This is a genomic window from Pseudomonas sp. NY15354 (assembly GCF_048068075.1).
Taxonomy (GTDB): domain Bacteria; phylum Pseudomonadota; class Gammaproteobacteria; order Pseudomonadales; family Pseudomonadaceae; genus Aquipseudomonas; species Aquipseudomonas guariconensis_C.
Map to the genome: position 1 here is coordinate 1 of NZ_JBLUPV010000035.1, position 54,088 is coordinate 54,088.

The 54,088-nt window shown below is 63.5% G+C and carries 47 protein-coding genes; 25 read left to right on the forward strand and 22 right to left on the reverse strand.

What is annotated here, in order from left to right:
* Positions 1 to 428: 428 nt before the first annotated feature.
* Both rhtA and ACNFCH_RS22855 read left to right on the forward strand, forming a co-directional pair.
* Positions 429 to 1,316 carry a threonine/homoserine exporter RhtA gene (gene rhtA / locus ACNFCH_RS22850; protein WP_337160229.1) on the forward strand — a complete coding sequence of 296 codons (888 nt, stop codon included), beginning with the start codon at positions 429 to 431 and terminating at the stop codon, positions 1,314 to 1,316.
* A gap of 190 nt (positions 1,317 to 1,506) precedes the next feature.
* The gene (locus ACNFCH_RS22855; RefSeq protein ID WP_070092813.1) at positions 1,507 to 1,788 is read left to right on the forward strand and encodes a hypothetical protein; all 282 of its coding nucleotides are present in this window, start codon (positions 1,507 to 1,509) and stop codon (positions 1,786 to 1,788) included.
* Between the two features lie 53 nt (positions 1,789 to 1,841).
* Here ACNFCH_RS22855 and ACNFCH_RS22860 read toward each other — a convergent pair whose 3' ends face one another.
* Entirely contained in the window at positions 1,842 to 3,650 is a 1,809-nt protein-coding gene (locus ACNFCH_RS22860) for an aminopeptidase P family protein (RefSeq protein WP_416743989.1), read from the reverse strand.
* A gap of 176 nt (positions 3,651 to 3,826) precedes the next feature.
* Here ACNFCH_RS22860 and ACNFCH_RS22865 point away from each other — a divergent pair, with 176 nt between their 5' ends.
* Both ACNFCH_RS22865 and ACNFCH_RS22870 read left to right on the forward strand, forming a co-directional pair.
* On the forward strand, positions 3,827 to 4,939 hold the full coding sequence (locus ACNFCH_RS22865; protein ID WP_416743991.1) for a DUF3182 family protein: 1,113 nt from the start codon (positions 3,827 to 3,829) through the stop codon (positions 4,937 to 4,939).
* On the forward strand, positions 4,923 to 5,693 hold the full coding sequence (locus ACNFCH_RS22870) for an alpha/beta hydrolase family protein (RefSeq protein ID WP_196163684.1): 771 nt from the start codon (positions 4,923 to 4,925) through the stop codon (positions 5,691 to 5,693). Before ACNFCH_RS22865 ends, ACNFCH_RS22870 begins: the two co-directional genes overlap by 17 nt.
* Here ACNFCH_RS22870 and ACNFCH_RS22875 read toward each other — a convergent pair.
* A complete protein-coding gene (locus ACNFCH_RS22875) occupies positions 5,672 to 6,052 on the reverse strand; it encodes an antibiotic biosynthesis monooxygenase (RefSeq protein ID WP_337160226.1) in 381 nt (126 codons plus the stop codon). The two genes, ACNFCH_RS22870 and ACNFCH_RS22875, sit on opposite strands and share 22 nt — an antisense overlap.
* Before the next feature lie 85 nt (positions 6,053 to 6,137).
* Between ACNFCH_RS22875 and soxR the strand changes: the two genes are divergently transcribed.
* Positions 6,138 to 6,578, forward strand: coding sequence for a redox-sensitive transcriptional activator SoxR (gene soxR / locus ACNFCH_RS22880; protein WP_070092818.1), 441 nt, complete (start codon positions 6,138 to 6,140; stop codon positions 6,576 to 6,578).
* A 13-nt stretch (positions 6,579 to 6,591) separates the two neighbouring features.
* Here the strand turns inward: soxR and ACNFCH_RS22885 are convergent, their stop codons facing one another.
* Complete coding sequence (locus ACNFCH_RS22885; RefSeq protein WP_337160225.1) at positions 6,592 to 7,575, reverse strand: GlxA family transcriptional regulator; 984 nt, start codon at positions 7,573 to 7,575, stop codon at positions 6,592 to 6,594.
* An 82-nt stretch (positions 7,576 to 7,657) separates the two neighbouring features.
* Here ACNFCH_RS22885 and ACNFCH_RS22890 point away from each other — a divergent pair, with 82 nt between their 5' ends.
* Positions 7,658 to 8,215 carry a cysteine hydrolase family protein gene (locus ACNFCH_RS22890; protein WP_337160224.1) on the forward strand — a complete coding sequence of 186 codons (558 nt, stop codon included), beginning with the start codon at positions 7,658 to 7,660 and terminating at the stop codon, positions 8,213 to 8,215.
* A 4-nt stretch (positions 8,216 to 8,219) separates the two neighbouring features.
* On the opposite strand, the gene ACNFCH_RS22895 is transcribed toward ACNFCH_RS22890, so the two are convergent.
* Positions 8,220 to 8,783: an XRE family transcriptional regulator gene (locus ACNFCH_RS22895; protein ID WP_337160223.1), complete on the reverse strand. Its 564-nt coding sequence runs from the start codon at positions 8,781 to 8,783 to the stop codon at positions 8,220 to 8,222.
* Between the two features lie 84 nt (positions 8,784 to 8,867).
* Between ACNFCH_RS22895 and ACNFCH_RS22900 the strand changes: the two genes are divergently transcribed.
* From ACNFCH_RS22900 to ACNFCH_RS22930, 7 genes are all read left to right on the forward strand, one after another.
* Positions 8,868 to 9,818, forward strand: a complete 951-nt coding sequence (locus ACNFCH_RS22900; RefSeq protein WP_416743995.1) for a DMT family transporter — start codon at positions 8,868 to 8,870, stop codon at positions 9,816 to 9,818.
* A 150-nt stretch (positions 9,819 to 9,968) separates the two neighbouring features.
* A complete protein-coding gene (locus ACNFCH_RS22905; protein ID WP_416743998.1) occupies positions 9,969 to 12,884 on the forward strand; it encodes a monovalent cation/H+ antiporter subunit A in 2,916 nt (971 codons plus the stop codon).
* Positions 12,884 to 13,228 carry a Na+/H+ antiporter subunit C gene (locus ACNFCH_RS22910; RefSeq protein WP_043213881.1) on the forward strand — a complete coding sequence of 115 codons (345 nt, stop codon included), beginning with the start codon at positions 12,884 to 12,886 and terminating at the stop codon, positions 13,226 to 13,228. Before ACNFCH_RS22905 ends, ACNFCH_RS22910 begins: the two co-directional genes overlap by 1 nt.
* Positions 13,225 to 14,904 carry a monovalent cation/H+ antiporter subunit D gene (locus ACNFCH_RS22915; RefSeq protein ID WP_196163676.1) on the forward strand — a complete coding sequence of 560 codons (1,680 nt, stop codon included), beginning with the start codon at positions 13,225 to 13,227 and terminating at the stop codon, positions 14,902 to 14,904. The genes ACNFCH_RS22910 and ACNFCH_RS22915 overlap by 4 nt, the downstream gene beginning before the upstream one ends.
* Entirely contained in the window at positions 14,901 to 15,389 is a 489-nt protein-coding gene (locus tag ACNFCH_RS22920) for a Na+/H+ antiporter subunit E (protein ID WP_337160220.1), read from the forward strand. Before ACNFCH_RS22915 ends, ACNFCH_RS22920 begins: the two co-directional genes overlap by 4 nt.
* Positions 15,386 to 15,664: a K+/H+ antiporter subunit F gene (locus ACNFCH_RS22925; protein WP_043213878.1), complete on the forward strand. Its 279-nt coding sequence runs from the start codon at positions 15,386 to 15,388 to the stop codon at positions 15,662 to 15,664. The genes ACNFCH_RS22920 and ACNFCH_RS22925 overlap by 4 nt, the downstream gene beginning before the upstream one ends.
* The gene (locus tag ACNFCH_RS22930) at positions 15,661 to 16,026 is read left to right on the forward strand and encodes a Na+/H+ antiporter subunit G (protein ID WP_337160219.1); all 366 of its coding nucleotides are present in this window, start codon (positions 15,661 to 15,663) and stop codon (positions 16,024 to 16,026) included. Before ACNFCH_RS22925 ends, ACNFCH_RS22930 begins: the two co-directional genes overlap by 4 nt.
* A gap of 28 nt (positions 16,027 to 16,054) precedes the next feature.
* Here the strand turns inward: ACNFCH_RS22930 and ACNFCH_RS22935 are convergent, their stop codons facing one another.
* From ACNFCH_RS22935 to ACNFCH_RS22955, 5 genes are all read right to left on the reverse strand, one after another.
* Positions 16,055 to 16,261 carry a hypothetical protein gene (locus tag ACNFCH_RS22935; RefSeq protein WP_416744002.1) on the reverse strand — a complete coding sequence of 69 codons (207 nt, stop codon included), beginning with the start codon at positions 16,259 to 16,261 and terminating at the stop codon, positions 16,055 to 16,057.
* Positions 16,258 to 16,728 carry a hypothetical protein gene (locus ACNFCH_RS22940; protein WP_196163672.1) on the reverse strand — a complete coding sequence of 157 codons (471 nt, stop codon included), beginning with the start codon at positions 16,726 to 16,728 and terminating at the stop codon, positions 16,258 to 16,260. The genes ACNFCH_RS22935 and ACNFCH_RS22940 overlap by 4 nt, the downstream gene beginning before the upstream one ends.
* A gap of 280 nt (positions 16,729 to 17,008) precedes the next feature.
* A complete protein-coding gene (locus ACNFCH_RS22945) occupies positions 17,009 to 17,185 on the reverse strand; it encodes a hypothetical protein (RefSeq protein ID WP_416744004.1) in 177 nt (58 codons plus the stop codon).
* Positions 17,186 to 17,240: 55 nt separating this feature from the next.
* Entirely contained in the window at positions 17,241 to 17,435 is a 195-nt protein-coding gene (locus tag ACNFCH_RS22950; RefSeq protein WP_416744006.1) for a hypothetical protein, read from the reverse strand.
* Positions 17,436 to 17,614: 179 nt separating this feature from the next.
* Positions 17,615 to 18,019, reverse strand: coding sequence for a TraR/DksA family transcriptional regulator (locus tag ACNFCH_RS22955; RefSeq protein WP_043213866.1), 405 nt, complete (start codon positions 18,017 to 18,019; stop codon positions 17,615 to 17,617).
* Between the two features lie 326 nt (positions 18,020 to 18,345).
* Between ACNFCH_RS22955 and ACNFCH_RS22960 the strand changes: the two genes are divergently transcribed.
* Entirely contained in the window at positions 18,346 to 22,890 is a 4,545-nt protein-coding gene (locus ACNFCH_RS22960) for a hypothetical protein (protein WP_416744009.1), read from the forward strand.
* Positions 22,891 to 22,925: 35 nt separating this feature from the next.
* Here ACNFCH_RS22960 and ACNFCH_RS22965 read toward each other — a convergent pair whose 3' ends face one another.
* The 8 genes from ACNFCH_RS22965 to ACNFCH_RS23000 all read right to left on the reverse strand — a co-directional run bounded on the left by ACNFCH_RS22965 (position 22,926) and on the right by ACNFCH_RS23000 (position 35,283).
* Positions 22,926 to 23,699: an enoyl-CoA hydratase gene (locus ACNFCH_RS22965; protein WP_043213863.1), complete on the reverse strand. Its 774-nt coding sequence runs from the start codon at positions 23,697 to 23,699 to the stop codon at positions 22,926 to 22,928.
* 13 nt (positions 23,700 to 23,712) lie between these two features.
* Positions 23,713 to 24,840: an acyl-CoA dehydrogenase gene (locus ACNFCH_RS22970; RefSeq protein WP_337160214.1), complete on the reverse strand. Its 1,128-nt coding sequence runs from the start codon at positions 24,838 to 24,840 to the stop codon at positions 23,713 to 23,715.
* 8 nt (positions 24,841 to 24,848) lie between these two features.
* The gene (locus ACNFCH_RS22975; protein WP_416744011.1) at positions 24,849 to 26,042 is read right to left on the reverse strand and encodes an acetyl-CoA C-acyltransferase; all 1,194 of its coding nucleotides are present in this window, start codon (positions 26,040 to 26,042) and stop codon (positions 24,849 to 24,851) included.
* 12 nt (positions 26,043 to 26,054) lie between these two features.
* The gene (locus tag ACNFCH_RS22980) at positions 26,055 to 26,822 is read right to left on the reverse strand and encodes an SDR family NAD(P)-dependent oxidoreductase (RefSeq protein ID WP_416744013.1); all 768 of its coding nucleotides are present in this window, start codon (positions 26,820 to 26,822) and stop codon (positions 26,055 to 26,057) included.
* Between the two features lie 12 nt (positions 26,823 to 26,834).
* Positions 26,835 to 28,481, reverse strand: a complete 1,647-nt coding sequence (locus ACNFCH_RS22985; RefSeq protein WP_337160211.1) for an AMP-binding protein — start codon at positions 28,479 to 28,481, stop codon at positions 26,835 to 26,837.
* A 122-nt stretch (positions 28,482 to 28,603) separates the two neighbouring features.
* Complete coding sequence (locus ACNFCH_RS22990) at positions 28,604 to 33,091, reverse strand: NEL-type E3 ubiquitin ligase domain-containing protein (RefSeq protein ID WP_337160210.1); 4,488 nt, start codon at positions 33,089 to 33,091, stop codon at positions 28,604 to 28,606.
* Between the two features lie 69 nt (positions 33,092 to 33,160).
* Positions 33,161 to 34,192, reverse strand: a complete 1,032-nt coding sequence (locus tag ACNFCH_RS22995) for an AraC family transcriptional regulator (protein WP_337160209.1) — start codon at positions 34,190 to 34,192, stop codon at positions 33,161 to 33,163.
* A gap of 227 nt (positions 34,193 to 34,419) precedes the next feature.
* Entirely contained in the window at positions 34,420 to 35,283 is an 864-nt protein-coding gene (locus ACNFCH_RS23000; protein ID WP_196163661.1) for a LysR substrate-binding domain-containing protein, read from the reverse strand.
* 113 nt (positions 35,284 to 35,396) lie between these two features.
* Between ACNFCH_RS23000 and ACNFCH_RS23005 the strand changes: the two genes are divergently transcribed.
* Positions 35,397 to 36,503, forward strand: a complete 1,107-nt coding sequence (locus ACNFCH_RS23005; protein ID WP_196163660.1) for a 2-aminoethylphosphonate--pyruvate transaminase — start codon at positions 35,397 to 35,399, stop codon at positions 36,501 to 36,503.
* A gap of 34 nt (positions 36,504 to 36,537) precedes the next feature.
* A complete protein-coding gene (phnX, locus tag ACNFCH_RS23010; RefSeq protein WP_043214125.1) occupies positions 36,538 to 37,365 on the forward strand; it encodes a phosphonoacetaldehyde hydrolase in 828 nt (275 codons plus the stop codon).
* Between the two features lie 46 nt (positions 37,366 to 37,411).
* On the opposite strand, the gene chrR is transcribed toward phnX, so the two are convergent.
* Positions 37,412 to 37,969, reverse strand: a complete 558-nt coding sequence (chrR, locus tag ACNFCH_RS23015) for a class I chromate reductase ChrR (protein ID WP_196163659.1) — start codon at positions 37,967 to 37,969, stop codon at positions 37,412 to 37,414.
* 154 nt (positions 37,970 to 38,123) lie between these two features.
* Here chrR and ACNFCH_RS23020 point away from each other — a divergent pair, with 154 nt between their 5' ends.
* Positions 38,124 to 38,342 carry a hypothetical protein gene (locus ACNFCH_RS23020; RefSeq protein ID WP_337160208.1) on the forward strand — a complete coding sequence of 73 codons (219 nt, stop codon included), beginning with the start codon at positions 38,124 to 38,126 and terminating at the stop codon, positions 38,340 to 38,342.
* Here the strand turns inward: ACNFCH_RS23020 and ACNFCH_RS23025 are convergent.
* The 4 genes from ACNFCH_RS23025 to ACNFCH_RS23040 form a co-directional block, all read right to left on the reverse strand.
* Positions 38,326 to 40,587, reverse strand: a complete 2,262-nt coding sequence (locus ACNFCH_RS23025; RefSeq protein WP_416744019.1) for an Orn/Lys/Arg decarboxylase N-terminal domain-containing protein — start codon at positions 40,585 to 40,587, stop codon at positions 38,326 to 38,328. The two genes, ACNFCH_RS23020 and ACNFCH_RS23025, sit on opposite strands and share 17 nt — an antisense overlap.
* Positions 40,588 to 40,758: 171 nt before the next feature.
* A complete protein-coding gene (dnaQ, locus tag ACNFCH_RS23030; RefSeq protein WP_328338406.1) occupies positions 40,759 to 41,514 on the reverse strand; it encodes a DNA polymerase III subunit epsilon in 756 nt (251 codons plus the stop codon).
* 211 nt (positions 41,515 to 41,725) lie between these two features.
* Positions 41,726 to 42,172 (reverse strand): ribonuclease HI, encoded by a 447-nt coding sequence (gene rnhA / locus ACNFCH_RS23035; RefSeq protein ID WP_337160206.1) that lies wholly within the window; start codon positions 42,170 to 42,172, stop codon positions 41,726 to 41,728.
* A 39-nt stretch (positions 42,173 to 42,211) separates the two neighbouring features.
* A complete protein-coding gene (locus ACNFCH_RS23040; RefSeq protein WP_070092843.1) occupies positions 42,212 to 42,970 on the reverse strand; it encodes a class I SAM-dependent methyltransferase in 759 nt (252 codons plus the stop codon).
* 82 nt (positions 42,971 to 43,052) lie between these two features.
* On the opposite strand from ACNFCH_RS23040, the gene gloB reads away from it, so the two are divergent.
* From gloB to ACNFCH_RS23080, 8 genes are all read left to right on the forward strand, one after another.
* Complete coding sequence (gene gloB, locus ACNFCH_RS23045; protein ID WP_416744022.1) at positions 43,053 to 43,820, forward strand: hydroxyacylglutathione hydrolase; 768 nt, start codon at positions 43,053 to 43,055, stop codon at positions 43,818 to 43,820.
* A 100-nt stretch (positions 43,821 to 43,920) separates the two neighbouring features.
* Positions 43,921 to 45,348: a lytic transglycosylase domain-containing protein gene (locus ACNFCH_RS23050; RefSeq protein ID WP_337160204.1), complete on the forward strand. Its 1,428-nt coding sequence runs from the start codon at positions 43,921 to 43,923 to the stop codon at positions 45,346 to 45,348.
* A gap of 237 nt (positions 45,349 to 45,585) precedes the next feature.
* Positions 45,586 to 47,418 (forward strand): extracellular solute-binding protein, encoded by a 1,833-nt coding sequence (locus tag ACNFCH_RS23055; RefSeq protein ID WP_337160203.1) that lies wholly within the window; start codon positions 45,586 to 45,588, stop codon positions 47,416 to 47,418.
* The gene (locus ACNFCH_RS23060; protein ID WP_337160202.1) at positions 47,415 to 49,262 is read left to right on the forward strand and encodes an extracellular solute-binding protein; all 1,848 of its coding nucleotides are present in this window, start codon (positions 47,415 to 47,417) and stop codon (positions 49,260 to 49,262) included. The genes ACNFCH_RS23055 and ACNFCH_RS23060 overlap by 4 nt, the downstream gene beginning before the upstream one ends.
* Before the next feature lies 1 nt (position 49,263).
* Positions 49,264 to 50,337: a microcin C ABC transporter permease YejB gene (locus ACNFCH_RS23065; RefSeq protein WP_043214147.1), complete on the forward strand. Its 1,074-nt coding sequence runs from the start codon at positions 49,264 to 49,266 to the stop codon at positions 50,335 to 50,337.
* Position 50,338: 1 nt separating this feature from the next.
* Positions 50,339 to 51,358, forward strand: a complete 1,020-nt coding sequence (locus tag ACNFCH_RS23070; RefSeq protein WP_043214149.1) for an ABC transporter permease — start codon at positions 50,339 to 50,341, stop codon at positions 51,356 to 51,358.
* 1 nt (position 51,359) lies between these two features.
* Positions 51,360 to 52,958, forward strand: coding sequence for an ABC transporter ATP-binding protein (locus tag ACNFCH_RS23075; protein WP_337160201.1), 1,599 nt, complete (start codon positions 51,360 to 51,362; stop codon positions 52,956 to 52,958).
* Positions 52,959 to 53,071: 113 nt separating this feature from the next.
* Entirely contained in the window at positions 53,072 to 53,578 is a 507-nt protein-coding gene (locus tag ACNFCH_RS23080) for a DUF2846 domain-containing protein (protein ID WP_337160200.1), read from the forward strand.
* Positions 53,579 to 54,088: the final 510 nt, after the last annotated feature.

Genomic DNA, 54,088 nt, shown 5'->3' on the forward strand with positions numbered 1-54,088 from the left:
CGATTTGGTTAAGCGCTTTGCTCAACCGAGGCCGCGCATTCTACGCTTTCCTCTAAGTCTGTCAAGCGTTTATTTTGAAGTTTTTTCCGAGAAACCCGTTCAACTTCAACCACTTAACTCGCTGCGATCTCTCGTAGCGGGAGGCGAATCATACAGCGTTAAAACCTGCTGTCAACTGCCTTTTTCACCGCTGCCGATCAGAAGATCGAAGCCCTTCCGATACTACCTGAAGCGTTCAACTCGTTGATTCTCAAGGAGTTTTGCGTTTCGACTGTGTCGGAAGTGGGGCGCATTATAAGGGGATTCGAAACCCCGTCAACACTTATTTTCAAAAACATTGCCTTCACGCTCTTGCGGCCAGACAACGCCATTGCGCACTATAGTGCTCACTGCGCCCCCTCTCTATATAAAAGGATTGCCCCACCTAAATGAACACCCCGTCTCGCAGCCTGGCCGCCACCCTCTTTCCCATCGGCCTGCTGATCATCGCCATGACGTCGATCCAATCCGGCGCTTCCCTGGCCAAGACCATGTTTCCTGCCGTCGGAGCCCAAGGCACCACTGCTCTGCGCCTGATATTTGCCAGCGTCATCATGCTGCTCCTGCTGCGGCCATGGCGCGCACGCATGAGTGCTGCAGCCCTGCGCAGCGTGGTCATTTACGGCCTAGCCCTCGGGGGCATGAATTTGCTCTTCTATATGTCCGTGCGCACGGTCCCATTGGGAATCGCCGTCGCGCTGGAGTTCACCGGTCCCCTGGCCGTGGCGATCCTCGCATCACGCCGGGTCGTGGACTTTCTCTGGATCGGCCTGGCAGTCGTTGGTCTATTGCTGCTGATTCCTATCGGCCAATCGGGCAACGCGATCGACCCGACAGGCGCAGCCTATGCCTTGGGAGCTGGGGTCTGCTGGGCGCTCTACATTCTTTACGGGCAGCGTGCAGGATCTGAACATGGCATTCAGACCGCCGCCCTTGGCGTTCTGGTCGCCGCCCTGTTCGTCGCCCCTATCGGCATCGCCCATGCGGGCAGCGCCCTACTGACACCTGCTTTGCTCCCGGTGGCGTTGGGCGTGGCGATCCTCTCGACAGCCCTCCCCTACAGCCTGGAAATGATTGCCCTGACCAAGATGCCCGCCCGAACCTTCGGCACCTTGATGAGCATTGAGCCTGTCATTGCGGCGCTTTCAGGCTTGCTGTTCCTGGGTGAGGTTCTGACATTCGCGCAATGGCTGGCGATTCTGGCGATCATCACCGCATCGGTGGGCGCTACATTGTCGATGCGCCGTGAAGCGCCCGCCGCCGTAGCGGCAGACTGACATGAGAAATATTTTCGTTTGACACGATATTTCCCATTGTCGCACCCTGCCTGGCTGACTAAGCTGTCATAAGAATTTGATCTTTACGCTATTTACTGTACAAAACAGGGATGTTGGAGAAACTTCAGGAAGAAAAGCGAGAAAACGACAGGGCCAGGCATGCTGGTCGGCTCTGCTTTTAAGGACAGGAATGAAACGTATTTTTCTCATCCTGGCCATTTTGGCCATAGCTGGATGCGCCGCCACCGCCAAGACGGAGGTGAAACGGGGGAAGAAGGGCTTGCACATCAACTGCTCAGGCCTCTCCTCCTCGTGGGATAAGTGCTACAGCAAGGCGGCCACCTCCTGTGGCAAACGCGGCTACAAGGTCATCGCCCGCTCCGGCGAGACCGACGAAGAACCAGGCGACTACCTGTTCGGCATCAACCCTGCCGGCTACACCAGCCGTAGCATGATCGTCCTGTGCAAGTGACATGAAAAAGGGCAGCCCATCGGCTGCCCTTTTCATTGTTACACCGACACCGATCAGAGAGGCGCCGTACGCGCATCGAGCCAGGCCAGGGCCTCCCCCTTCAACAACGGCGCCAAACGCTCACGCACCATCGCATGGTAGCGATTGAGCCACTGGATATCGTCCGTCCCAAGCATTTCGGGGATCAGGCAACGGGTATCGATCGGGCACAAGGTCAAGGTCTCGAAACTCAGGAAGTCGCCAAACTCGCTCTTGCCCGCCTCACGGTTCACGACGAGGTTCTCGATTCGCACTCCCCAGGCTCCTGGCCGGTAGGTACCTGGCTCGATGGAGCTGATCATCCCCACCTGCATGGCCGTCTGCGGCAGGGTCGGTGCCTGGTAGGCAATGACCTGTGGCCCCTCATGGACATTCATGAAATAGCCCACGCCATGGCCGGTGCCGTGTCCATAATCGACCTGGTCAGCCCAGATCGGCGCACGGGCGATGGCATCGAGCAATGGAGACAGGATCCCGCGGGGGAAGTATGCCCGCGACAAGGCGATCATGCCCTTGAGCACTCGGGTGCAATCCTGCTTCTGCTCAAGGCTGGGGCTGCCGATCGGTACCATCCGGGTGATATCGGTGGTGCCTCCCACATACTGGCCACCGGAATCGATCAGCAGCAAGCCATCGCCTTCGATCACCGCATGGGACTCTTCGGTCGCTCGGTAGTGCGGCATGGCGCCATTGGCGTTGAACGCTGCGATGGTCGAGAAGCTCAACGACACGAACCCCGGCCGACGACCACGCGCCGCGCTCAGCCGCTCGTCGACGGTCAGCTCGGTAATGGTTTGCTTGCCCAGGTTGGCCTCGAACCAGGCGAAGAATTCGCACAACGCCGCGCCATCCTGCTCCATCACCTGACGGATATGCACCAAATCTTCGTCACGCTTGCGCGACTTGCTCAAGGTGGTCGGGTTGATCCCCTCGAGCAATCGCACCTCGGCATCAAGATGCTCCAGCAAGCCAGTGGTGACACGTGCCGGATCCACCAGCAGGCGGGCCTGCGGCGGGATCGCCGCCAGCGCCTGACCGATCTCGGCATAATCGCGCACCGTGATCCCATCGACTGCAAGCACATGGCGCAGGTGATCGTCGATCTTGTCCAGGCCAACGAACAGCGTCGCCTGCTCCTGACCGATCAAAGCGAACGAAACGAACACCGGATTGTAGGACACATCGCTGCCGCGCAGATTGAACAGCCAGGCGATGTCATCGAGCGTCGCGATGAAGTGCCAATCGGCGCCCCGCTCAGTCAAGGTCCGACGCAGTTCGGCGAGTTTTTCCGCGCGGTTGACGGTGGCATGAGGCGGCAGGTGCTGATAGACCGGATTGCCGGGCAGCGCCGGCCGCCCGTCCCAGACCTGCCCCAGCAAGTCCAGGTGGGTCAGCAAGCGCACCTCCCGGCCCTGCAGTCGCTCCTGCAGTTGTCGGGCGGACGCCAGCGCCATGACTGCTCCGTCGACGGCCACCGCCCCTTGTTGCCGAACATGCTCGCCAAGCCATTCCAGTGCCCCCGGTTGGCCAGGCAGCAACTTCATCAGCTCGATGCCACTGCCCGCCAGTTCATGCTGAGCCTGTTCCCAGTACCGACTATCGGCCCATAGGCCGGCAAAGTCCGCCGTGACGACCAAAGTCCCCACCGAGCCATGAAAGCCAGACAGCCACTGACGACCCTGCCAGTGGCCTGGCAGATACTCGGATAGATGAGGGTCGGCCGAAGGCACCAGCAGGGCATCCACGCCTTCGCCGACCATCACCTCGCGCACACGCGCCAAACGGGCCGGAACACTTTGCTGAATTGGGGACTGAATATTCATTCGCACTCCTGCGGGATACATCGTCGGCTATTCCAGGCCATTGATAATGGAGCAGCCAGCCATGCCCCGCAATCGCCGAGCTGCTTCAGCGTGCGACGGCCACTGATCATTTCGGCTGAACTTTGCCCGCCCAAGTGCCTTCAGACTCCATACACCCCAGCGGACAGACATCGCCTATGCCCCCGTCCAGCGATCCGAAAACCGCCGTTGTCCTGCTCGATACCCGTGAGCACACCCCCGAGCACGAGCACGCGGTCCATCTCAAAATCGCCGCTTACCTGGCTCGCCTGCTGGGCATCGCGCGCGTGGAACCCCTCCCGCCGCCGTCCGGCACCGGCGCCTACTATTACCTGCCCACCGAAACCTTGGTTGATCCACAACGCTACCGCGCCATCGGCATCCTCGACGAGGACGATCTGTTCGGTGGTGTGGTGCCCTTCCCGTTCGTGGCGACCAAGGCGATTTCCCACCCTCTGCCGGCCAATGCCAACTTCCCCCCGGGATGGAGCGACGCCTTCGCCCAAGACGCGTGCGATGCACTTTTGCGCGGCTATACCGTCTTCAACAAGGCCGACGCACGACAGGCAGCACACTTGCTGCTACGCGAGGGGCCGCTGCGGGTCAAGCCGGTACAGGCCTGCGCCGGCCGAGGGCAAGCGGTGATAGAAGACGCACAGGACCTGGAGCCGATGCTTGCGCAGATGGACGATAAAGCCTTGGCGCTCGTCGGTCTCGTGCTCGAGGAGCACCTGGAACAGGTGCAAACCTTCAGCGTCGGTCAAGTGCACGTGGGGCAACTGCGCTGCAGCTATTACGGCACCCAGCGCCTGACTCACGATCACCAGGGCACTGAAATATATGGCGGTTCCGACCTGATCGTGGTCCGAGGGGGCTATGAGGCATTGTTGCAACTGCCGCTGGAAGATCATCTACGCCTGGCGATCACCCAGGCGATGACCTATGAACGCGCTGCACTGCAGCACTTTCCAGGGTTCATCGCTTCGCGTCGCAACTACGATATCGCCCGTGGCCTGGACGCTCGCCAGCACCTGCGCAGCGGTGTGCTGGAGCAATCATGGCGCCTGGGTGGAGCCAGCAGCGCCGAGGTCCTGGCGCTTCAGGCTTTCGCCGACGACCCGGCCCTGCAACAGGTGCGCGCGTCGAGCCACGAAGTCTTCGGCACCGCCAGGCTGCCCGCCGACGCCACACTTTTCTACCAGGGAAACGACAGTGAACTTGGACAACTCAGCAAGTATGCGCGGATACGCCACCATGACCATTCAAAGTGAAACCGTGGAGCTGCAGGTCGAGGACGGCCGCATCGCCGGCACGGTGGTCAGCCCCGGGAGTAAGATGCCGGCCATTCTCTTCGTCCACGGCTGGGGCGGCAGCCAGCAGCGCGACCTGGCCCGGGCCCGGCAGATCACCGGGCTGGGCTGCGTGTGCATGACCTTCGATTTGCGTGGCCACGAGAAGACCGAAAGCCAGCGCCTGACCGTCACCCGCCAACAGAACCTCGATGACCTGCTGGCCGCCTATGACCGACTGGCCAGCCACCCGGCAGTGGACCCGAGCGCCATCGCCCTGATCGGCAGTAGCTATGGTGGCTACCTGGCGACCCTGCTGACCACCCAGCGGCCGGTCAAATGGTTGGCCTTGCGGGTTCCGGCGTTGTATTGGGACGAAGACTGGGGCACCCCCAAGCAAGCCTTGGACCGCCAGCGCCTGAACAACTACCGTCAGCGGATTCTGGGCCCGGCCGACAATCGCGCCCTGGCTGCCTGCGCCGAATTCGGCGGTGATGTGCTGCTGGTGGAGTCGGAGCACGACGACTACGTGCCGCACAATACGCTGATGAGCTACCGCTCGGCGTTCGTTGCTGCCCATTCCCTGACCCATCGCATCGTCGACGGGGCCGACCATGCGTTGTCCAGCGAAGAGAGTCAGAAAGGCTACAGCTCGATCCTGGCGTCGTGGATCGCGGAGATGGTCATCGGCGCACGTCTGGATCGTTACCCGCACTACGCCCCATGGTACGCCTGAGGTTCACCGACCTGGCAATGCAGGCCACCGTCTTCGCCTCGTACGAGGCTGCGCAAGGTCTGGAAGGCGGCGAAGTTAACGCCCCGCGCCTGGTGCATGCACAACAGGTCGAGAAAAGGCTCCTCGACGAAGAAGCTGGCGGCGGCCGCCCATTCCTGGCGTGATTGCCATTGCAGATACTGGAGCACCCGACTGCCGTCATCGCTGGCTTGAATACTGACGCCCAGCAATCCCTCACAGCGCGCGGCCAGTTCCTCACTGCGCAGCACCAAGGCATCCGCCAACGCATGCTGGCAGGCTGCCGGCACTTCGTATTCAATCATCTGAGTGAACCATAAAGAATGGGGCTGAGCCGCCATGGACAGTCTCCTTGTTCCGGATGCTTGCTGCACGATGGCTAACAAGGGTAAAACCTCCAGTTAACTCAAGGTCAAGGGATTTTTCATGCCTGGCACCCATCAGATGATGCTGAGCGTCGGCCAGTTGGCGGCACGCAGCGGCGTGGCGGTCACCGCACTGCACTTCTATGAAACCAAGGGGCTGATCCACAGCACCCGTAACGCCGGCAACCAGCGCCGCTACCCGCGCTCTATGCTGCGCAGGGTCGCCGTGATCAAGATGGCGCAGCGACTGGGTATCGCCCTTGCCGACATTGCCAAGGCCCTCGACAGCCTACCCGATGACCATGTCCCGACCGCGGAGGACTGGAGCCGACTCTCGGCTCGCTGGCGTGAAGACCTCAATCGCCGCATCGACGAACTGACCCTGTTGCGCGACCAGTTGGACGGCTGCATCGGTTGCGGCTGCCTGTCACTCAAGGAGTGCCCGCTGCGCAATCATCAGGATCGCCTGGCCGAGGAAGGCCCGGGGCCGCACCCGCAATGACGGCCACGGTCTTTCATGCCTGGGCGACGAAGCGCCGGCGGTAGTCACTGGGCGTCGATCCGGTGATGCGCTGGAAGACCTTGCGAAACGCTCCCGGGTCCTGATAACCCACGCCCCAGGCGATCTGATCCACACTGCGCCGCGTGAACTCCAGTAGCCGGCACGCCCTCACCACGCGCACCTGTTGGCAATACTCGGTCGGCCGCATGCCTGTCGCCGCCCGGAAACGGCGCAGGAAGGTGCGCGGCTCGAGCCCTGCGCACAGCGCCATGGTCGCAAGGTCCGCCTCCTGTGCGCCACTGCCCTGCAACCAGTGCTGAACCTTGAGCACCGCTTCGTCGCCATGGTCCAGGCAGGGGGTGAAGCGTGCGCTGGGCGAGGTCGTCGCAAGCGGCTCGACCGCCAGATACCGCGCGGTTTCGCGGGCCAAGGTTGCGCCGAGAAAGCGCTCCAGCAAGCACAGCCCCAGGTCCGTCCATGCCATCAGGCCTGCCGAGGTCAGGATGTCGCCGTCATCGAGCAACGGCTGGTTGGCCGCGACCTCGATCTTGGGGAAGCGCTCGGCCAGGGCCTGCGCGTAATTCCAGTGAGTACTGGCCTGGCGACCATCGAGCAAACCACTGGCGGCGATGAAAAACACGCCGATGCACACCGAGGCGAGCACCGTGCCCTGCCCATGCCACTGGCACAACGCGGCGCGATGATGCTCGAGCACCGCAGGGGCGGGCGCCGAGGCCAGGCTTGGCGGAATCACCAGCGCACGAACGTCGTGCGAGGGGTGCGCCAAGCTGTCATGGATCACCCGCATCTGCCCGTCACCTTCGACCTGCCAGTGGCTGACGCGCAACGTCGGCAGCTCGCCCGCGCCGAGTTCTGCGGCAACCCGGTTGGCGACTGCGAACAGGTCGGTCAGGCCCATCACTGCGGCGTTTTGGGCCCCTGGGTAGACCAGTACGCCAATCTCCAGGATGCCGGGGCTGTCAGTTTTTGCCGTCATTGTGTCGATCGCGCCAATCCCAAAGGTAATCGCCCAAGCCTATAACTATCCTCATCCAACCACTACTGCCACAGGAGGCAGCATGAGCAAGCAGGCCCTGATCATCATCGATATCCAGAACGACTATTTCCCCGGCGGCAAGTGGACCCTCGACGGTGCCGAAGCGGCCGCCGACAACGCCGCACGCCTGCTCGACGCCGCGCGTGGACGGGGTGATCTGGTGGTGCATGTTCGCCATGAGTTCGACAGCGCCGATGCGCCGTTCTTCGCCCCGGCTTCCGAAGGTGCGCAGATCCACGCCAAGGTGGCACCGAAGCCTGGGGAACCGGTGGTGCTCAAGCATCAGGTCAATGCGTTTCGTGACACCAACCTCAAAGCCCTGCTGGACCAGCATGAGGTCAAGGCCCTGACCATCGTCGGCAGCATGAGCCATATGTGCATCGATGCCGCGACCCGCGCCGCCGCCGATCATGGCTACCAGGTCGCGGTGGCCCATGACGCCTGCGCCACCTTGCCCCTGGACTTTGCCGGCAAACAGGTCCCTGCCGCCCAGGTCCAGGCCACATCCATGGCTGCCCTGGCATTCGCCTATGCCCGGGTCGAGAGCACCGAGCAACTGCTTGGCGAATACAACGCCTGAAGGGTCAGATCACCACGTTGCGCACGAACCGCGTGGGCTCGCTGTCGTCATTGCGATAGGCGTACCGGCAATTGCTAGGAAACACGTAGAACTCGCCGACCTGCAAACGCAGCTCGCGCGCTTCGATCAGTAGCGTCAGGCAGCCTGCCACCACGTAGATCTGCTCGCTCCACCCCTCGGCGTCAGCGTCGCTGACATAGCACTCGCCTGGCGCCAGGGTCCACTCCCACAATTCGACTTCACGCAAGGCGGGGCTGCTGCCCAGCAACACCGCCTTGCTCAGGGGATGCTCGCCTGCCCAGGCGAGCTCGTTGATTCGACTCGGATCGCGCTGTCCAGGCGCCTGGATCAGCGTACTGAAGCCCACGCCCAGCGCTTCGGCGATCAGGTCGAGCGTGGTGAGGCTGACGTTCTTCTCGCCGGCCTCGATGGCGACCAGCATGCGCCGGCTGACCCCGGAACGTTCGGCCAGCGCCGTCTGGCTCAACCCTGCGGCATGGCGCAGTTGGCGGATGTTCTGGCTGACATGTTGCAGCACCGAGGCACGGTGCGAGGAATCTTTGTGCACTATATTGCTCACAGATCAAGGTTGCGCAGTATACTGCCCACTTTGCGGCCGATTGTGCGCCGCCCTCTACGAGCGCGCAAGACCATGAGCCCATCCTCCACCCCATCGACGCCCCTCGTATCTCTACGCCTGAGCAAGGCGGAACTGGTGCTGGTGTTCATCACCATGCTCTGGGGTGGCACCTTTCTGTTGGTGCATAACGTCATGTCGGTCAGCGGCCCGATGTTCTTCGTCGGCCTGCGTTTTGCCGCCGCAGCGCTGTTCGTAGGCTTGGTGTCGGCACGCTCGCTGCCGGGGCTGACCCTGACCGAACTCAAGGCCGGCATGCTCATCGGCGTGTCGATCATGCTCGGGTATGGCTTGCAGACCATGGGCCTGCAGACCATCAGTAGCAGCCAATCGGCGTTCATCACCGCCCTTTACGTGCCTTTCGTGCCGCTGCTGCAGTGGCTGGTGCTTGGGCGTCGCCCAGGGCTGATGCCAAGCCTGGGGATTGGCCTGGCCTTCATCGGGCTGATCCTGGTAGCCGGCCCTGACAGCGGAACCCTGAACCTCAGCGAGGGCGAGCTGCTGACCTTGGTCAGCGCCGTGGCCATCGCGGCCGAGATCATCCTGATCAGCCGCTATGCCGGCCAGGTCGATGTGCGTCGTGTCACGGTGGTTCAACTGCTGACCGCCTCGGCCCTGGCGTTTCTCATGATTGTCCCGACCCAGGAACGCATCCCGGACTTCTCTTGGCTGCTTCTGTGCAGCGCCATCGGCCTGGGCGCCATGAGCGCGGTGATCCAGGTGGCGATGAACTGGGCACAGAAGTCCGTGTCACCCACCCGCGCCACCCTCATCTATGCCGGCGAACCGGTGTGGGCCGGCATTGTCGGGCGCATTGCCGGGGAGCGGCTGCCAGGCCTGGCGCTGCTCGGGGGGGTGTTGATCGTGATTGCCGTGGTGGTCAGCGAATTGAAGATCCGCCGCACCGACGAGCGCCCGGCCCCGCAGGAAAGCCGCGACGCCCACGAACGCGAACCGGGCCTGTGAAGTCCTGCTCAGCAGCTATGCTTTGAAAAAAACTGTTATAAAAAAACAGCTTTTCACACCCCATATGTAGGAATGTTCAACCGCTTGCGTGTTGGTGATCAACTCCTCGGCACGTATGATCCTTGGCAAACTCCTCCAGATTAGAACGCTATGTCATTGATAGTGCTATTGCTTCTGCCGTTCGTGGGCAGTTGCCTGGCAGCCGTGCTGCCGCACAACGCACGCAACGCAGAGTCCATTCTCGCCGGGCTTGTCGCCCTGGCGGGCACCATCCAGGTGGCCTTGATGTACCCGCAGATCGCCCATGGCGGCGTCATCCGCGAGGAGTTCCTCTGGTTGCCCAGCCTTGGCCTGAACCTGGTCCTGCGCATGGACGGCTTCGCCTGGCTGTTCTCCCTGCTGGTGCTCGGCATCGGCACACTGGTGTCGCTGTACGCGCGCTACTACATGTCGCCCCAAGACCCGGTGCCCCGCTTCTTTGCCTTCTTCCTGGCATTCATGGGCGCCATGCTCGGCCTGGTGATCTCCGGCAATCTGATCCAGTTGGTGTTCTTCTGGGAGTTGACCAGCCTGTTCTCCTTCCTGCTGATCGGCTATTGGCACCACCGCAGCGATGCCCGCCGCGGCGCCTACATGGCGCTGATGGTCACGGGCGCTGGCGGTTTGTGCATGCTGGTCGGGGTGCTGCTGCTCGGCCATGTGGTCGGCAGCTACGACCTGGACAAGGTCTTGGCTGCCGGCGAACTGATTCGCCAACATGCACTGTATCCCATCCTGCTTCCCTTGATCCTGATCGGTGCGCTGAGTAAAAGCGCCCAATTCCCCTTCCAGTTCTGGCTGCCCCATGCGATGGCAGCGCCCACCCCCGTCTCCGCGTACCTGCACTCGGCCACCATGGTCAAGGCGGGAGTGTTCCTGCTGGCCCGGCTCTGGCCGGTGCTTTCCGGCAGCGAGGAGTGGTTCTGGATCGTCGGCGGCGCCGGTGCCATGACCCTGCTGCTCGGCGCTTTCTGCGCCATGTTCCAGAACGACCTCAAGGGCCTGCTGGCCTACTCGACCATCAGCCACCTGGGCCTGATCACCCTGCTGCTGGGTCTTAACAGCCCGCTGGCTGCCGTGGCCGCGGTGTTCCACATCCTCAACCACGCCACCTTCAAGGCCTCGCTGTTCATGGCCGCTGGCATCATCGACCACGAAAGCGGCACCCGTGACATTCGCCGCCTCAGTGGGCTGTTCCGCCTGATTCCGTTCACCGCCACCCTGGCCATGGTAGCCAGCGCCTCGATGGCGGGTGTCCCCCTGATGAACGGCTTCCTGTCCAAGGAAATGTTCTTCGCCGAAACAGTCTTCATCAGCTCCACGGCCTGGGTCGAGGCCGCCTTGCCGGTGATCGCCACCCTGGCGGGGACCTTCAGCGTGGCGTACGCGCTGCGCTTTACCGTCGATGTCTTCTTCGGCCCGACCGCCCAGGACCTACCGCACACCCCTCACGAGCCACCGCGCTGGATGCGCGCACCAGTAGAACTGCTGGTGCTGACCTGCCTGGTGGTAGGCATCTTCCCCGCCCAGTCGGTCGGCCCGTTGCTGGCCGCCGCCGCACTGCCGGTGGTCGGCGGGACCTTGCCTGAATACAGCCTGGCCATCTGGCACGGCTGGAACGCTCCGCTGATCATGAGCCTGATCGCCATGTGCGGCGGCGTGGTGCTCTATCTGCTGCTGCGCGAACAACTGCGTCGAGGTCGCTTCCCTCACCCACCACTGATCGAACGCTTCAACGGCAAACGCCTGTTCGAGCGAGGCTTGGTGCGCCTGATGCTGCTGGCCCGCCGCCTTGAAGGGCTTCTGACCACCCGCCGCCTGCAGAAGCAATTGTTCATGCTGGCCTTGGCGGCCTTCCTCGCCGGGTTGCTGCCGATGCTGCACAGCGGCCTGTCCTGGGGTGACCGGCCGAAAATCCCGGGGTCCGGGGTGTTCGTCGCGCTCTGGCTGATCGCTATCGCCTGCGCCATTGGCGCGGCGTGGCAGGCCAAGTACCACCGTCTGGCGGCGCTGATCATGGTCAGCGTCTGCGGCCTGATGACCTGCATCACGTTCGTCTGGTTCTCCGCCCCTGACCTGGCGCTGACCCAGTTGGTGGTGGAGGTGGTGACCACCGTGTTGATCCTGCTCGGCCTGCGCTGGCTGCCACGACGTATCGAGGGTGTCTCGATGCTGGGCGGAACCCAGGAACGTGCGCGTCTGCGTCGCCTGCGCGACCTGCTGCTGGCCGTGCTGGTCGGCGGTGGCATGGCGCTCTTGTCCTACGCCATGCTGACCCGTCCTACGCCCAACGACATTTCCTCGTTCTACCTGAGCCGTGCCCTGCCCCAGGGCGGCGGTACCAATGTGGTCAACGTGATGCTGGTGGACTTCCGCGGCTTCGATACCCTCGGCGAAATCACCGTCCTGGTGGCCGTGGCCCTGACCGTCTTCGCCCTGCTGCGGCGCTTCCGCCCACCGAAGGAAAGCATGCAGTTGCCGGCCCAGCAGCGCTCACTGGCCCCGGATGTGGTCACGGATCTGATCAACCCGCGTCATGCCACCGACACCGCCCTGGGCTTCATGATGGTGCCGGCCGCGTTGGTTCGTCTGCTGTTGCCGATTGCATTGGTGGTATCGATGTACTTGTTCATGCGCGGCCACAACCAACCAGGTGGCGGGTTCGTCGCTGGCCTGGTGATGTCGGTGGCGTTCATCCTCCAGTACATGGTCGCTGGCACCCAATGGGTCGAGGCGCAGATGAGCCTGCGCCCCCTGCGCTGGATGGGCACGGGCCTGCTGTGCGCCACCCTGACCGGCGCCGGAGCCATGTTCTTGGGCTACCCGTTCCTGACCACCCACACCGCCCACCTGCACCTGCCGGTGCTGGGTGACGTGCATGTGGCCAGCGCGTTGTTCTTCGACATCGGCGTCTACACCGTCGTGGTCGGCTCCACGCTGTTGATCCTCACTGCCCTGGCGCACCAGTCGGTACGCGCCTATCGCCCGGGCACGCCCACCAAATCCAGCCAAGCAGGAGCCGCCTGATGGAAGAAGTCATTGCCGTGGCCATTGGCGTGCTCGCCGCCTCCGGGGTCTGGCTGATCCTGCGCCCACGTACCTACCAGGTCATCATGGGCCTGTGCCTGCTGTCCTATGGTGTCAACCTGTTCATCTTCAGCATGGGCAGCCTGTTCATCGGCAAGGAGCCGATCATCAAGGAGGGGGTGACGCAGGATCTGCTGCACTACACCGACCCACTGCCCCAGGCCCTGGTACTCACCGCGATCGTCATCAGCTTCGCCATGACCGCGCTGTTTCTGGTGGTGTTGCTGGCCTCGCGCGGCCTGACCGGCACCGACCACGTCGATGGCCGGGAGCGTGAAGAATGAGCCTGATGAACCAACTGATCATCGCCCCCATCCTGCTGCCGCTGGTGACCGCAGCCGTGATGCTGTTGCTGGGTGAAAAGCGTCGCCCGCTCAAGGGGCGCCTGAACCTTCTGTCCACCCTGATTGGCCTAGGCATCGCCATTACCTTGCTCAGCTGGGTGCGCAGCCAGGGGCAGGCCGAATCGATCGGCGTCTACCTACCGGGCAACTGGCCCGCGCCGTTCGGCATCGTCCTGGTAGTGGACCATCTGTCCGCGCTGCTGTTGACCCTCACCGGCATCATTGGCGTCAGCGCCCTGCTCTTTGCCAGGGCCCGCTGGGATGGCGCCGGTGCCAGCTTCCATGCCCTGTTCCAGATCCAGCTCATGGGCCTGTATGGCGCCTTCCTGACGGCAGACCTGTTCAACCTGTTCGTGTTCTTCGAAGTGCTGCTGGCCGCGTCCTACGGCTTGCTGCTGCATGGCTCGGGACGGGCTCGGGTCAAGGCTGGCCTGCATTACATCGCCATCAACCTGTTCGCCTCATCGCTGTTTCTGGTGGGCGCGGCGATGCTCTACGGGGTAACCGGCACCCTGAACATGGCCGACCTGGCGCTGAAAATCCCGCTGGTGCCTGAGGCCGATCGCGGCCTGCTGCATGCCGGCGCGGCAATCCTGGCCATGGCCTTCCTGGTCAAGGCCGGTATCTGGCCGCTGAACTTCTGGCTGGTGCCGGCCTATGCCTCGGCCAGCGCGCCGGTTGCGGCACTGTTCGCGATCATGACCAAGGTTGGCCTGTATGCGGTGCTGCGCCTGTGGACCTTGCTGTTCTCCAGCCAAGCCGGCGCTTCGGCGCACTTCGGCGGGCAATGGCTGGTCTATGGTGGCCTGGCCACGCTGGCGGTGGCGGCACTCTCGATTCTTGCCGCCCAGCGCCTGGAGCGCCTGGCCGGCCTGAGCATCCTGGTCTCCGCCGGCACCCTCCTGGGGGCCATCGGTTTCGGCCAGCCGATCCTCACGGGCAGTGCGCTGTTCTACCTGGTGAGCTCGACCCTGGCCCTGTGCGCGCTGTTCCTGCTTGCCGAGCTGGTAGAGCGCTCACGCTCGGCCAACGAGGCGCCGCTGGATGAAGAGGACGATGCGATTCCCTCGCCGCTGGAGTCGCTGCACCCACCCAAAGGCATCAACCTGGACGACGAACAAAAAGCGGTGATCGGTCAGATCATTCCCTGGACCATGGCCTTCCTGGGCCTGAGCTTCATCGCCTGCGCCCTGCTGATCATCGGCATGCCACCACTGTCGGGCTTCATCGGCAAACTGAGCCTGATCAGCGCATTGTTCAATCCTCAGGGTTTGGGCATGCCCACCGAGCAGCCACTGTCCGCCTCCGCCTGGTGCCTGGTGGCGCTGTTGATCCTCTCGGGCATGGCCTCGCTGATCGCCTTCGGCCGTGTGGGCATCCAGCGCTTCTGGAAGCCAGAGGAGCGTCCCTCGCCCCTGCTGCGCCGCTATGAATGCCTGCCCATCGTCCTCCTGTTGGGCCTGTGCATTCTGCTCAGCGTCCAGGCAGAACCCTTGCTGCGCTACACCCAGGACACCGCCGCCAGCCTGCAGACGCCCGATACCTACATCCAGGCCGTGATGGCGACGCGTCCGGTCCCTGGCCCGACCACCGCCGACATACAGGTGCAGCCATGAGACGACTGATTCCCGCCCCGTTGCTGTCGTTGTCGCTGTTTGGCCTGTGGCTGCTGCTCAACCTGTCGGTCAGCCCCGGTAACCTGTTGCTTGGCGCAGCCCTGGGTATCCTTGCGCCGCTGCTGATGGCGCCGCTGCGTCCTCAGCATGCCCATGTCCGGCGCCCCTGGGCGGTCGTGCGACTGATCTGCCGTGTTGGCCTGGATGTCATCCACTCCAACCTGCTGGTGGCTCGCGGCGTGCTGTGCGCCGGCCACCGCCCACCGCGCTCGGCATTCGTCCACATCCCCCTGGCGCTGCGCGATGCCCATGGCCTGGCGGCGTTGTCCATGATCACGACCGTGGTACCGGGCACAGTCTGGTCAGAGCTGGCACTGGACCGCAGCGTCCTGCTGCTGCATGTGTTCGATCTGGAGGACGAAGCGGCTTTCATCGAGCACTTCAAGCACACCTACGAGCGCCCGCTGATGGAGATTTTCGAATGACAGGCCTGCTTGCCAACGCCGTCCTCGCCAGCCTGTTCATCTTTGCCATCGCCATGGCATTGGCACTGGTCAGGCTGTTCCGTGGCCCCTCTGCGCAGGACCGGGTCCTGGCACTGGACTACCTCTATATCCTGGGCATGCTGATGATGCTGGTCCTGGGTATCCGCTATGCGAGCGACACCTATTTCGAAGGCGCCTTGCTGATCGCACTGTTCGGCTTCGTCGGGTCCTTCGCCCTGGCCAAATTCCTGCTGCGCGGTGAGGTGATCGAATGAGTGAAGCCCTCGAACTGCCGCTCTGGCTGGAGCTGGTCACCGCCTTGCTGCTGCTCGCAGGCAGCCTGTTCGCCCTGATCGGCGCCCTGGGCCTGCTGCGGCTGAAGGATTACTTCCAACGCATGCACCCACCGGCGCTGGCCTCGACCCTGGGCGCCTGGTGCGTGTGCCTGGCCTCGATCCTGTATTTCTCCTGGCTCAAGCAAGGCCCAGTCCTGCATGCCTGGCTGATTCCGGTGCTGCTGTCGATCACCGTGCCGGTGACTACGCTGTTGCTGGCCCGGGCGGCGTTGTTCCGCAAGCGCACCTCGGGAGAGGCCGTGCCGGAAGAAGTCAGCAGCGGGCGGGACGGCGGGAACTGACGCCCCTCTCAAGACATCGGGAACTGCCTCAGCCCTGACTCAGGCGTTGCAGCTCCCGGCGCACCATGGCGGCGAACTCAGGCGGGCTGAGCTGGTACAGCTGGCCCGCGACCCAGCCCAGCCAGGCGCTGCCCAGTGCCTCGCGTTGCGCCAACAGACGTTCGGCCTGCTCGACGGCCTGCGCCTGGTGCTCTCGATGAAACTGCGCCCTTCCCGTGGGCGCCTTGTCGCTCATTCGCTGGCCTTGAAGGTGGTCAGCTCGCCCTTGCGCCATTTGGCGACCTTGCCGGTCACCGCCTTGAGCAGTTTGCCCAGGCCTTCTTGCACCTGTTGCTGCGCCGCGAACACCAGCATCACGCCCTGCCCTTCACGAAAGACGATGCCCTCACCCTCCGGCACCGAGACAAAGGCATAGTCACCAACGCCATAGACGTTCAGCTTGATTTCACGAAAGCGCAGCTCCAGCTTGCCGCCCTCACGGCTGGGCAGTACCGCCGCGCGGAAGTGGTCACCCACTTTCAATTCAAGGTGCTGCTTGTTGTCGACCACCAGCGCGTCATCGGTATCGATCTCGGCCATGTACAGGCCATCGGGGCTCTGCTCGGTGACATAGATGAAACGCCCGTGGAACAGCTTGGCCAACTTGGCCCGCAAATCGCCCAGGGCGAACAACGCGTGGGTATCCAGTGTACTGACTGCCAATGAAGAATTCCTCGAACCGGTTACAGGCGCCCCCAGCGAAAGCGCGGGGGCGCGGTCATTTCAAGTCGATGTCATGAAAGACTAATGAAGCGATGCACGAAACGTCTGTGCAGGCATGCGATGCGGCAGGCAGGAATCGTTACTCTAGCTTGCCAGCCAAGACCTCAAGACGGCTTTTCGGCAGTTTCCTCGATAGGAAACGTAATGTTCTGACAACAAATTTGCAGGAAAAGATGCAATAGATAATGTCAGGCCCTTCGCAGAACAGGCCCGGTATCCATCAGCGCATTACAGGGGAAAGAATATGCACGAAAACACCGAAACCCGTCGAGAGGTCCAGCGCATTTCTTGTCTTGGCAAAAACAATCCCCGGTTCATCGTCATTCCCGCCGGCGTCGATTTCTTTCATGTCGCCGAACGCACCACCGGTCGCATCAAAGGTTTTCGGCGCCGCCATCAGGACGCCTGTGACCTGGCGCGCCAGCTCGAACGATGACCCTAAGGCCCAACACTCAGGCAGCCTTGCCCTTTTGCAGTTGCGCCAACCATGCCGCCTGGCATTCGACTGCCTCCTTGCGACTGCCAAAGGCCGTACCACGGCGCTCACCATTGACCAACACCACCCAACAGACACGCCGGCCCATGGCCTGCAGTGTCGCAGGCACACCTGAACCAATCATGACGGCGACATCGACTCGGCTATTCATCATCCCCTCCGGAACTTAATTAGCAACCTAACGATATAGCCATCATACGCCCGCCAATCAGGCGGAAAAAGCGCGCGCCAGTACAGCTGTATTGCATCCACAGCAACAAATGCGCCCAACAGGCGAAAACGCAAAAGGCCCCATGAATTGCTTCATGGGGCCTTTGCTGGACGTGACGATCAGATCTGGCGCTGGTGGCGGTCGAGCTGTTCGTGGCGTTCCTGAGCTTCGATGCAGTACTTGGTGGTCGGGCTGATCAGCAGACGCTGCAGGCCGATGGGTTCACCGCTGTCATCGCACCAGCCGAAGCTTTCGTCAGCGATGCGGCCCAGGGCCATTTCCAGCTGCGGCAGCAGGCGCTGGTCGCGCTCGATGGCGTTGACTAGCCAGTGGCGCTCTTCTTCCACCGAGGCCACGTCGGCCGGATCCGAAGGTGTGTCCAGGCTTTCGATGGTGGCGCGGCTCAGCTCGATGCGCTCGTGGGTTTCGACTTTCATCGCTTGCAGCAGGCCTGTGAAGAAAGCCAACTGTTCGGCGTTCATGTAGTCATCGGCCGACATAGCCAGCAACTGTTCCTTGGTCATCGATTTCTCTATGAAAATATAGGCATTTGGGCGATTCGGGTGTCGCCAACGACGGTTCGTGGGCAACGAAATTCTTAAAGCGCCAACCGGCTCTGTTTTACAGGGGGCGGCAGTCTAAGGCGGCGGGCCGTATGGGGCAACACCATTGATCCGTGAATTTACCCGAAATGCAGCCAATTGCGCCCTGCGCCACGGCAACAGTTCGTCGGTTTTGCGCTGCATCGCGCAACAGCCAGGCGAGACCCTGCAACACGTAGTAGCCGGCTACCGACCGCGACCTCACGAAGGCGGCTTTGCTAATGGACCGTTCATATCCGGAGCCATCCATGAGCAATACGTCCCAACGCCCCGCAAGCCCAAGCCTCGAGTGCGAGGTAGCGATCCGCTTCAATGCCCGCCCTGGGCTGTTCGACATTGCCGACCAAGTGCTGGCCGAACAATGGCTGACACGCCGCCTACCGTCCAGCGCGGACCCTCGCGAGCTGTTTCTGGTCAGCCTCGGGCCGGACTCGGCGCCGCCCTTCATCCGTCCGCTGAGCCATGTGCTGGTCGAGCGCTTTTGCTTGCGCCGCACGCTGAACCTGACACCACACGAGCACTACGTCACCCCCGAACAGGAACATGACCCAGACAAGGCGCTGGCACTTGATCTGTACCCGCTGGCGCTCATGATCAATGAATGCGGCCCGTTCATGCTGGAGGCGTATCAACAGGCCCTGATCGCTTTCTGGGGCGACACCGATGACAAGGGACAGACACCCTGGCAGTGGTACAGCGACTACCTGCAGCAACAGTTCAGCCAGGCCGTGCAGGACAGCCAACGCGACGCGACGCTGTCTGCCGACGCGCTGAGCGCGGCGCAATGGGTGCAATCGCATCCGGCCCCCACCACGCAAGCCAGCCTCGACGCCTCTACTATCCAGGTCAACAACTTGCGCATGGACTTCGTGAACAACTGGCAACTGGATCCTTCGCTTTCCAGCGCCTTGTTGATCGAGCGCGCTGGCGAGCGCTCCGAGCCGCGCACGACACTGCTCTTTACGCCCACTGGCAAGCTGATGTCCTTTCCTTCACGCCAGGCGCTGCTGAGCCATGCCGCAAGGCCTCGGCCAGCATTGCCTGGGGTATCCGGGCCAGACGTGCATCTGGTGTCACCCACCTTGCCGTACTTCCAAAGCCAGGCACTCGGCGTGCTGTGTCAGCAGTTGCATGGATCGCAACTGAGCGCCTCGCCAGAGGACGATCTGGTCCGCGCGACCGATCTGTCGACCGACCTCGACCGCCTGACATCGATGTTCGGCCTGTGCAGCCCGGCAGAGGCCACCTTGCACGAACGTCTGGCGAGCCATTTGCCCGCATGGCTGAAGGAGGCTTCCCCGAAAAAACTGTTTCGTTACAGTACGCTGCTGACCCAGATTGCCCAGAGCTACCATGACGCCCAGTACACCTCCTGGCTCGATGGTGTAGCCGATGCTCAAAGCTTCGCCACGCAGAAGCTCCAGGCTCGTATCCTGAAGGACCACCCCGACGCCGACCTGGACCTCTCGACACTCAGGGTCGTCAACGCTCAAACCACCGTCGCCGCACTGCCCGTCCAGGAAAGCATCGCCACGGACATCACGCCACACACTGAAACGTTCACCCTGCCCCAATTGGCAATCAGCAACCTGGGACTGCTGCGTCCAGGGAAGGTCACGCTCCAATCTCTCGACGGCAAACCTGTGCCCGCGTGGTTCGATGAGCCCTATTTACGCAAACTGATCACGCAGGTGGATGTCGCCCAGCACTACCCAGCCATGTTGCGCGCCACGCTGCTGGATGACTCGTCGCAGCGGTCACGTCGCGAGTCGTTGCTAAGACGGCAATTGCACACGCAACTACCTGCCCTTGCCATGGCGCTGAACCTGCAGGGCAAACCGATAGATTTCGACGTTATCAAGGGTATCGGCGAGGTGTTCAGCGATGCCTCGCAACGCAGCACTTCGTGGCAACTGCGCCCGTTCGGCTTGCTCAGAAGCCTCGATGCCAGCCCCGACCATCCGCTCAACACCTGGTTGATCGAAACACAAACTGCCACCCCGCAGCCTTGCCTGCTGTATCGCCCGCTGCACAGCGAGCCGTTGCTGGCCTTCGACGACAGGCAGGCGTTGCTTGACGCGATCGCAGCCCCCGGCCCGTTGCAAGACGACCTGCTCGATCGCTTACCCGAAGAGGACCGCAAGGTCTATGCCCATGGCGGCTTCCTCGAACCCCACCTTTTTCACCCCCTGGAAGACGACTGGGCCGTCCCGTTCGGCACCCCAGCGCCAGTCACCCTGGCGCTGGAGCCACCACAGGCTGACCCTGCCCAGGCCATTTACCAAGGGTGCATCGAGGAAACCATCAGCCAGTTCCAAGCCCATGCCCAGACCAGCGCCCAGGCCCGTTGGGAGCGCTGGAAATCCCTCGGCTGGCTGCTCCTCAACACTGCATTGCCCTTTGTGGCCGAGCCCTTGGCCGCGCCGATCTGGGCGATCCAGCTGGAAAGCGCCTTCCTCGAACTGGTGGGCGAGCACCAGAACCAGAGCTCCGGCGAGCGCATCGCCGCCCTGGTGGAGTTTCTTTTCAACCTGGCATTGTTGTTACTCAACCATGCCTTCAAGCGCATCGAAGTACTGCGTAAAGCCGCCTCGCAGCGCTCCCAAGCCGACCCTGCCACAAACTTGCTGCCGGCCCTGCCCACACTGACCGTGTCGCCACGTGAGGAAGTCCTCGACTTCTCTTGGGCAAACCCTAAGCGCACGCTCGATCCCTCACAGCGAAAAACCCTGGACGCACTCTGCGCGGACACGACCCTCGCCCAGCTGGGCAAGCCGATCCCAAGCGGCCCCTTGGAGGGCCTGTATCTATACAGAGACCGAAGCTGGGCGGCCCTCGACGACAAGGTCTACCAAGTCGAATTCGACACCCACCAACAGTGCCCGCGGATCGTCGACAGCAAAGACGAACTCATCAAAGGCCCCTGGCTCCAACGGGATGTTGCCGGTCGCTGGCAGCTGGATATTGGGCTGCGCCTGCGTGCTGGCATGCCGCTTTATAGCCGGGTCGAGCAGTTGCGCATCGCCAACCAACAAGAGCTGGAAGCCCTGCAGACCCAGATCCAAGAGGATGTGACCTACCAGAAGACCCAACGCGAATACCTCGACAAGGTCGCGAAGCTAGCGCACCGCAAGGCGCCTGAAAGCATACTGCGCAACTACCTGGTAAAGCTTCAGGACTTCACGACGTTCTGGCAAGAGCACTTGAGACGCATCAACCAATTCAATGAGCTCAAGCCGCTGCGCGACTACAAGATCAAGCGCGCCTATGCGCTTTCTCAGCAGTTGCATTACGCAAAGAAGATCGATGAAACCCTGTCTTGGCTGCATGCGCCCATTCGGGAAAAGGTCGATGACATGATCAGGCTACAGCACAGGGGCTACGAACTGACCAAGGCCGACAAGCGCAGCCTGGGCCAACGCATCGACACCTTGCTACCGCTGCTGAACAAGCTGCTGGACAACAGCCAGAGCCTGGTCGATGGCATGGAACAACTTCAGCGCCTTGCCAGCCGTTCTCAACCTAAAATCATCGAGTACCTCGACGCGGCCTCGATCGATTGGGAGCTGGTCAGGTCGCCGCTAGCGTGGCGCTGGTCACGCATCGAGGCCAGCATCAATCACTTGTCGCTGCTCGAGGCGCTCGACGATGACAGCGAGTATTGGTTGCAGCACTGCGGCGAAAGCCTCGACCTGGCGTTTGCCCAGCGTCAGCAACTGCTGGCGCTCGATCAGCCCAATGACGATGTGGTCAGTCGGTTGGCCACCAGTATCGATCGCCACTTCAAGACAGCACGTCGTCAGTTGGGCAATCTTAAATCCCATCTGAACCTGGACACCGCCCAGCCGACGCTGACGCGCCTGCTGGAAGACATCGACGGTGCCGCCAAGGAATTGCAACCCACCCTCGACGAGTACGCGGCAATCCTACCTAGCAATACCGTCAACCAACTGCGCAAGCAAGTGCCAGGTTTGATCGAAACCCAGGAAGGCGATGTGCTGCTGGGCAATGTCCGTCCAGACGACGATACCGTCGTCGATGTCCCCATCGCGCCGCACAATGCCAGTTCACGCGCCTACAAACTGGAAAACGATCGTTGGGTGGCGCTTGCAGAGCAAGCACCTGCCAAACCCACGACCGTGCGTAAGCTCAAGCACCTGCTCAAGGATAGCCAAGCGCGTCTTCAGACCGCGCGCAAAGAACTGCAGCGCTTGGAAGGCGGTACCTTCAACCAGTACCTGCCCATCGAGATAGAAGAACTGCTGCACCACCAGCGCGGCCGCCTGCGTACCTTGCGCGAAGCGATCGAAAAGCACCTGACGGCCGACAACCAGACGGACGAGGTCAGTGGCAACCACGATGCAGCCGAAACGATCAAAGCACTCGAAGACCTGGACGCTCAACTGACCAGCAAGTCGATCGAACTGCGCACCAAGGCGGCACTGGCGCAAAAACCGCGAATGGCCGAGCTGCGTTTTCTCATCGATCAGGGTGTCGTGACAGTGCGCGTGGAGAGCCCGCGCAAGCTGCTCGCCCGAGTCAAGGGCAGGCCTGCGGATTACCTCGATGACTATGGGATCTACAAGGGCGAGTCCTTGCTGTGGGTCGCGCATTTTCACTACCGCACGCTCGAGGCCGGCAAGCAAGCCTTCGTCGCCGGCCACCTCAAGCCCGCAGCGCAGCGATACGCCCAAGGCGCCCAGGTCAGCCGACCGGACACAGGGCAGACCGAAGAGGTCTACCGCAGCCCAATTTCCCTGGCCGATGCGCAGCAGTATTTCTTCACCGGCTGAAACGACCGGGGCGCCTTGAGGCGCCCCGACTGTTCTTAACGATCCTTGAACTGCGCCTCGCGCTTGGCGATGAAGGCGGCCATGCCCTCCTTCTGGTCCTCGGTGGCGAAGGCTGCGTGGAACACCCGACGCTCGAAGCGTACCCCTTCGCTCAGGGTGACTTCAAAGGCGCGGTTGACGCTTTCCTTGACCATCATGCTCACCGGAATGGATTTGCTGGCGATGGTCGCGGCGACCTTCAGGGCCTCCTCGAGCAGCTCGGCCTGTGGCACCACGCGGGCCACCAGGCCGGCGCGTTCTGCCTCTTCGGCGCCCATCAGGCGCCCAGTCAGGCATAGCTCCATGGCCTTGGCCTTGCCCACCGCACGGGTCAGGCGTTGGGTGCCGCCCATGCCCGGCAGCACGCCCAGATTGATCTCCGGCTGACCGAACTTGGCATTGTCGGCGGCCAGGATGAAGTCACACATCATCGCCAGCTCGCAACCACCGCCCAAGGCAAAGCCGGACACCGCAGCGATGATCGGCTTGCGGCGGTTGGCGATGCGGTCGGCATCGCTGAACAGGTCTTCGACGTAGATCTGCGGGTACTTGAGTTCGGCCATTTCCTTGATGTCGGCGCCAGCGGCAAAGGCCTTGGCGGAGCCGGTCAGCACCACACAGCCAATGTTCGGGTCACGCTCGAGCTGGTCCAAGGCCTGGTTGATCTCGCCGACGATCTGCGCGTTCAGGGCATTGAGCGCCTGCGGCCGGTTGAGGGTAATCAGGCCGACCTTGCCGTGGATGTCCAACAGGATGGTTTCGAATGCCATGCAGACTGCTCCTTCAAAGATTGCGCGCAATGACCATGCGCTGAATGTCGCTGGTGCCTTCGTAGATCTGGCAGACCCGAACGTCGCGGTAGATCCGCTCCAGCGGGAAGTCGCTCAGATAGCCATATCCGCCGAGCGTCTGCAAGGCATCCGAACAGACCTTTTCTGCCATTTCCGAGGCGAAAAGCTTCGCCATGGACGCTTCCACCAACGCCGGACGGCCTGCGTCACGCAGCGCCGCGGCATGCAACACCATCTGCCGGGCCACGGCGATGCGCGTGGCCATGTCGGCCAGGCGGAACGCCACGGCCTGGTGCTCGATCAGCGGCTTGCCGAAGCTCTGGCGTTCGTTGGCATAGTCGCGAGCCACCTCGAACGCCGCCCGGGCCATGCCCACCGACTGGGAGGCGATGCCGATGCGCCCACCTTCGAGGTTGGCCAGGGCGATCTTGTAGCCCTCGCCCTCTTCGCCCAGGCGATTGGCCACCGGCACACGCACCTCGTCGAACACGATCTGGCAAGTATCGGACGCATGCTGGCCCAGCTTGTCTTCGACCCGCGCTACCTGGTAGCCCGGTGAGTCGGTGGGCACGATGAAGGCGCTGATGCCACGCTTGCCGGCCTCGGGGTCGGTCACGGCAAAGACGATCACCACCCCGGCGTTCTGCCCGGAGGTGATGAACTGCTTGCTGCCGCTGAGCACATAGTGATCGCCATCGCGGCGCGCCCGGGTCTTCAGGCTGCTGGCGTCGGAGCCGGCCTGAGGTTCGGTCAGGGCAAAGGCGCCGAGCATCTGGCCGCTGGCCAGGGGCGTGAGGAACTGCGTCTTCTGCTGCTCGTTGCCAAAGCGCAGGATCGGCACGCAACCCACCGAGTTGTGCACGCTCATGATGGTCGAGCAAGCACCATCGCCCGCGGCGATCTCCTCCAAGGCCATGGCGTAGGCCACGTAACCCGTATCGCTGCCGCCCCACTGCTCCGGCACCAGCATGCCGAACAGGCCCAAGTCTGCCATCTCGGCGATGGCCTCGCGGGGGAAGCGGTGCTCCTTGTCCCACTGTTCGGCAAACGGTTTCAGGCGCTCTTGTGCGAAAGCGCGAACGGCGTCGGCAATCTGTTGTTGCTCGTCAGTTACCAGCATGGTTCACCTCAGTACAGACACTCGACGGCCATGGCCGTGGCCTCGCCACCGCCGATGCAGATGGCCGCCACGCCGCGGCGCAGGTTGTTCTGGCGCAGGGCCGACAGCAGGGTCACCAGGATGCGCGCACCGGAGGCACCGATCGGATGGCCCAGGGCGCAAGCGCCGCCATGGATGTTGACCTTCTCGTGCGGCAGGTCCAGGTGCTTCATGGCCGCCAGGGTGACCACGGCGAAGGCCTCGTTGATCTCGAACAGGTCCACCTCGGCCAGGTTCCACCCGGTGCGCTTGATCAGTTTGTCGATGGCGCCGATGGGCGCGGTGGGGAACAGTGCCGGGGTATCGGCAAAGGCCGCGTGGCCATGGATCACCGCCAAGGGCTTGAGCCCTCGCTTTTCGGCCTCGGATCTGCGCATCAACACCAGCGCGGCGGCGCCGTCGGAGATGGAGCTGGAGTTGGCGGCCGTCACGGTACCGCCGTCACGGAAGGCCGGACGCAGCTGTGGGATCTTGTCCAGGCGCGCCTTGGGCGGCTGCTCGTCATCACTGATGGTGCGGGTCTGCTTGCCCTCGGTGACCTCGACCGGAACGATCTCGGCGGCAAAGCGACCGTTCTTGATCGCGTCTTGGGCGCGGGTCAGCGAGGTAATGGCGAACTGGTCCTGAGCCTCGCGGCTGAACCCATTGGCCTGGGCGCAATCCTCAGCGAAGGTGCCCATCAGGCGACCCTTGTCGTAGGCGTCTTCCAAACCGTCCATGAACATGTGGTCGATGATCTTGCCATGGCCCATGCGGTAACCACCGCGGGCTTTGTCCAGCAGGTAAGGTGCATTGGTCATGCTTTCCATGCCACCGGCCACCACCACGTCGGCGCTGCCGGCCAGCAGCAGGTCATGGGCCATGATCGCCGCCTGCATGCCCGAGCCGCACATCTTGTTCAGCGTGGTGCAAGTGGTGTGTTTGTTCAGCCCCGCGCCGAGCGCGGCCTGGCGGGCCGGCGCCTGGCCGAGGCCGGCCGGCAGGACGCAACCGAACAGCACCTGCTCGACGCTGTCGCCCTGGATGCCGGCGCGCTCGACCGCAGCACGGATGGCGGCCGCGCCCAGCTGCGGCGCGGTCAGGCTCTTGAGGTCGCCCTGCAGGCCGCCCATGGGCGTGCGCACGGCGCTGACGATGACGATCGGGTCGTTGGCGAGTGTCATGTACGGATCTCCTTACTTGGCAGCCATGCGCAAGGCACCGTCGAGGCGGATCACCTCGCCGTTGAGCATGCTGTTCTCGATGATATGGCGGGCCAGCGCTGCGTACTCCTGCGGGCGCCCCAGGCGCGGCGGGAACGGCACGCCAGCGGCCAAGGAGTCGCGAAGCTCCTGGGTCATGCCGGCCATCATAGGCGTCTCGAAGATGCCGGGGGCGATGGTCATCACGCGGATGCCGAAGCGCGCCAGCTCACGGGCCACCGGCAAGGTCAGGCTGGCGATCGCGCCCTTGGAGGCAGCATAGGCGGCCTGGCCGATCTGGCCGTCGTAGGCGGCGATCGACGCGGTGTTGATGATCACCCCGCGCTCGCCACCGTCGTCCGCCGCTCCTTCGGCCATGGCTGCCGCCGCCAGGCGCAGCAGGTTGAAGCTGCCGATCAAGTTGACGTTGATCACCTTGGCGAAGCTGGCCAGGCCATGTGGACCTTGTTTACCCAGGACTTTCTCGGCGCCGACGATACCGGCGCAGTTGACCAGCCCGTGCAGGCTGCCGAAGGCGCTGACCGCGGCATCGACTGCTGCCTGGGCCGCCTGCTCGTCGCTGATGTCGGCGACCGCGAAGCGCGCCTGCTCGCCCAGTTCACGGGCCTTGGCCTCGACTGCGCCTGCATTGAGGTCGACCAGCATGACCTTGGCGCCGGCGTCGACCAGCATCTGCGCGGTGACGGCACCGAGCCCGGAGGCCGCGCCACTGACGATGAAATGCTTGTTGGCTATCTGCATGATGTGCTTCCTTCAGGCGCTGGCGTGAGAAGCCTGCGCGGCTTGTTGTAGGGCGATTTCCTGATTACGCAGGATGAAGCGTTGCAGCTTGCCGCTCGGGGTCTTGGGCAGCTCGCTGACGAATTCGATTTCCCTGGGGTAGGCATGGGCGTATAGACGCTGACGCACATGCTGGCGCAGGGTTTCTTCCAGTTCGGCGCTGCCTTCGAACCCCTTGGCCAGCACCACGAATGCCTTGATCAGTTCGGTACGCTCCGGGTCGGGCTTGCCGATCACCGCCGCTTCGATCACTGCCGGGTGTTCGATCAGCGCGCTTTCTACGTCGAACGGCCCGACCCGGTAACCGGAGGTAGTGATCACATCGTCGCTGCGTCCGACAAAACTGATGCTGCCATCGGCATTGAGCTCGACCGTGTCACCGCTCAGGTAGTACTTGCCGATGAACGCCTTGGTCGGCAACCCGTGGTAGCCACCAAACCAGCATAGCGGCGACTGCTCACGGTCGACGGCGAGGATGCCCGGTTGTCCGGCCGGCAGCTCGTTGCCCTGTTCATCCAGCACCACGATGCGGTGACCGGGGATGGCGAATCCGGCCGAGCCCAGATGGACCGGGTGTTCCAGTGCATGGTGATTGCACAGCACCATGCCCAGCTCGGTCTGGCCGTAATGGTCGTGGATGATCACGTTCAACTCCTCGGCAAACCAGCGGATCACCTCGGGGTTGAGCGGCTCGCCGGCACTGCTGACCACCCGCAGGCGGCCCTTGATCGGCGCCGAGAATTCATGGCCGGCGGCGATCAACAGGCGGTAAGCCGTAGGCGATCCAGCCAGGTTGCTGATGCTGTGCTTGTCGATCATCCGCGCACAGCTCTCGACACTGAACGGGCCGTCATAGAACGTGGTGGCATGGCCCAGGGCCAGCGGACCGGTGACGGCGTAATACAGGCCATAGGCCCAGCCCGGGTCGGCCAGGTTCCAGAAGTTGTCTTCCGGGCGCAGGTCAATGGCATCGCGCATGTAGCCCTGAAAAGCGACGATGGCCCGCAGCGGCACTTCCAGCGGCTTGGCCGGGCCTGTGGTGCCGGAGGTGAACATCAGCAGGAAGGGGTCGTTCCCGCTACGCAGTACAGGCTCGCATTCGCTGGCGGCGGCATTCAATTCGGTATGAAAATCCAGCTCACCGGCCACCGCACCCACCGTGATGATCGTCGGGCAATCCGCGACATCGTTGAGCTTGGGCCGGTTGTTGCGCTCGGTGACCACCACACGGGCGCGGGACTGCTCCAGGCGATGCTCGATCGCCTTGGGGCCAAAGGCGGTGAACAGCGGCTGATAGACCGCGCCCAGGCGCCAAGTGGCAAGAATGGTCACCAACAGCTCGGGGGTGCGAGGCATCAGACCCGCAACCCGGTCACCGGCACCGACGCCTTGAGCCTTGAGGACATTGGCAAAGCGTTTGGCCAGGGCCTGGAGCTGATCGAAGCTGTAGACCGCTCCATTGCCGTCGCGATCCTCCCAGATCAACGCAGGCCGGTCGCTGCCCACATGGCGGTCGCAGCATTCGACACAGGCGTTCATGGCCTGCAGGTTGCCCCGCAGCGCGTCCTGTGTGGCCTGGGTGTAATCGAACGAACGGGCGGCTTCGGCGTAGTCACGCATCGTCAGACTCCTAGATTATTGTTGTTGGAGTGGACCCTTTGTCTGACGATGTTCGCGCCGGCCACCCAGCCCGGCAATGGCCAAAGCTGTCAATCTCGATGACCGGTTTGGCCGTTGCGCCCTCAGGCCTGATCGAGGGCCTGCGACTCGAGGATTTCAAGGGTCAACTGCTCGACCCTCTGCTGCACCGCCGCCTCCCGCGCGCTCTGCAAACGCCCCCATCGCTCGGTGTATTCCTGGCTGGACAGTCCAGCACGCGCTTCGTCCAGTTCAGTGCCCTGCGTTTCGAAGGACGCCTTCAGGCTGGTAAAAACCGCCGGATGACGGGCTTGCACGTAGTCACGCCAGAAGCGCCGCCCACCCAGGCTCTCGACCAGTGCCTCGTTGGTTTCCGCGGCCTGGACAGCGCGTAAGGCCTCCAGCAACTGCGCTTCGCTGACGTTGGCCAGGTTCAAGAAGCGCATTGAGCGCGGTTGGAAAGGCAATTCCAGCGTCTGGGCCAGGCGCACCCGATAGAACAGGCTGATCTCGATGGCATCGACGGTCCGGCCGGCAGCCAGTCGCTGGGCGATGTCCTGGGAGGCGACTCGTTCCACTTGGTCCAGCCGGAACAGCTGACGGCCCAGCTTCAGCAGTTCCCCGCCCGCCTCCACACTACCGGTGCGATTTTCCACCTCGACCACCTGCCGGTGGACCAGCAGGTCACTGAACTGACGGGCAACGCTGTCACTGCAACTGCGCGGCTGATTGGCCCAAACATACAGACGGTCGCGCAAGGTCTGGTTGTTCGCCAGAAAGCCGATGAGGTCCCAGACCTGCTCGGCCAGGTCAGTTGGCGCGCTTTGGTAGTCCGATGTGCGCCGCAGTTCGCCCAGCAGTTCGAACAGGCCGCTGCTGTCGGGGTCGGTGCCAAGGCTGTCCCATTGCGCCTGACGGGTCGCACGCAGGTCGGCGCCACCATCTTGCAGCCAGCGGTCACGGGTAGTCGTCGCCACCGACACCTCGGTGTCCAGTGGATCGTGGGGCAAATGGTTGATGTCCAGGGCGACCAGGCGCGCCAGCTCCCAGGCCGGCAGCGGATTGCCATCGACGATGAATGCCGTCCGGTGCGCAAGAGGCATCTGCAGGGTTTCAGTCGGAACGCTGACAATCTGGTTGTCACGCAAGTCCACGTAGGTGAGCCGCCCGCACAACTCCAACCCCGACGGCCAGGCCGTCAAGCTGCAACGGCGCAGGCGTAGCAGATCCAGCTCGGACAGATGGTTCCAGTGCATCTGTGGCGCACCCAGCGGGTTGAAACTCAGGTCCAGCTCATGGAGCTCAGGCAGCGCCGTGAGGATAGCGATACCGGCAGGATCGAGCCGGATGGCATTGCGCGCCAGTTGCAGGCTGCGCAGATCCGACAGATAGCCTATGCCGTCGGGCAGACGACGCAGACGGTTGTCCGCCAGGTTCAGTCGTCGCACGGAGCCGAAACAGCGCAGGAACGGGGTGGACACCTGCTCAAGGTCCATGCCCGACAGCGTCAACTCCGTCACATGCGAGAACTCGACCTCCGTGGGTATCTCAGGCAATGCCTGCAACGCAAAACCGCTCAAGTCCAGGCGCATGCCTTGGGGCTGTCCATCTTCACCGGTCACCGCCTCCCCTTGCAGGCGCCAGCATTGGCGCAACCGTCGGCTTAGGTGCTGGCGCAGCGTGCGCCTGGACGCGCTCCCTTCGGCCGATACCCATCGGTTGAGTGCCTCGTCGAGCTGGCCATATTGGTTTTCCTGCACCAGCAACACCTCGAACGGCGAACCCGGCGCGCTGAGCAATTGCGCAAGAAACGTTTCTACGCGCTCGTCATCGAACTGCGGATACAGGTTGCGAATACGTAAGCGCAGGGTGTCCTGCGCGCGCTGGCCTGCCGCACCGCGGCCACTGAGCGGATACCCGAGCCGGCCATCTGCAAGACGCTGTGGCGGATTGAACGACGCGGCAGGCTCCGGCCAACTGAGCAACTGCAGCAGTGCCTTGCGCGTGGTCGGCAAGCGCTGCTGGACCAGCAGGCGCAAGGCCTGCGGCGTATCCTCGGTTGCCAGGCCCAACCGGGTGGCCTGCTTGGGCGTCAGCACGGCGGTGACCGCCTCGAAGATCCCGCTCGGCTCGGCCACATCCCTTTCCAGCTCGCGCCCGTGGTAGTCGTAGAGACGGAACCGGCCGTCCTTGCGCACCAGCAACGTCCGAGCCTCGTCACGCCTGGCGGTAGGCGCGATCACTGCCAGACGGGGGCCGGTGTCCGAACCCTCACGCAGCTCCAGGTTCACGTCCTGCGGCCAGTTAGGCAGGCGCGAAAGCACAGCCAACACCAGCTCGCCGCACAGATCACTGTCGGTATGGGTCAGATAGACCCCTTCCAGGGCTCGTGCCAGTCGAGCTTGCTGGTTCAGCTCACGTGCCTTGCGTGCCAGTGCGAGCGGCACACGGGCCTCGGCCAGCGCCACGCTACGCTGCACCGCAGACACACCGCCGATCGCCTCTTGGGCATAGGCCTGCGGCAATCTGGGAAAGTCCCGCTGCAGCAAGGTGCGCAACGCATCGTCGGCCAGTGTCTCCTGGCTCAGGTGCTCGAGCAGTTGCTCGCGTAGCAGCGCCTGGTCCTCCAGCAGCTGTTCACGTCGAGCCGCCGGGCTCAGCGCCTGCAGTTCAGGCCGGGCGTCGCACCACGCCTGGATCTGCGCCTCGCCCTCGGTGCCAGCCTCCAGGTGATCGAAGAACGCCTCGATTCGCCCATGGGCCTCGAAGCGCCGCAAGGTGCTGCGCAGCTGCACCGGCACAGGACGATTGTCCACCAACAGCGCTCGCAGTTCGGTCTGGTCCATCCCGGCGATGCGCAGAATCTGCTCGGCATGTTCGGCATCCAGACGCTCGGGCATCGGCCACAAGGTGTCGAGCATGCGCGCGCTGTCGCTCCACTCCAGCGGGTTGTCCTGGCGCAGGCGCCAGCATCGCTCGCCATTGGTCTCGACGATCGGGCCGAACGCGTCCTGGCGTTCAGGATGACGCAACCGCCAAGGGCCGTCCGACACCGGCCGATGCACCTCGTAGTAGCGTTGCCCGCTGCGTAGCCAACGCCGCTCGCCCGTGCCACACAGGCCGTCAGGCGCTGGCAGGGGATCGTCCGGCGTGCATTCATAGACACCCAGGTCGTTGTTCCAGAGGCGCATCTTGCCGCCATCGACTGTCACCGGCTCCAACGCATCGACGAAGGCGCTGCGTTCGAAGCCACTGGCCACCGCCTGGGCACCGGCTGCCACCACACCGGCCACCGCCAGGTTCTGCGCCACACCCAGCATGTGCTCGAGCGCCTCGTGCTGGTGGCCGCGCTGCCAATCCACCGCGCCTTCGAACACGTGAGCCAATGTCTGCACGACGAACTGCCCCAGCAGCGCAGCGCCGACTGCGGGCACGAACAACCCGGCCAGGTTGACCAGGCCAAGCCCCGCCTCCTTCCAGGCCTGCAGCCTGGCCTTGCTGGCCTGATGGTCCACATCGGCGGTCGGCACCAACAGCAGGCGGGCATCGGCTTTCAAGCGCTCGACTTGGCGCTGCACAAGGCCATCGAACACATCGCCTGTCACTGGCTCGCCTTCGATCTGCAGATCGGGCTCGGCATCGGCCAGGCGCAGGTTGAGCAGTGCCAGCCATGCTGGCCGTTGGCCGAGCTCGACCCGTTGGCTGAACGATCGTTGATCGTCAGGCTGCTTGAGCGCCTCGGCCAACGCCTGATTCAGGGCCTTGCGGGATGGGAAATGACGCAGCCCCTTCTCCAGGTCACCGCCCAGGTAGAGCACCTGCCCTACATCCTCGCCCTGGCTGTTGCGCAGTTGCACCAGCAACCCATCCACCAGCGGCTGCCCGAGCACCGTCAGCAAACCGGGGTAAGCGAGCGTCTTCTCGCCCTGCTCGCTGCCGGCATCCACCATCTGCTCCAAGGCCGCCTGGGTGGTGCTGTCCAGCTTGCCTTGCAGGGCGGCGACAGCGGCTGCCAGCTTCAAGCCCGCGCGCTTTTCGGCAGCCAAGGCCTTGCAGGTGGCTGGGTCGAATACCTTTTTCAGCAACGTCTGGTAGCCCGCACCGACGTCGAGCGTGCGGCATTGCCGGACCAGTTCGGGCAGGTCGGGGGTGAGCACGGTGTCTTTGCCTTCGGCCACCAAACCACTGCCGTCGAAGAACCGCGCACCTTCGGTGAAGTTCTGCATCAGCCTCAGCAAACCGGGATGGCGACGCTCATCGGGCTTGTAGTCCAGCCAACCGGTGCTCAACGGAACCTGCAGGCTGGGCAGGATCTCGCGCCATTGCAGCGTGTCGGGGGCCGGCGTGGCGGGCAGCAGTGGGCGCAGTTTTTCCTTCGCATACGCCTGGAGCCCGACCAGCGTCTCGGTCGCCTTGCTCACCTTGGCCTGGCTGGCTTTCAGGGCCTTGTAGTGCGTCCGTAGCGCACTGATCTGGGCAGATGAGCCTTGCTCCAGCCACCCCGGCAGCCGCTTGATGATGAAGTCATCGGTGGCGGTGGCCAGTTTTGCTTGTTGTGCCGCGTCCAAGGACGGTTTGTCGCGCTGTGTCATGGTTAGCCCTTCGTGTTGAAAGGCGCCACATTGGCGACGGCCCGCCGCGTGCGGCAGACGGAAATCCGCCTAGGGCAAGGCTCCGGCCGGACCAGACGTTCCGATCAGCTCGCGGTAATGCCCTGGGTTGCACCCAAACCATTTGCGAAACGCCTTGTAGAACGAGCTGCTGTCGGCGAACCCCAGGCGTTCTGCGATGGTGCCCAACCCCACCTCGCAGTCGGCCAGCCATTGGATCGCCAACTGACGCCGCACGCTGTCCTTGAGGCCTTGATAGGTTTGCCCTTCCTCGGCCAGACGACGGCGCAGCGTCGAAGCGGACAGGCACAGCTGACGTGCCAGCGTTTCGGCATCCGGCCAGGACGCAGGGTCCAGGGCCAGCAGGTCATGACGAATGCGCCGCGCCAAGCTGGCCGGGTCGCGGTACTTGACCAGGATGTTGCCCGGCGCCTCGGCCAGAAACCGCTGCAGCTCTTCAGGGGTGCGTTTGAGCGGCACATCCAGGCAGTCGGCCGCGATGATCATGCGCGTGCGGGGCCGGCCAAACTGCAGGTTCTCCGAGAACATCACGCGGTAGTCATCGCAAAACGGCGGCTCGGCGCAGCGCAGGTCGATGGCCAGGATCGGAATGCGTCGCCCGGCCAGCCAGCAGGCCACGCCATGGACGATCATCCAGAAAGTGAAATAGGTAAAGGCGCGGCGTGGTGTTTCCCGTGGTTCGTTGATGACGATCTCGGCCAGGCTCTGCTGGCGCACCAGGCTCGGCTGCAGGTCCTCGAGCATCAACGACAGAAACGCCAGGGCCGTCTCCAGGCCTGCACCGAGGGTGGGCTGGGCCATGCTGGCCCGGCACAGGAACGCCAGGCTGCCGCTGCGCAGGCCGCGGGGGTCCATGGCGAAGAATTCGTCGTTGCAGCGCCGGGCCAGCAGGCGCCAAAGCCGCGCGTAGGCCTCGGCGCTCACCCGTGCCTGCGGCAGGTCGAGTTCGCTGGCATCGATACCGGCCCGGGCCAGCAACGGCGCATCGGCCTGCCCTGCCGGGCACGTCTGCAACAACGCCTCGCGCACCAGCTGCATGGAAATGGTGTCTTTGTCGCTCATCGGCCTTTCAGCGCCTGTATTGTTTCAGCCGGCCATCTTAGGCCCGTGGTGGAAAAACGCCAGCGCCGGGGAACTGTCTTGCTCCGTGGCGACTACTTCGCGGGTAAACCCGCTCCCGCAGGTTTCTGCGCTGTTCTCAAGGACATCGCTGTGCCTGTGGGGCGCTTACCCGCGAATGCGTCAAGGATGCCAACGAGCAGGCTTGGGCTGATCATCTCGGTCAGCGGTCACAGGCTCGCCGCCAATCCGAGGAACGCCTGGATCAAGCGCAGCTCCCGGCGCCGCTCCAGGCAACCGATCATGTGCCGGTTGACCAGCCCCTCCCCGGCCAACGGCCTGGCCACTACTCGTGGATCATGGGCCACCTCCATCGACGAGACGATCCCAAAACCCAACTCCGCCGCCACCGCCTCGGTGACCGCCTCGCGGCTGTCCAGCTCGAGCAGCACCCGCGGCTGCACCTGGGCATCGCTGCAGGCTTGGTCGAAGGTGCGCCGGGTCATGGAGCTGGGCTCACGCAGCACCATGATCTGGCGGTCCAGGTCCGCCAGGGGCAGTTCGCCCTCGCCCGCAGCCCACGGATGACTGACCGGCAGCAGTACGCACAGCCGCGAATCGCCCAGGCTCTGCAGGTACAGGCCCTTGCGCGGTTCAACCTCGGTCAGCACCGCCACGTCGGCGTGTTCAGAGAGCAGCGCCGCCAGGGTTTCCTGGGCGTTGCCCAGGCGCAGGTTCACGGTGATACCCGGATAACGCGCCCGCAGCATGCCGAGCATGGGCATCACCCGGTGCGGGCCGTCGGCGGCGACCTCCAGGCGCCCGGTGAGCAATTGTCGGTTGGCCTCGAGCATCGCCTGGGCTTCTTCGGCCAGGCTGAACATCGCCCGGGTGATGGCCGCCAGGCGCGTGCCCTCCTCGGTCAACTCCACGCGCCGCGCGGTCCGGCGCAACAACGTGATCTGGTAGTGCTCCTCCAGCGCCTTGACGTGCCCAGTCACCGCCGGCTGGCTGATGAACAGGCGCGCTGCGGCGCGGGTGAAGCTGCCTTCGCGGGCCACCGCGTCGAAGGCGCGTAATTGGAACAGGTTCATAGCTATCGGCCTTACTTATGGCTGGCATAACGACAAACAATTTGATTGATAACTCGGCAAATTGCAATTTAGGCCCCGTACGTTTCAGCCCACCGCTTGTGAGGAATAACGGAATGAGCAACGCCCCGATCCTGCTGACCCCTGGCCCACTGACCACCTCGTCCCGCACCCGCCAAGCCATGCTGGTGGACTGGGGTTCCTGGGACCGCGACTTCAACCAACTGACCGCCAGCCTGTGCGAACAACTGCTGGCCATCGTCAACGGTACCGCCACCCACCACTGCGTCCCCCTGCAAGGCAGCGGCACCTTCGCCGTGGAAGCCGCCATCGGCACCCTGGTGCCACGCGACGGCAAGGTGCTGGTCCTGATCAACGGTGCCTACGGCCAGCGCCTGGCCAAGATCTGCAAGGTCCTGGGCCGTGCCTACAGCACCTTCGAAACCGCCGAAGACCAACCCACCACCGCCGCCGATGTCGATCGCCTGCTGGCCGCCGACCCAGCCGTCACCCATGTGGCGCTGATCCACTGCGAAACCAGCACCGGCATCCTCAACCCGCTGCCCGAGATTGCCCAGGTGGTCAAACGCCATGGCAAGCGCCTGATCATCGATGCCATGAGCTCCTTCGGCGCCCTGCCGATCGATGCCGCCCAAGTGCCGTTCGAAGCCCTGATCGCCGCCTCCGGCAAGTGCCTGGAAGGTGTACCGGGCATGGGGTTTGTCTTCGCCGAGAAAAACGCCCTGGCCGCCGCCGAAGGCAACTGCCACTCGCTGGCCATGGACCTGCAAGACCAGCACGCCTACATGGCCAAGACCGGCCAATGGCGCTTCACCCCGCCGACCCACGTGGTCGCAGCGCTGCACGAAGCCCTGGTGCAATACAACGAGGAAGGCGGCCTGCCAGCCCGTCACCAGCGCTACGCCGACAACTGCAAGACCCTGCTCGAGGGCATGGCCAAGCTCGGCCTGCGCAGCTTCCTGCCCGCCGAGATCCAGGCGCCGATCATCGTCACCTTCCACGCCCCACGTGATGCTCGCTACCAGTTCAAGGACTTCTACGAACGCGTCAAGGCCAAGGGCTTCATCCTCTACCCGGGCAAGCTGACCCAGGTGGAAACCTTCCGCGTCGGCTGCATCGGCGTGGTGGGTGCCGAGGGCATGCAAGCCGCCGTCGATGCCGTGGCCCAAGTGCTGCGGGAAATGGAAGTGCTGGACATCTAATTCGACCGACCCTTTTCTTCAGGAATTCGCGCACATGAACTACAGCAACCCTACCCAGCTGCAAGCCGCCATCCTCGACTGGGCCGGTACCGTGGTCGACTTCGGCTCCTTCGCCCCGACCCAGATCTTCGTCGAAGCCTTCGCCGAATTCGATGTCCAGGTGTCCATCGAAGAAGCCCGCGGCCCAATGGGCATGGGCAAGTGGGACCACATCCGCACCCTGTGCGATGTGCCCGAGATTGCCGAGCGCTACCGCAAAGTCTTCGGTCGCACCCCGACCGACGACGACGTCACTGCCATCTATGAACGCTTCATGCCCCTGCAGATCGAGAAGATCGCCGTGCACTCGGCGCTGATCCCCGGCGCCCTGGACACCCTGACCGGCCTGCGCAAGGACGGCCTGAAGATCGGCTCCTGCTCCGGCTACCCGAAAGTGGTGATGGACAAGGTGGTGGAGCTTGCCAAGCAGAACGGCTACGTCGCCGACCACGTGGTGGCCACCGATGAAACCCCGAACGGTCGTCCGTGGCCGGCCCAGGCACTGGCCAACGTGATCGCCCTGGGCATCGATGATGTCGCGGCCTGCGTCAAGGTCGACGACACCGTGCCGGGCATTCTCGAAGGCCGCCGCGCCGGCATGTGGACTGTCGCCCTGGTGTGCTCGGGCAACGCCCTGGGCCTGACCTGGGAAGGTTATCGCGCCCTGAGCGCCGAGAAGCTCGAAAGCGAGCGCAAGCGTATCCACGCGATGTTCGAAAGCTCCCGCCCGCACTACCTGATCGACACCATCAACGAGTTGCCGGAAGTGATCGCCGACATCAACCGTCGCCTGGCCAAAGGCGAGATGCCGCAGGCATCGTAAACCTCCAGATCGCTGGGGCTGCTATGCAGCCCCAGCGTATTTCAGGTCAGACCGCGCGGTTGAGCTTCACCCAGGCCGCGAACTTGTCGATGAAGGCCTGCAGGAATGGCCGGGTCTTGTCGTTGAGCTTGCCCGAGTCCTCGAACAGGCTCGCCGCCCCGCCGAGGTAAGCCTCCGGCATTTGCATGCACGGCATGTCCAGGAACACCAGCGACTGACGCACCGCATGGTTGGCCCCGAAACCGCCAATCGCGCCCGGCGACACGCTCACCACCGCCGCCGGCTTGCCGCTCCAGGCGCTTTGCCCATAGGGCCGGGAGCCTACGTCGATGGCATTCTTCAAGCCGCCAGGCACCGAGCGGTTGTACTCAGGGGTGACGAACAGCACCGCATCACTGCGACGAATTTCATCCCGAAAGCGCTTCCACGCCTCGGGGGCGTCGGCTTCGACATCTTCGTTGTACAGCGGCAGGTCGCCGATTTCGACGATCTTCAGGGCAAGGCTGGACGGTGCCAGCTCCCCCAAGGCCCGGGCCACCTTGCGGTTGTAGGAATCCTTGCGCAAGCTGCCGACGACGACCGCTACCGAATAAACCTGGCTCATGGTGGTGTTCAACCTCTATTGGTTGGGGAAGTTGTAGTTATAGATGACCGCTCCCTGTTCTCGGAGATTTTTTCCCGCTCGCGGAAAACTTCCCCCTCGGTTCACAGGTCTATGCCTGCAGATGTTTCCGATAATTTCAGAGGTTTTCCCGCAAATGGCAGCAATCCTGGTCGGCCAATTCCACGCACGTGATGCCGAAGGCCGCATCTATCCCGTGCACGAGTTCCAGGAGCCAACGCTCCAGCCCGACGGCAGCACCCTCGGCGCGCCGATCGTCACCTACCGCCTGCCCGTCGGCGACCGGGTCAATCACCTGGGCGAAGATCGCTTCGAACTGGCCCGCACTGGCGTCGAGCTCATCCGCATTCCTTGATGCAATCGACGGTGTAGACCGGCCCCTGGCCATGGTCCTCGCATTGCAGGCCATGGACATCGGCGACAAAACCGGGGAATCCGCTATTGAATGCCCGGGCGAAGGCCAGGTAGTCGATGATCGCGCGGGTGGCCTCGGTGAAGCGCTCACCAGGCATGATCAACGGGATGCCAGGTGGATACGGTACCAGCATCACCGCCGCCACACGCCCCAGCAATGCCTCGATCGGCACGGCCTCCACCTCCCCGCGCACCAGCTGGTCATAGGCCTGGGCCGGGCTGATGGCCATTTCCGGCAACCGTGTGAACAGGCGCTTGAGCTGTTTGGCCGTGGCATTGGCCCGGTAGCAGTCGTGCAACTGCCCGCACAGATCGCGCAGGCCCAGCCCTTGGTAGCGTGACGGCGCCACGGCCATCACACTGGGCAGGCATTGCCCCAACGGCGTGTTGCCATCGTAGTGACGTTTGAACTCCAGAAGCTCGGTGAGCAAGGTGCTCCACTTGCCCTTGGTGATGCCCATGGAGAACAACACGAGAAAGCTGTACAGCCCGGTCTTCTCCACCACCAGCCCACGTTCCCAGAGAAACTTGCTCACCACCGCTGCCGGAATGCCATGCTCGCCCAAGGCGCCACCGGCCGTGAGCCCTGGCATCACCAGGGTGACTTTGAGCGGGTCGAGCAGCACATAGTCCTGCTCCACGTCGCCAAAACCGTGCCACTCGGCGCCTGGTTGCAACAACCAGTCCTGCGCCGCCAGGCGATGTATTCCTTCGGCCGCAGGCGGTTGCCAGATGCTGAACCACCAGTCATCGGCGGCGATGTGCTCGCGCAGATTGGCCAGGGCACGGCGAAAACTCAGGGCCTCGTCGAACATCTCCTGCAACAGCGAGCGCCCCGCCGGGCCTTCCATCATGCTCGAGGCCACGTCCAGGGACGCCAGGATGCTGTACTGCGGCGAGGTGGAGATGTGCATCATGAAGGCTTCGTTGAAGCGGTCACGGTCCAGTTGCCGCTGGCTGCCGTCCTGCACATGGATCATCGACGCCTGACTGAACGCTGCCAACAGCTTGTGGGTGGAATGGGTGCTGAACACCAACGGGCTGTCATCGATGCGCGCGGTGCCCATGGCATAGCGCCCGGCAAAGAATTCATGAAAGGCGGCATAGGCGAACCAGGCTTCGTCGAAGTGCAACACCTCGACACTGGCGCCGAGCTCCTGTTTGATCAGCCCGGCGTGATAGCACAAACCGTCATAGGTGGAGTTGGTCACCACGGCCAGGCGGATGCGCGACGTTCGCCCACGGGCCAGGGGGTTGGCATTGATCTTCGCCTGGATCGAAGCTGGGCTGAATTCGCTCAGCGGGATCGGGCCGATGATGCCCAGCTCGTTGCGCTCCGGGCACAGGTAGATCGGGATTGCGCCGGTCATGATGATGGCGTGGACCACCGATTTGTGGCAGTTGCGATCCACCAGGACCAAGTCGTCGCGACCGACCATGGCGTGCCAGACGATCTTGTTGGCGGTGGAGGTGCCGTTGATCACGAAGAACGTATGGTCGGCGCCAAAGTTGCGCGCTGCCCGGGCTTCGGCTTCGGCCAGAGGGCCTGTGTGGTCGAGCAGCGAGCCAAGCTCGGGCACCGAGACCGACAGGTCCGAGCGCAAGGTGTTTTCGCCGAAGAATTGATGGAACGCCTGCCCCACCGGACTTTTGCGGTAGGCCACGCCACCGCCATGGCCAGGTGTGTGCCAGGAATAATTCGATTGCGCCGTGTGCTGCACCAGCGCCTTGAAGAACGGTGGCAGCAGGCCATCGAGGTAATTGTGGGCGGCGCGGGCGACCTGGCGGGCGAGAAAGGGGACGGTGTCTTCGAACAGGTAGAGGATGCCGCGCAGTTGGTTGAGCTCGCTCATGGCTTCAGCCGGGGCATATTCGAGAGTGACCTGTTCACCGAGGGCGAAGATCGGCAGGTCTGGCGCGCGCTGTCGCGCCAGGCGGATCAGCTCGGCCATGCTTTGCAATAGATGGGAGTCCTCGCCGACACCTTCAGCGGCGATCAGCATGCAGGCCAGGCCGTGGTGGGTCGCTGCTACCAGCCTGGCTTCGGCCTGGTCGGCGGCGGCCAGGACGGCGAAACCGTCCTGGGCCAACTCTTCGGCAATGCCACGCACGCGCTCACCGGCGACGCTGTCGGCCTTGATCGCGCGATGGACGATGAGGATGGGGAACTTGAGGTCCTTGTACATCGGCAACTACTCCCTTCGCAGGACGGGTCCGTCCTTTCAGGGTAGAAGCTGGCCGATCAGGGTGCGAGGCGGGTTAGGAACCCAAGGGCTGCTTTGCACCCCTTTCGCGGCACAAGGCCGCTCCTACAGAGGAGGTGCAACGCCAGTTTTGCCGGAGCGGCCCGTGAAAAATCAGCCTGCGGCCGGCTCGGTCAACGCCTGCCACATCGAAGGCGCCCCTGCCGACTTGGCGATCGCCGCCAGGCGCTCGGCATGGGCTTCGAGCTCTTCGGGGCTGGCCACGATCACCCGCCCCGGCTGGCGCCCGGTGATGCGCCGGATCTCACTGCCCGTACCGCCCTCGCCCGACGCGTCGCCATCAGCGCCGTGGGCCGCCAGCGACAGGCTGGTCTGGCCACCGGTCATCGCCAGGTAGACGTCGGCCAGCAGTTCCGAGTCGAGCAGTGCGCCGTGCAGTTCACGGCCGGAGTTGTCGATGCCGTAGCGTTTGCACAACGCGTCGAGGCTGTTGCGTTGGCCTGGGTGACGGGCCCGCGCCAGCATCAGGGTATCGATGACGGTGCAGTACTGGGACACATCGGTGCGGTCGTGCTGACCCAGCAAGGCGAATTCGTTGTTGATGAAGCCAACGTCGAACGCCGCGTTGTGGATGACCAGGTGCGCGCCCTTGATGTATTCGAAGAACTCCTCGGCGACATCGGCAAAACGCGGCTTGCCGATCAGGAAGGCATCGGTGATGCCGTGCACCCCGATCGCGCCTTCGTCACTCTCGCGGTCCGGTTGCAGATAGACGTGGAAGTTGCGCCCGGTCAGGCGACGGCCGATGACCTCGACGCACCCGATCTCGATGATTCGATGGCCTTCGGTGACCGGCATGCCGGTGGTTTCAGTGTCGAGGACGACGTACCGGTTGACTTGCTGCTCCACGCGGGGGCTCCAACTTGCATCACAAAACGAAGCCGGGGATTGTACCCCAAATGGCAATGACCTTGTGGAAGCGCTCGCCAGATAACCCCGGGGCCGCTGCGCAGCCGATCGCGGCACACGGCCGCTCCTACAAAAACAGCGCTGCCTTCATGTCCGGCGGTGTACCTGTGGGAACGGGTTTACCCGCGAAGAATGCAGCACAGTACAGGGCTCAGCGCTTGGCGCGCACTTCCTCGACGCCGCGGTTGGCCAATTGGTCGGCACGCTCGTTACCCGGATGGCCGATATGCCCGCGCACCCACTTCCAGGTCACCTTGTGACGGTTGACCTGCTCGTCGAGCTGCTGCCAGAGGTCGGCGTTTTTCACCGGTTCCTTGGCCGCGGTCTTCCAGCCGCGCTTCTTCCAGTTGACCATCCACTCGTTGATGCCTTTCATCACGTACTGCGAGTCGGTGGTCAGCACCACCTCGCATTCACGCTTGAGTGCCATCAGCCCCTGGATCGCCGCCATCAGCTCCATGCGGTTGTTGGTGGTTTCGCGCTCGCCGCCCCACAGTTCCTTCTCGACGCCTTTGTAAACCATCAGCACACCCCAGCCGCCCGGGCCAGGGTTGCCCTTGCAGGCACCATCGGTGTAGATCTCGACGCTCTCGCTCATGTACCGCCTTTTCGCTCTGTGATATCGACCGCAGGCCCGTCAGGGTTCGCTGTGACGACGATTGACCTTGGCCAGCGGCAACGGCAGCAGCTTGCCCATGGGCTCGCGGCGCTCCAGGCGCAGCGGCCTTAGACCGACCACCATCTTGCGCGCCACCACCAGATAGACCCCACCGCCAGCAGTCTGCCAGCCACCGGCCATGCGCTCCCAACCGGCCAGGCGCTGTTGCCAGGCCGGCGAGGCAAGCGGCGGACGATAGCACCCGAAGCGGCGTTTCTCCAGCGCGAAGCCGAGCAGGTTGAGCCAGTCGCCAAGGCGCGACGGCGAGATGCAACGGGCCTTGCGCAAGGCGCCGTGACTGAAGAAATGGCGCATGCCCCAGCTGCTCCAGGGGTTGATCCCGACGATCAGCAGGTGCCCCCCCGGACGCACGGCGCTGGCGGCCTCGCGCAGCAGGCCATGGGGCGAAAGACTGAAGTCCAGGCCATGCTGCAGCACCACCACGTCGGCGGCATGCTCGGACAGCGGCCAGGCCTGTTCTTCGCAGACGATCTCCACCCCTGGCAAGGGCGCGCCCAGGCGCACGTTGCGCTGCACCTGAGGCGCATTGGGCGGCGGCTCGGCACAGGGGCCGTAATGCACCAGAAAGCCGCCGAAGAAGCGGGCAAGCTCATCCTCGAGGAGTTTCTCCTCCTCGCGCAACATCAACTGCCCGAGCGGCCCGTTGAACCACTCACGGGCCAGGCTCATCAGCTCGATCCAGTCAGGATCGGCCTGGGCAAAGGCTTTGTCGGTCATTGCGTTCTCCCTCGAAGGTTCTCCGTCCGCGCCATCGCGGCTAAGATGCCCTCATGTTCACGCCAGGCGATTCGGTACGCACATGATACAGATCGATGCTCTTCCCGCTTTCTCCGACAATTACATCTGGCTGTTACAGGATACTGCCAAACGCCGCTGCGCGGTGGTCGACCCCGGCGATGCCGCCCCGGTGCAGGCCTGGCTGGCGGCCCACCCCGGTTGGGTGCTGGAGGATATCCTGATCACCCACCACCACCATGACCACGTCGGCGGCGTAGAGGCGCTCAAGCAGGCCACCGGCGCCCGTGTCTGCGGCCCGGCCCAGGAGCGCATCCCGGCCCGGGAGCTGGCGCTGGGCGATGGCGACCAGGTGCAGGTGCTGGGCCTGGACTTCGAGATCATCGCCGTGCCCGGCCATACCCTGGGGCATATCGCCTATTACAGCGCACCGCTGCTGTTCTGCGGCGATACCCTGTTCGCCGCCGGTTGCGGGCGTCTGTTCGAGGGCACGCCCGAACAGATGCACCAGTCTCTGTCGCGGCTGGCCGCGCTGCCCGCCGAGACCCGTGTGTACTGCACCCACGAGTACACCTTGAGCAACCTGCGTTTTGCCAAGGCCGTGGAGCCAGCAAACCCCCACGTTACCCAACGATTCGCCGACGTTACCCAGATGCGGAGTGAAAATCGCATCAGCTTGCCCTCGACCATCGGTCTGGAGCTTCTGACCAACCCGTTTCTTCGTACCGCTGAAACATCAGTTAAACAAAAAGCAGACGAATGGAAGGGGCATTCCAATGCAAGCCAAGCCTCTGTTTTTGCTGCCTTGAGGTCTTGGAAAGACACCTTCTGATAACCTCAAGATATATCGCAGCTTGTTGTCAACGGTTGACCCGGGGGGGACCGGTTTCTAGAATCGCCGAAATTTTTCGCCCGGAAACCTGTCCCAGCCGATGTCTTCCCGTAGCCGCAGAACCTCTCATTCCGTCGCCCTGACGCGTCTGGCCCAAATCAGCGCGCTGGCTCTGGCCGCCACTTTGGTGGGCTGCCAGAGCACCCGTCAGCTCGACGAATCCGACAGCGTTCGCGCAAGCTACCAGGCGCGCGTCAAGCACAAGCCTGCCCCGCTGATGGTCAAGAAAGCCGAGCAAACGCCCCAGGATGTCTGGGAGCGCATGCGCCAGGGCTTCGCCTTGCAGGACAACATCGACGTCAATCCGCGCATCGAACAGCAACGCCTGTGGTTCGCCAGCAATCCGTCGTTCCTGGAGAACGCCGGCGAGCGTGGCAGCCTCTACCTGCACTACATCGTCGAGCGCCTCGAAGAGCGCGACATGCCGCTGGAGCTGGCCCTGCTGCCGGCGATCGAAAGCGCCTACAACCCGATGGCCTACTCCCGCGCCCATGCGGTCGGCCTGTGGCAGTTCATCCCATCGACCGGACGCCACTTCAACCTGCGTCAAACCAATTTCTACGATGGCCGCCGCGACATCACCGCGTCGACCAATGCCGCGCTCGATTACCTGGGCCGCCTGCACGACATGTTCAACGGTGACTGGCTGCTGGCCCTGGCGGCCTACAACGCCGGAGAAGGCACCGTGAGCCGGGCCATCGAGCGCAACGAGCGCCTGGGCCTGCCCACCGACTACTGGAACCTGCCGCTGCCCCAGGAAACCCGCGACTACGTGCCCAAACTGCTGGCCCTGTCGCAGGTGGTCATGACCCCGCAAGCCTACGGTGTCAGCCTCAGCCCCATCGCCAACGAGCCCTATTTCGAAGCCGTCGCCATCAACGACCGCCTTGACCTGTCACGGGTCGCGGCGTTCGCCGACATCGACGAGGATGAGCTGATCCAGCTCAACCCAGCCTTCAAGAAGCGCATGACCGTGGACGGCCCCAAGCAACTGCTGGTGCCCACCGCCAAGGCCCAATTGCTGACCGACAGCCTGTCCAACCTCAAGCCTGAGGAGCTGGTCAGCCTGCAGCCGAACAAGGCCGTGTTCCAGGCTGCCCTGGCGGAGGCCAAGGCCCCTGCGGCGACCCGCAGCTACCGGGTCAAGCGTGGCGACAACCTGGGCGCCATTGCCAAGGCGCACCGCGTGTCGGTGAGCGACCTGCGGCGCTGGAACCGCCTCTCCGGCAATCACCTTAAAGCCGGCCAAGTGCTCGCCCTGCGCGGCGGCAATGCCTCGAGCGGCGCTGCCAACCGCGTCGCAGCCTCCAAGCAGCGCTCCACCCAGTACAAGGTCCGCAAGGGCGACTCCCTGTACGCGGTGGCCAAGCGCTTCAACGTCGAGATGAAGCACCTCAAGCGCTGGAACCCTCGTAGCGGCCACGCCCTCAAGCCTGGGCAGACCTTGACCGTCTACTTGTCGCACTGACCCCATCGCCTCGGGGCCGCTACGTGCCCCATCGCAGGCTATCGCCAGCGCCTGCAGAATGATGCAGTCCTTGTAGGCGCTGGCGTTAGCCTGCGATGGGCTGCACAGCAGCCCTAGAGACAAATCCAGTCACAAAGCCCCCCGCCCAGACCCGCGCCAGACACCCTTTTTCCATCCCAGACAAGCTGTTACTGTAGCCCGACCAACGCCCCACGCTGCCTGGATCGGATCACCGACTTGATACGTCCCCTCCTGTTGCTTTCACTCAGCCTCGCCATGAGCCTTCCCGCTGCCGCAACGGTGAGCGAAAGCCACGGTTATGCGCAGTTCGGCACCCTCAAGTACCCGGCCACCTTCACCCATTTCGACTGGGCCAACCCGCAAGCCCCCAAGGGCGGCACCTTGCGGGCCATGGCGTTCGGTACCTTCGATACGCTCAACCCCTACACCTTCAAAGGCTCGAGCCCGGTCACCACGCCGAACTTCCTGCAGTACGGGGTCAATGAGCTGAACGAGCCGCTGATGGTCGGCACCGGCCAGTACGACCCTTCCGGTGACGAGCCCACCTCCAGCTATGGCCTGATCGCCCGCTCGGTGGAGTACAGCGAGGACCGCAGTTGGGTGGTGTTCAACCTGCGCCCCGAGGCACGTTTCCACGATGGCCGCCCCATCACCTCGGCGGACGTAGCGTTCTCCTACCGCACCCTGCTCAAGGAAGGCCATCCGATCTACCGGACCAACCTGCAGGAAGTGCAGCGCGTGGACATCCTCGGCCCACTGCGTATCCGCTTCGTCTTCAAGCGCGCCGGCAATCCGCTTTTGATCCTGCGCCTGGGCGAGATGCCGGTGCTGCCCAAGCACTACTGGAAAGACCGCGACTTCAAGGCCACCACCTTCGAGCCGCCCCTGGGCAGCGGCCCCTATCGCATCACCGAAGTCCAGCCCGGCCGACGCCTGGTGTTCGAGCGGGTGAAGAACTACTGGGGCAAGCACCTCGCCGTCAATCGCGGCAAGTACAACTTCGACCGCGTCGAGTACGAGTTCTATCGCGATGCCACGGTCGCCTTCGAAGCCTTCAAGGCCGGCGAATTCGACATCTATATCGAGCATCAGGCCAAGAACTGGGCCAACGGCTACACCTTCCCTGCCGTGCGTCGCGGCCAGGTGATCAAGGCGCAGATCCCGCACCGCATCCCGACGCAAACCCAGGGCCTGTTCATGAACAGCCGCCGGGCCAACTTCAGCGACGCCCGAGTGCGCCAGGCCCTGGGGCTGATGCTCGACTTCGAGTGGACCAACCGTGCCCTGTTCAGCAGTGCCTACCGCCGCTCGACCAGCTACTACCCCAACAGCGAGTTCGCCGCCACCGGCCTGCCCAAGGGCAAGGAGTGGCTGCTGCTGGCGCCGTTCCGTGACGAACTGCCACCCAAGCTGTTCACCGAGCCCTACACGGTCAGCCACACCGACGGACGCGGCATCAGCCGCCAGACCCTGCGCCAGGCCCTGGCCCTGTTCGCCCAGGCCGGCTGGAAGCTCGACGGCCAGCGCCTGGTCAACGCCAAGGGCCAGCAGTTCCGCATAGAGCTGTTGCTGGTCAACCCGAACCTCGAACGCATCCTCCAGCCCTACGTGGAGAACCTCGCCAGCATGGGTATCGACGCGCACCTGCGCACGGTCGATCGCGCCCAGTACAAGCAGCGCCTGGACCAGTTCGACTTCGACATGATTCTCATGACCCTCAACCAGACCCTGAGCCCGGGCCTGGAGCAATGGCTGTATTTCCATTCGAGCCAAGCCTCGGTCAAAGGCAGCAAGAACTACGCTGGAGTGAAGGACCCGGTGGTCGACCACCTGCTCGACACCCTGCTCGCCGCCCGCACCCGCGCCGACCAGGTCGCCGCCGCCCGCGCCCTGGACCGGGTGCTGTCGTGGCAGTACTACATGATTCCCAACTGGTATCTCGACAATCACCGCTTGGCCTACCGCAACCGGTTCGCCTTCGTCACCACACCGCCCTACACCCTGGGCCTGAACAGCTGGTGGCTCAAGACTTCGGAGAAAGCCCAATGATGCCAACGCCCCCCTTGCGCCTGCTGGCCGGCAGCCTGTTGCTGGCCTGCCTGAGCCTCCCCGCGATGGCCGCGCCGCAACACGCCCTGACCCTGTACGATGAGCCGCCCAAGTACCCGGCGGACTTCAAGCACTTCGCCTACGTCAACCCCGATGCGCCCAAGGGCGGCACCTTCCGCCAGTCCAGCTTCGGCGGCTTCGACAGCCTCAACCCGTTCATCAACAAAGGTGTACCGGCCGATGATGTCGGCCTGATCTATGACACCCTGATGCGCCAGAGTCTGGACGAGCCCTTCACCGAGTACGGTCTGGTGGCCGAGAAGATAGAAAAGGCGCCCGACAACGGCTGGGTGCGTTTCTACCTGCGCCCCGAAGCGCGCTTCCACGACGGCCACCCGATGCGCGCCGACGACGTGGTGTTCACCTTCAACACGCTGATGAGCAAGGGCGCGCCGCTGTATCGCGGCTACTACGCCGACGTTGCCGAGGTGGTCGCCGAAGACCCGCTGCGAGTGCTGTTCAAGTTCAAGCATAAGAACAACCGCGAGCTGCCGCTGATCCTCGGCCAGTTGCCGGTGCTGCCCAAACACTGGTGGGAGGGCCGTGACTTCGACCGTGGCAACCTGGAGATCCCGCTGGGCAGCGGCCCGTACAAGGTCGCCGAGGTCAAGGCCGGGCGCTCGATCCGCTATGAGCGGGTCAAGGACTACTGGGCCAAGGACCTGCCGATCAACCGCGGTTTCTACAACTTCGACGCCATGACCTACGACGCCTATCGCGACAACACCGTCGCCCTCGAGGCACTCAAGGCCGGGCAGTTCGACTATTGGCTGGAGACCAGCGCGAAAAACTGGGCCACCGCCTACGACATCCCGGCGGTGCGCGAAGGCCGGCTGATCCGTGAGCAGTTGGCCAACGGCAACCCCACCGGCATGCAGGGTTTCATCTTCAACCTGCGCCGCCCGGTGTTCCAGGACGTACGGGTGCGTGAGGCGCTGAGCCTGCTGCTGGACTACGAGTGGACCAACAAGCAGCTGTTCAATGGCGCCTACACCCGCACCGGCAGCTACTTCGAGAACTCCGAGATGGCCGCCAGCGGCCTGCCGGGGCCCGATGAGCTGAAAATCCTCGAACCCCTGCGCGGCAAGATCCCCGAGCAGGTGTTCAGCCAACCCTTCCGCAACCCGGTCAGCGATGGCAGCGGCATGATCCGCGACCAGCAACGCAAGGCTTACAAACTGCTCCAGGACGCCGGCTGGAAGATCGTCGACGACAAGATGGTCGATGCCCAGGGCAAACCGGTGTCGCTAGAGTTTCTGCTGGCCCAGACCGAGTTCGAGCGCATCCTGCTGCCCTTCAAGCGCAACCTCGCCGACCTCGGCATCGAGCTGAACATCCGCCGTGTCGACGTCTCCCAGTACATCAACCGCCTGCGCTCGCGCGACTTCGACATGATCGTCGGTGGCTACCCGCAGTCGAGCTCGCCAGGCAACGAGCAGCGCGAGTTCTGGACCACCGCCGCCGCCGACAACCCTGGCAGCCGTAATTTCATCGGCCTGCGCGACCCGGCCATCGACCAACTGGTCGAGCAATTGATCAACGCCGACTCGCGCCAGAGCCTGATCGCCCACACCCGCGCCCTGGACCGAGTGCTGCTGTGGGGCTACTACGTGATCCCCAACTGGCACATCAAGACCTGGCGCGTGGCCTACTGGAACAACATCGGCCACCCCGAGGTGTCCCCCAAGTACGACATCGGCATCAACACCTGGTGGATCAAACCCGGCGTGAAGCCGGCCGAGGCCCAGGCCGAAGAAGCGGCAGCCGCGCAAGAGGCGAACTGACATGCTGGCCTACATCCTGCGTCGCCTGTTGCTGATCATCCCGACCCTGTTCGGCATCCTGATCATCAACTTCATCATCGTCCAGGCCGCCCCCGGCGGCCCGGTGGAACAGATGATCGCCAAGCTCGAAGGCTTCGAAGGCGCCACCAGCCGCATCGCCGGCGGCGGTGCCGAAGTCTCGGTGGCCGGCTCCAACTACCGCGGCGCCCAGGGCCTGGACCCAGCCCTGATCGCCGAGATCGAGCGCATGTACGGCTTCGACAAGTCGGCGCCCGAGCGCCTGTGGATCATGATCAAGAACTACGCCCGGCTGGATTTTGGCGAGAGCTTCTTCCGCGACGCCAAGGTCATCGACCTGATCGCCGAGAAGATGCCCGTATCCATCTCCCTGGGGCTATGGAGCACGCTGATCATGTACCTGGTGTCGATCCCGCTGGGGATCGCCAAGGCCGTGCGCCATGGCAGCCACTTCGATGTCTGGACCAGCTCGGCGATCATCGTCGGCTACGCCATCCCCGCGTTCCTGTTCGCCATCCTGCTGATCGTGCTGTTCGCCGGCGGCAGCTACTTCGACTGGTTCCCGCTGCGCGGGCTGACTTCCAACAACTTCGACGAGCTCTCCACCAGCGGCAAGATCCTCGACTACTTCTGGCACCTGGTGCTGCCGATCACCGCGCTGGTCATCGGCAACTTCGCCACCATGACCCTGCTGACCAAGAACAGCTTCCTGGACGAGATCAACAAGCAATACGTGGTCACCGCCAAGGCCAAGGGCCTGAGCCGCTCGCGGGTGCTGTACGGGCATGTGTTCCGCAACGCCATGCTGCTGGTGATCGCCGGCTTCCCCTCGGCGTTCATTGGCATCTTCTTCACAGGCTCCCTGCTCATCGAGGTGATCTTCTCCCTCGACGGCCTGGGGCTGATGAGCTTCGAGGCGGCGATCAACCGTGACTACCCGGTGGTCTTCGGCACCCTGTTCATCTTCACCCTGCTGGGGCTGGTGGTGAAACTGATCGGCGACCTGACCTACACCCTGGTCGACCCCCGCATCGACTTCGCCAGCCGGGAGCATTGACATGGCACTCTCCCCCCTCAATCGCCGGCGCTTCGAGCGCTTCAAGGCCAACCGCCGCGGCTGGTGGTCGCTGTGGATTTTCATCGTGCTGTTCGGGCTGAGCCTGGGCGCCGAGCTGATCGCCAACGACAAACCCATTGCCGTGCGCTACGAAGGCCAGTGGTACTTCCCCGCCTTCAAGCGCTACCCGGAGACCACCTTCGGCGGCGAATTCCCCCTGGAAGCCAACTACAAAAGCCCCTACATCCGCGAACTGCTCGCGGCCAAGGACAGCTGGGTGCTGTGGGCGCCGATCCCGTTCAGCTACCAGAGCATCAACTACGACCTCAAGGTTCCGGCCCCGGCACCGCCCTCGGCGGACAACTGGCTGGGTACCGACGACCAGGGCCGCGACGTGATGGCCCGGGTCATCTACGGCTTCCGGGTCTCGGTGCTGTTCGCCCTGACCCTGACCGTGCTCAGCTCCATCGTCGGCGTCATCGCCGGCGCCCTGCAGGGTTTCTACGGCGGATGGGTGGACCTGGCCGGTCAGCGCTTCCTGGAGATCTGGTCGGGCCTGCCGGTGCTGTACCTGTTGATCATCCTCGCCAGCTTCGTGCAGCCCAACTTCTGGTGGCTGCTGGGCATTATGTTGCTGTTCTCGTGGATGAGCCTGGTGGACGTGGTGCGCGCCGAGTTCCTGCGCGGGCGTAACCTTGAGTACGTGCGCGCCGCTCGTGCCCTGGGGATGCGCGACGGACCGATCATGTTCCGGCACATCCTGCCCAACGCCATGATCTCCACCATGACCTTCATGCCGTTCATCCTCACCGGCGCCATCGGCACCCTCACCGCCCTGGACTTCCTCGGCTTCGGCCTGCCACCGGGCGCGCCATCGCTCGGCGAACTGGTGGCCCAGGGCAAGTCCAACCTGCAGGCGCCGTGGCTCGGCATCAGCGCCTTCGCCGTGCTGGCGATCATGCTGAGCCTTCTGGTGTTCATCGGCGAATCCGCCCGCGATGCCTTCGACCCGAGGAAATGACATGAGCGAACACAACCTGATCGAAGTGCGCGACCTTTCGGTGGAATTCGTCACCGGCGACAACGTGCATCGCGTGGTCGACGGCATCAGCTTCGACATCCGCAAGGGCGAGACCCTGGCCCTGGTCGGCGAAAGCGGCTCGGGCAAGTCCGTCACCGCGCACTCCATCCTGCGCCTGCTGCCCTACCCCCTGGCCCGCCACCCCAGCGGCAGCATCCGCTATAACGACCAGGACCTGCTCCAGCTCGGCGAAAAGCCCATGCGCCGCATCCGCGGGGATCGCATCGCGATGATCTTCCAGGAGCCGATGACCTCGCTGAACCCGCTGCACACCATCGAAAAACAGATCAACGAAATTCTCCTGCTGCACAAAGGCCTCACCGGTAAGCAGGCCACCGCTCGTACCCTGGAGCTGCTGGAGATGGTCGGCATCCCCGACCCGCACAAACGCCTCAAGGCCCTGCCCCACGAGTTGTCCGGCGGCCAGCGCCAGCGCGTGATGATCGCCATGGCCCTGGCCAACGAGCCCGAGTTGCTGATTGCCGACGAGCCCACCACCGCGCTCGATGTCACCGTGCAGTTGAAGATCCTCGACCTGCTCAAAGAGCTGCAAGCCCGCCTGGGCATGGCCCTGCTGCTGATCAGCCACGACCTGAACCTCGTGCGCCGCATCGCCCATCGGGTGTGCGTGATGCAGTGTGGCCAGATCGTCGAGCAGGCCGACTGCGCCACGCTCTTCCACGCGCCGCAGCATCACTACACGAAAATGCTGATCAACGCCGAACCCAGCGGCGCCCCTGCCCACAACCCCGTGGGCGACCCTCTGCTGGAAGTCGAAGACCTGCGCGTGTGGTTCCCCATCAAGAAAGGCCTGCTGCGCCGCACGGTCGACCACGTCAAAGCCGTGGACGGCATCGACTTCAGCCTGCCCCAGGGCCAGACCCTCGGCATCGTGGGTGAAAGCGGCTCCGGCAAATCCACCCTGGGCCTGGCCATCTTGAGGTTGATCGCCAGCCGCGGCGGCATCCGCTTCCACGGCCAGAACCTCGAAGGCCTCAGCCAAAAAGACGTCCGCCCCCTGCGGCGAGAAATGCAGGTCGTGTTCCAAGACCCCTTCGGCAGCCTCAGCCCGCGCATGTGCGTGGCGGACATCGTCGGCGAAGGCTTACGCATTCACCGCATCGGTACCCCTGCCGAACAGGAAGCCGCGATCATCGCCGCCCTGGAAGAAGTCGGCCTGGACCCCCGCACCCGCCACCGCTACCCCCACGAATTCTCCGGCGGCCAGCGCCAACGCATCGCCATCGCCCGCGCACTGGTGTTGAAGCCCGCCCTGATTCTGCTGGATGAACCCACCTCCGCGCTGGACCGCACGGTGCAACGGCAGGTAGTGGAGTTGCTGAGGAATTTGCAGCACAAGTACAACCTCACATACCTGTTCATCAGCCATGACCTGGCGGTGGTGAAGGCGTTGAGTCACCAGTTGATGGTGATCAAGCATGGGCATGTGGTGGAACAGGGGGATGCCCAAGCGATCTTCCGTGCGCCGCAGCATGCGTATACGAAACAGTTGTTGGAGGCGGCGTTTTTGGAGGTGTAGGGGTAGTTGTACTGGACAGGAAGTGTCCCAGTTGCACAGGGATTTGGTGCGTTTTACTGCAAGGTGGTAAATTGATGGCAAAACGCCACGCGACTACATGTTAAGGACGACCCATGCCGCGCTTGCCCATTGCCATTTTTGTCACCCTTTCGTTATTTCTGAGCGCATGTACCACCTTGCACAAAGGCGTAGAATTTTCGGAGGTAGCCACTTCGAGAAATGACGCCGCACTGGTCTATCTCTACCGCTCCGGGGTTGCACCCTTCTGGCGCAGTCCAACACTGGTCATCGACGGTACAGACATCAGCGAGGTGAAGAACACTTCCTTCACCTACTTCTACCTCACGGAAGGTAAGCACTCGATCGCCACACGCTGGGCGTTGGATCTGTACCCGCTGAATGTCGAAGGCAGTATGGAAGTTAAAAACGGGCAGACGTATTTTCTGAAACTGGGCGGGGGAATGTTGATGTCCCCAGGGCTAGGACAAGCTGCCCTCGTCACCAGTATTTCCTCCAACCTCGGCCAGGTCGACCGCCTGACGGCCCTTCGTGAAATGAAGAGCTGCATGTACATGCCCAACGCACTTGAGCAGCCTTCGCTGACGGCTGACAGCAATTAATTTCATGTAAACCGGATCAATGCGAGCTTTCGTACAAAGCTCTGGCACTCCTCTGGGGCGATGGTGTATAGCATCGGCTTTTCCTGAATACGGCATTCGATTGTAAACCTTGAGACGCGCTTGCCGGCGATAGGCTGCTACAAAGCAGCAAGATTTAGCGTCTGCTTTGGGGCGAAAGCTGCCAATCACGAGTGGCCGCTCTCGACCCATCGCTGCCAGTCGTGTAAGAGGTGATCTTTGTGGGAGCGGGTTCACCCGCGAACACCGGCAAAGCCGGTGCCGTCCACCGCAGCGCCTGCTTCGCGGGTAAACCCACAGAGTGCGTGTCGCATTTACGAAATCCGCTACCGCTCTGCGTCCGCAATGGGTCGATAGCGGCCAGACGCGACCGGCTGCTTCCGACCCAGGCTGTGTGAAAACGCAAGTAAGTACGTCGAGTAGCGAAAGAAGCTGGGGCACCCTGTCAATTCAGCAGATCTAAGTGCTGATCTACCTCAGTTGGGCACCGGA

Bases quoted from the DNA above. Each gene is read 5' to 3' on its own strand.
- ACNFCH_RS22995 (WP_337160209.1), bottom strand. From the start codon at position 34,192: ATGAGCGACAAAGACACCATTTCCATGCAGCTGGTGCGCGAGGCGTTG.
- ACNFCH_RS23080 (WP_337160200.1), top strand. From the start codon at position 53,072: ATGCCGCGCTTGCCCATTGCCATTTTTGTCACCCTTTCGTTATTTCTG.
- ACNFCH_RS23000 (WP_196163661.1), bottom strand. From the start codon at position 35,283: ATGAACCTGTTCCAATTACGCGCCTTCGACGCGGTGGCCCGCGAAGGC.
- ACNFCH_RS22855 (WP_070092813.1), top strand. From the start codon at position 1,507: ATGAAACGTATTTTTCTCATCCTGGCCATTTTGGCCATAGCTGGATGC.
- ACNFCH_RS22870 (WP_196163684.1), top strand. From the start codon at position 4,923: ATGACCATTCAAAGTGAAACCGTGGAGCTGCAGGTCGAGGACGGCCGC.
- ACNFCH_RS23025 (WP_416744019.1), bottom strand. From the start codon at position 40,587: ATGTACAAGGACCTCAAGTTCCCCATCCTCATCGTCCATCGCGCGATC.
- soxR (WP_070092818.1), top strand. From the start codon at position 6,138: ATGCCTGGCACCCATCAGATGATGCTGAGCGTCGGCCAGTTGGCGGCA.
- ACNFCH_RS22990 (WP_337160210.1), bottom strand. From the start codon at position 33,091: ATGACACAGCGCGACAAACCGTCCTTGGACGCGGCACAACAAGCAAAA.
- ACNFCH_RS22960 (WP_416744009.1), top strand. From the start codon at position 18,346: ATGAGCAATACGTCCCAACGCCCCGCAAGCCCAAGCCTCGAGTGCGAG.
- ACNFCH_RS22900 (WP_416743995.1), top strand. From the start codon at position 8,868: ATGAGCCCATCCTCCACCCCATCGACGCCCCTCGTATCTCTACGCCTG.
- rnhA (WP_337160206.1), bottom strand. From the start codon at position 42,172: ATGAGCGAGAGCGTCGAGATCTACACCGATGGTGCCTGCAAGGGCAAC.
- ACNFCH_RS22875 (WP_337160226.1), bottom strand. From the start codon at position 6,052: ATGGCGGCTCAGCCCCATTCTTTATGGTTCACTCAGATGATTGAATAC.
- ACNFCH_RS23020 (WP_337160208.1), top strand. From the start codon at position 38,124: ATGGCAGCAATCCTGGTCGGCCAATTCCACGCACGTGATGCCGAAGGC.
- ACNFCH_RS22860 (WP_416743989.1), bottom strand. From the start codon at position 3,650: ATGAATATTCAGTCCCCAATTCAGCAAAGTGTTCCGGCCCGTTTGGCG.
- ACNFCH_RS22945 (WP_416744004.1), bottom strand. From the start codon at position 17,185: ATGGCGGCGCCGAAAACCTTTGATGCGACCGGTGGTGCGTTCGGCGAC.
- ACNFCH_RS22985 (WP_337160211.1), bottom strand. From the start codon at position 28,481: ATGCGTGACTACGCCGAAGCCGCCCGTTCGTTCGATTACACCCAGGCC.
- ACNFCH_RS22930 (WP_337160219.1), top strand. From the start codon at position 15,661: ATGAGTGAAGCCCTCGAACTGCCGCTCTGGCTGGAGCTGGTCACCGCC.
- rhtA (WP_337160229.1), top strand. From the start codon at position 429: ATGAACACCCCGTCTCGCAGCCTGGCCGCCACCCTCTTTCCCATCGGC.
- ACNFCH_RS23065 (WP_043214147.1), top strand. From the start codon at position 49,264: ATGCTGGCCTACATCCTGCGTCGCCTGTTGCTGATCATCCCGACCCTG.
- phnX (WP_043214125.1), top strand. From the start codon at position 36,538: ATGAACTACAGCAACCCTACCCAGCTGCAAGCCGCCATCCTCGACTGG.
- ACNFCH_RS23040 (WP_070092843.1), bottom strand. From the start codon at position 42,970: ATGACCGACAAAGCCTTTGCCCAGGCCGATCCTGACTGGATCGAGCTG.
- ACNFCH_RS23075 (WP_337160201.1), top strand. From the start codon at position 51,360: ATGAGCGAACACAACCTGATCGAAGTGCGCGACCTTTCGGTGGAATTC.
- ACNFCH_RS22915 (WP_196163676.1), top strand. From the start codon at position 13,225: ATGAGCCTGATGAACCAACTGATCATCGCCCCCATCCTGCTGCCGCTG.
- ACNFCH_RS23005 (WP_196163660.1), top strand. From the start codon at position 35,397: ATGAGCAACGCCCCGATCCTGCTGACCCCTGGCCCACTGACCACCTCG.
- ACNFCH_RS22925 (WP_043213878.1), top strand. From the start codon at position 15,386: ATGACAGGCCTGCTTGCCAACGCCGTCCTCGCCAGCCTGTTCATCTTT.
- ACNFCH_RS23070 (WP_043214149.1), top strand. From the start codon at position 50,339: ATGGCACTCTCCCCCCTCAATCGCCGGCGCTTCGAGCGCTTCAAGGCC.
- ACNFCH_RS23050 (WP_337160204.1), top strand. From the start codon at position 43,921: ATGTCTTCCCGTAGCCGCAGAACCTCTCATTCCGTCGCCCTGACGCGT.
- ACNFCH_RS22910 (WP_043213881.1), top strand. From the start codon at position 12,884: ATGGAAGAAGTCATTGCCGTGGCCATTGGCGTGCTCGCCGCCTCCGGG.
- ACNFCH_RS23060 (WP_337160202.1), top strand. From the start codon at position 47,415: ATGATGCCAACGCCCCCCTTGCGCCTGCTGGCCGGCAGCCTGTTGCTG.
- ACNFCH_RS22970 (WP_337160214.1), bottom strand. From the start codon at position 24,840: ATGCTGGTAACTGACGAGCAACAACAGATTGCCGACGCCGTTCGCGCT.
- ACNFCH_RS22905 (WP_416743998.1), top strand. From the start codon at position 9,969: ATGTCATTGATAGTGCTATTGCTTCTGCCGTTCGTGGGCAGTTGCCTG.
- ACNFCH_RS22965 (WP_043213863.1), bottom strand. From the start codon at position 23,699: ATGGCATTCGAAACCATCCTGTTGGACATCCACGGCAAGGTCGGCCTG.
- chrR (WP_196163659.1), bottom strand. From the start codon at position 37,969: ATGAGCCAGGTTTATTCGGTAGCGGTCGTCGTCGGCAGCTTGCGCAAG.
- ACNFCH_RS22890 (WP_337160224.1), top strand. From the start codon at position 7,658: ATGAGCAAGCAGGCCCTGATCATCATCGATATCCAGAACGACTATTTC.
- ACNFCH_RS22955 (WP_043213866.1), bottom strand. From the start codon at position 18,019: ATGACCAAGGAACAGTTGCTGGCTATGTCGGCCGATGACTACATGAAC.
- ACNFCH_RS22920 (WP_337160220.1), top strand. From the start codon at position 14,901: ATGAGACGACTGATTCCCGCCCCGTTGCTGTCGTTGTCGCTGTTTGGC.
- ACNFCH_RS22950 (WP_416744006.1), bottom strand. From the start codon at position 17,435: ATGAATAGCCGAGTCGATGTCGCCGTCATGATTGGTTCAGGTGTGCCT.
- ACNFCH_RS22885 (WP_337160225.1), bottom strand. From the start codon at position 7,575: ATGACGGCAAAAACTGACAGCCCCGGCATCCTGGAGATTGGCGTACTG.
- ACNFCH_RS22865 (WP_416743991.1), top strand. From the start codon at position 3,827: ATGCCCCCGTCCAGCGATCCGAAAACCGCCGTTGTCCTGCTCGATACC.
- gloB (WP_416744022.1), top strand. From the start codon at position 43,053: ATGATACAGATCGATGCTCTTCCCGCTTTCTCCGACAATTACATCTGG.
- ACNFCH_RS22935 (WP_416744002.1), bottom strand. From the start codon at position 16,261: ATGAGCGACAAGGCGCCCACGGGAAGGGCGCAGTTTCATCGAGAGCAC.
- ACNFCH_RS22975 (WP_416744011.1), bottom strand. From the start codon at position 26,042: ATGACACTCGCCAACGACCCGATCGTCATCGTCAGCGCCGTGCGCACG.
- ACNFCH_RS22980 (WP_416744013.1), bottom strand. From the start codon at position 26,822: ATGCAGATAGCCAACAAGCATTTCATCGTCAGTGGCGCGGCCTCCGGG.